Source organism: Paenibacillus sp. PastM-3 (assembly GCF_029893965.1).
GTDB lineage: Bacteria > Bacillota > Bacilli > Paenibacillales > Paenibacillaceae > Paenibacillus_AQ.
The window spans coordinates 57,672-115,342 of the sequence record NZ_JARXXP010000004.1 but is presented as its reverse complement, the minus strand read 5'-3'; the positions used below and the strand labels follow the sequence as shown (position 1 = coordinate 115,342).

The window sequence follows — 57,671 nt, the reverse complement described above, 5'->3', positions numbered from 1 at the left end:
GTGCTTGATTACAACCAGCTTCGCCTGCTGCGAGAACCAGCGGGCAGCCGTTGCCTCGTCATCGGCATCTGTCACATTGTACAGATTCTCCATCATGTTAAATTCCTCGCGGGTGCCGATGATGCAGTCGCATTTCTCTGCGGCCAGATTATAGTAGACAGCCGTTTCGGCGGCAGATTTCCAGGTATAAGGGCGATAATCGAGGTCGAAAAATACAGTCACATTATGTCTGCGGGCAAATTCGAGTGCCAGAAACACCGCTTCGCGGGAAGGGCTCTGTGCCAGTGCGGTGCCGGAGATCAGCAGCGCCTTGGCCTGGCTGATATATTCCTCTGAAATCTCATCTGTATTCAGCAGCAGGTCTGCCACGTTATCGCGGTACATCAGGATGCTGCATTCCTGGGGACTCTTGATTTCTGTAAAAGCAAGCCCAGTCACAGCACCGGTATGATCAACGCACACCTGGCTGTCGTCAATGCCGTCCTTTTGCAGATAGCTCCGGATAAACCGGCCCATCTGATCATCAGCCAGCTTACCGATGAAGCCGGTGCGCATGCCCAGCCGCGCCGTTCCGATTATGATATTGGCCGGAGAGCCGCCGACATATTTGGTGAACGTCATGGTCTCTTCCATAGGCCTTCCGGTTTCATTGGCATTAAGGTCAATACAGAGCCGGCCGACGGCGACTAAATCGAGCGGACGGGCGGAATCGAACTGCAGATCGTTCATAGTGACGCCTCCTTGAAAAAGCTTCAGAAGAAATGAATGATAATAGCCTGGATACAATGGGAGCAGGGTGAGCGGGTCAGTATCGTAAGGGTACATTTAAACCTTTGGTGTTCTTAAAATACCGGTCTGTCAGGGAGGGAAAGGGTAAGCGCTTAACCTAATTTTGTAAATAGTATAGGCCAGAATATCCGGTTTGGCAATCCTAAATTTGAAAGCGATCTCAATTTTTCCGTTAACTCACGCAATAACCATGGATCTACACCGTTCTCGCACAAAAAAGACCCGTCCGCCACCGTCTTGGGGGAACCGGGTCCTGGGGTATTTGCTCTTGGTGCAGTTACTCTTGGTGCAGTTGCTCTTAGTGCAGTTGCTCTTAGTGCAGTTGCTCTTGGTGCAGTTGGTCTTGGTGCAGTTGCTCTTGGTGCAGTTGGTCTTTAAAAACGGAGCTGGCTGCAGCAATCCGGTGCAGGTCTCCGGTGCAGGTCTCCGGAACAAGCCACTGGCACCGGGCTCCGGAAGAGCGATCCGGCAACCGAGCCCGGCAAACCAAGCTTATAAAAAGCCGGTCCTCTGGCCTTACCCGGGCGCCGGCCCGGTTGAATGGCGGATGACCAGCTCCGGCATCAGCATGATTTTGCGTCTGGGGCTGTCCGGATTGTCGATAGATTCATTCAGCAGAATCATTGCCTGCTCGGTCATCTCACGCAGCGGCTGGGCGATGCTGGTCAGTGTAGGGTGGCAGATTTCCGCCAGCACCGTATTATCGAAGCCCACAACAGACAAGTCGCGGGGAATGGACAGGCCTGCGCTGCGCGCTTCCTTCAGGACACCGATAGCCAGCAGGTCGTTGCAGGCGAATATAGCCGTCGGCCGCAACTCCTCTGGCTGGCTGAGCATTGCCGCCGCTGCCCGGCGGCCGTTGTCCAGGGTAGCTGACGTATGCGTAATGTTGGCCGGATTGTCGAATGGGACACCCGCATCCCTCAGCGCATCCAGAAAGCCTTCGGCCCGCAGCTTGCTCCCCGCCAGATTGTCGGAGATAATACCCAGCTTCCGGTGGCCCAGGGACAGCAGGTACTCCGTAGCCTGATACCCGCCTTTATAATCATCCACAGTAACGCTGCTGCTCTCCAGACTGCGGATTTCCGCCGAGAAAAGCACCAGCGGCACCCGGTCAGCCAGCAGGCGGCGGATCATATCCGTCTTTCCCGTGTGGGAAGCGATGATCAGGCCGTCCACTCTTTTACGCAGCAGCAGCGAGGTGTATCTGGCCGCTTTTTCATCATCACGGTCGGTACTGCAGACAATCAGGTCACTGCCCTGCTGCTGGGCATAATCCTCGATTCCCCGCGCCGTCTCTGCAAAAAAAGGATTGGCAATATCGGGAATCATCAGCCCGATTGTACCCGTCCGGCGGCTCGTCAGCGCAGAGGCCACCAGGCTCGGCTGATAATTAAGCTCCTCCATGACCCGGCCTACCTTTTCCCGCGTCTTGTCGCTGATCCTGCCGTTATTATTGAGCACCTTGGACACCGTAGCAATGGACACTCCGGCTTCCCGCGCCACATCATAAATTGTAGGTTTCATTGTTTTGAAAACCGCCTTTACGTTCTTGCCGTCTTATACCTCGATTATAGGGAACTCGTCCTAAAGTGTCTATTCGCTGGTATTGTCATTTCACCACTGCCGTTGCCGGACCGGCCCGTTGTCTGCTTCGATGCCGCGCAGCAATGCTGCGCACTGTACGCTGCGATTTGCCAGCATCATCAGATGCAAAAAGGGAGCCTCCGCCTTGCGGAAGCCCCTCGAAACTGACTCTATACTGTGTGCCTATTCCTCCTGGCCTCCGGGAGTATGCCCGGCCGGTCTGAACAGCCATTCGTGATCGGGATCGTTATGGAATACCCAGGTACGGACCGGGCCTGCCATCACATTGAGATAATAGGAATCATAGCCCGGCGGCGCCGATACCGGATGATAGCCCTCCGGAACAAGCACCACGCTGCGGTCGGGCACGGCCATCGTCTCATCGAGACTGCGGTCATCGTTGTACACCCGCTGCACCACGAAGCCGTGCGCCGGGTTTACCCGGTGGTAATACGTCTCCTCCAGGTAAGACTCTGCCGGAAGGTTATCCTGGTCATGCTTATGCGGCGGATAGCTGGACCAGTTGCCGCCGTCCGTGCGCACCTCCACCACCAGCAGGCTCTCAGCCTCACTACTCTCCGGCAGGATGTTGACTACGCGGCGCGACATGCTGCCGTAACCTCGGGCTTCGGCTGCCGTATCGGACGGCGCAATCAGCCGGGGCGGATATTTACCGGAACCCGGGGCAAGGCAGACTGCGAGCTCCAGCTCCGTCAAGGCTGTAATCTCATAGTGCCCGCCCGCCGGAACATAGACCGCATACGGGGGCAGATCTTCAAATACCGACATGCGTTCCCCGATTCCGGCGTATAGCTGGTCGTCTGCTTTGACATCTGCCTTGCCCGAGAGCAGTACCAGGCAGACCTCATTGTCTTCCGTACTGCGGCTCAGCGTATCACCGGCCTGCAGCTGATAGACTTCAAATCCGACGTATTTCCAGCCGGCACTCTCCTTACTGACTGCTGCCACAAGCCCGTCCTTGCCGGGCGCGCCGGCTCTGATCAAATAATCAGACATTCTTACAGCTCCCTCCGTGTTCAGGGTATGCCCCCACTTACAGGGCTTCTATCTCCGGGCATTCCTTCTCGGCAAAAGCAGACAGCTTGACCGGAAGCCCGGTCCGGTGCGATTCCAGGGCAGCCTCGGCAATAAGCTGCGCCTGCTGTCCGTCATAACCGCTGCAGACAGCCGGCTGCTGCAGAATAATGGATTGGGCGAATGCAGCAACCTCATCCGTGAACGCCTGGTTGTAGCGCTCCAGGAAAAAGTGCAGCGGCTGGTCACGGGTAACCGCCGTAGCTGTAGATACCTCAACTGTAGTCTGGCGGCAGTTGTCGGCTACTGCCGCTCCCTGTGAGCCGAATACCTCAACCCGCTGGTCATAGCCGTAGACGGCCTGCCGGCTGTTATCAATCACACAGATGGCGCCGCTGGTGAAGGTCAGCGTAATGACGGCTGTATCCACATCGCTGCAGCGTCCGAACATCGGGTCAATCAGATTGGCACCCCGGGTATAGACCTCCGCCACTTCCTCCCCCATCAGATAACGGGCCATATCAAAATCGTGAATGGTCATATCCATAAACATCCCGCCGGAGGAGAGAACATAGGCTTCGCCGGGCGGCTGCGGATCACGCGAGGTAATCTTCACAATATGCGGTCTGCCCAGCTCGCCCGCCTGTACCAGCTGCTTGAGCTTGCGGAAATTAGGGTCCATCCGGCGGTTGAAGCCAACCTGGAGCAGCACGCCGGCTTCTTTGGCAATCTGCAGGGCCCGGCTTGTTTCGGCCGAGGACATGCTGATCGGCTTCTCGCAGAAAATATGCTTTCCGGCCCGCGCCGCCCGCTCAATCCACGAGGCATGAGTGTCTGTCGGTGTGCAGATGAACACGGCGTCGATCTCCGGATCATTCAGAATGGCTTCCCCATCCGTAAAAACAGCTCCAAGCCCCCGGCTCTCCGCCCAACCAACCAGTTCCTCGGTCATATAAGCCTCTGAAATAGACTTCAATTTATAAGACGGCATCACACGCAGATTATCGGCATGCAGGCGTCCGATTCTGCCGGCGCCGATGATGCCTACTGTTACTTGATTTACCATGCTCGCTTATCCTCCCTCAAGGTAAGCGCTTAACCTTTCCGAGAACAGTATACTTCAAGCTGCAGCAAGCTACAAGTATTTTTTGACTTTGTTTTTTATCCGCCTTTTCATCTGTTCTAACGGATCATAGAGCCGATTTCGCCCAAGGAATACATTTCGCCCCGCTAAAGGAACACAGAGCAGATTTCACTCAAAAGATCCATCCCGCACGGCTGGCGCAAGGCCATTATTCAGCCAAATGAAGCGTCCTCGCCAGTTAACAGACCGTAGCACCGGTTTCACTCAAACGATCCATCCCGCATGGCTAACGTAGAGCCGTTATTCAATCAAAAGAAGCTCCTTCCCAGCTAACGGACCGTAGCGCCGATTTCACTCCAAAAGATCCATCCCGCACGGCTAACGTAGAGCCGTTATTCAATCAAAAGAAGCTCCTTCCCAGCTAACGGACCGTAGCGCCCTTATTCATCAAAAAAGGCACCCTAATCCTGGCTAACGGACCACAGCGCCCTTATTCCTTTGCCGACAGCCGCATACGGGAATAAAATCCGATAATAACGCCACTGGAGTCCGTTAGATTGTGGATAGGGTCCCTTTTGCCGAAATAAGGGCTCCTCGGTCCGTTACCAGCCGACGCATCTTATAACTCCAGCACGGCGAGCTGATACGACAGCAGAAAGATTGCTTGTCATTACTGGCCATACTTTCTTAAGACCGCACAGTAAACACCCGCAGCGCCGGGCTTCCCCGGCGGCTGACATCTGCTTTTAATCCTCTTGCATTACCGCCCGCCACCGCCACGCCAAATCCGTGGACGATAAGGGAAGCCTGTCTTGTCACGGCCCCGCACGTTAACAATAATGCAGCGCCTCGCCCAGCGCGACCAGCGTCATGGCCTGGCCGTAGGCCATCGGGGCGATAATAATGCCCTTATAATCGTCTCTGGTTTTGCCGATCGGCGTACCGCCGGAGACGCCAAGCACCGTACCCTCATCGTCAATTCGGTCCAGCACGGCCTGAATTGCCTTCAGCGCCGGCTGCGCATACTCCTCGGGCAGCAGCCCCCTGCGCACGCCGTGCAGAATACCGGCGGCAATGGCTGCCGAGCCGGAGGTCTCGGTGTAGCTGTCCGGGTCGTCCAGCAGCGTATGCCATAGCCCGTCTGCGCTCTGGCAATCCAGCAGTGCTTCCGCCTGCGCCTGCAGCACCTGCCGGAGATACGTGAACACGCCGTCCTCCAGATACGGGCGCATCAGCTCCAGGTATTCCGGCAGCCCCAGGCTGAACCAGCCGTTGCCGCGGCACCAGAAGGCTTCGCTGAAATTATGGCGGCCGGTGAAATGCCAGCCGTGATAGAACAGCCCGGTTTTTTTGTCATACAGATATTTGATATGCAGCAGCAGCTGATGCAGCGAAGTCTGCCGCCACTCAGGCTTATCGTACTTTACACCCATCTTGGCCGTGAACAGAATGGCCATGAACAGCGTATCAATCCAGATTTCGTTCTCATTGAGTGTAACCTCACTCTTGTCGGCTCCGGTTGTGACATGCTGGTAACCCTGCTCCACCGTACGGGGCAGCCCGTTCATCAGCCACTCCACCCACTCCAGGCTCAGCTCCTTCGCCACATCCAGCTCCATCAGCGACAGCAGCGGGGCGGTTGTATTGATGTTCCGGCTCGGCAGCCCTTTATCGATCTGACGAGTCATCCACGGCTTGGCATAGGCAGAATAACGCCCGTCGGCAAAATGCCGGTCCAGCTTCTGCAGGCCGTACAGCCCGACGCCCTGCGGCCAGTCCCACTCCTCCATCCCGAAATCACGGGCAAAATAGCCCCGCCGCCCGGCATCCTCACCTAAGGTTTGCAGCTCTGCTTCGTTGTCCGGCCGGTCCAGATTCAGCAGCTTATCGGATACTTTGTTCAGCTTGCTGATGATTTCCGCCTGATCCAGCTGCGCTCCTTTTGCATTCATCATTATTTCCCCTCTCCTGTCTGCTCCAGGCCCAGCCTGATTCTGAACGTTCTGATTTCATAGGGCCTGATCTGAAAATTCAGTTCTCCCGCCTGCCAGTCCCCTTCCGGCTCCTCCATCAGATTGCATTCCTGCCAGGCGGCGATGCAGTATCCGCTTTCAATAAGCACCTTACTTCGCGCACCGGCATACTCATGCAGACGCAGCACTACATCAGCGCCGTCCTCGGAACGTTTTACCGCATCAACCAGCACATAGCCCCCGTCAATGGAGAAAAGCGGATCCAGCTGCAGCAGGCCCTGCACAGTACGCAGAGGATTGTTCAACTCCCACGCTTCCCGGACCACTCCGCCCCCTACAAAATCACCCTCATGCGGATAAAGCGCATACGTAAAGGCATGATGTCCCTGATCCTGCTCGGGATTCGGATGAACAGCTGATTTCAGCAGCGTCAGCCGCAGCACGCTGTCCTTGATGTCATAGCCGTATTTGCAGTCGTTGAGCAGCGCCACGCCGTACCCCTGCTCGCTGACATCCGCCCACTGGTGGCCCACGGTTTCGAACCGGGCATAATCCCAGCTTGTATTCCAGTGGGTCGGCCGTCTGACATTGCCGAACTGGATGTCATAGGTTGCCTCAGTGGCATGAACATCAACGGGGAAGGCCACCTTAAGCAGCTGGTTATGCCCGTGCCAGTCCATTTCTGTGCGGAAATCAATTCGCGCTGTATCCCGGTAGAAGATAATGTCCTGGGTAATGGTTGTGCGGTTATACGTCCAGCCCATGCGCAGCACCGCCCGCAGCGGGCCGTTCTCGGTGAGCCTGCATTCTGTAAGCTGCGAGATTTCAGTCATTTTTTCCTGATAAAAAATATCAATATCCCAGGCCTCGAAATCCAGCGGCTTATCCTCAAACACCTGAAGCACATTGCCGCGCTGGCCCGGCGCCAGAATCTCCCGGCCGCTGCGGCGGTCGCGCAGCGAGGTGAAGTGTCCCTGCTTGTTCCAGACCGCTTCAATCAGCGGAGTGGTAAGCCGGCCTTCAGCAGCATCAGCAAGCAGCTGTTCTCCCTCCGGTGAGCTGTCAGCCTGTTGAGACACCGCTTTCAGAACCTCTGTACCCAGAGCCGGCATGGAAGGGATATGCACCAGCCAGCCGCCGTCTGCAGTACGCTGCTGTTCCGGCTGCCTGCCGTCAGAAAGCTGAATGACAGCGGCATCCGAAATATCGCCCGGCAGCTCCAGATAACGCCGGCCCTCCCAATTCGAGCTTCCAAGCACAGTAAGGAACCGTTGCCCGCCCGAGTCCTTTTCATCTCCGCCAGCGGGTTCCCCTGCACCGTTGATCAGAGCAAACGAACGGGCTTCCCCTTCGGCATATTCCAGGTCACTGTCCTGATAGACCTCCTTGATTGAGGAGCCCGGGATAATGTCATGGAACTGGTTGCGCAGCAGAATCTCCCAGATGGCGCGCAGCTCCTCAGCAGGATAAGACTCTGCCAGATCGCCGCGGCTCACGCCGGCCAGCGTATACAGCCATTCCGCATCGCGCAGCAGCAGCTCAAGGCGGCGGTTATATTTTTTATTGCTGGCCTGTGAAGTGTAGGTTCCCCGGTGGCACTCGAAGTACAGCTCGCCGTTCCAGGTGTGCACGAATCCGTCCGTTTTTTCAATCCGTTCATGCAGCCCTTTGAAGTAATCCCCCGCACTGCCTGGCTTAATCTTGGGTATACCCGGAAGCTTGTCGAACCGCCGCCGCAGCTCCAGCATGTCTCTTGTCGGCCCGCCGCCCCCGTCACCCCAGCCGTAGGCAAACATCAGGTGGTCGTTAATTTCCTTATCCTGATACGAATTCCAGATGCCGCGCAGCAGACCTGCTGTCATCCGGCCGTTGTAGGTGTAGGCATCGCCGTCTTTTTCCGAGGTGGTAATAAAATGAGTCAATATTTCAGAGCCGTCCATCCCGCGCCACCAGAACGTATCATGCGGCATCCGGTTGAACTGGTTCCAGCTGATCTTAGTCGTCATAAAAGTATCAATACCCGATTTGCGCAAAATCTGCGGCAGCGCCCAGCTGTAGCCGAACACATCAGGCAGCCACAGATACTTGCTCTCAATGCCGAACTGTTCGCGGAAATAACGCTTGCCCGTAAGGATCTGACGGACCAGCGACTCGCCGGATGGAATATTGCAGTCCGATTCCAGCCACATGGCCCCTTCCGGCTCCCAGCGCCCTTCCTTAATCCGCTCCTTGATCTGCCCGAACAGCTCGGGGTAATCCTGCTCCAGATAGGCATACAGCTGCGGCTGCGACTGCATGAACTGGTATTCCGGATATTCCTGCATCAGCCGCAGGACAGTCGAGAAGGAACGGGCCGCTTTTTCCCGGGTATGCTTCAGCTGCCAGAGCCAGGCGACATCAATATGGGTATGTCCCAGCGCCGTAAGCGTGACATCAAAGGTCTGCGGCATCGCCTCCACCGCCCCGTTCAGGCTGGCGCCTGCCCGGTACATGGAGCTGACGTGCTCTTCAGAGCCCGGCTCGGACCAGTCAATCTCGCGGAACGCGGCGTCCAGCGCCTGCTTCAGCCACTGCTTCTCCGGCTGGTCCCGGCCCAGATAGCGGAAGGTATCCAGCGCCGCCTGGGACATATAGAACAGATCATCAATCCGCTCATCCAGATATCCGATCATCGCCTCGCTGATCTTGTGCTCCTGCACCCTCGGCGCTCCCCCGCCCTCAAGGCCGGACCACAGCCGGAAAACAAGCTCGACCGCCCTGCCGCCAAGCTCATCGTCAAAATAAACCTCCCGGTGGTTGTTATCCACCCCCTGATAAGGCGAACCGTTCACAAACAGCAGCGATTCAAACCCCGAGTTATTGAAGCTCCCCGACTTGCCGAAATCAAACAGGCCTGCGATCTTGAAGCCTTCTTTCTTCTCAGGCAGCACTGCCACTGCACGCAGCCAGACATAGCGGTCCCGCCCGCTCCACTGCTCATTCAGCCGGATTGTCCCGTTAAAGGAGACCTCACCGGGATAAACACCATTTTTGCCGTCCTCATCCTCCGCGAACTCCAGCTCGGCAAGCTCACTCACTCTGACATATCTGTATTTGCCGACCTCGGCCTGCCGCCGGATCAGCTTTTCTTCCGTTAAAAACATTCTCTCACCCCTTGTATCCGTTTTCATACCGCCAATATAACAAATCCTCCAACTCAAAAACTATGCTTTATTTGCGGGAATGGGGAGTATTTATTGCATATTTTGCTTTTTCAAACCTATAATGGAGAAAATAACGGAGTGAGGCGGCGAGGGGATATGCTTGAAAACGGCTTATTGTATGAGCAGGGATATAGCGTTAACATTAACACGCCCGGCGATCCGCTTTTTTATTATTTTGACTATGACGAACGGTCGCACAATATCAATATGGAGTTCCAGCATGAGCATGATTTTTATGAGATTCATATTCTGATGGATTCCCGGGCCACTCACGTCATTGACGGCAAAATCCACGCCCTGCGCAAATACGACATCGTCCTCCTCCGTCCTTATCTGCTGCATATGACCCAGTATCCGGAAGGCCCTCCGCATAAGCGGCTGATCATCAACTTTGCCATACCTGCCGGCATACCCGGTTTAGAGAGCGCTTACAAAAACATGCTGCTTCCCTTCTCCGAAGAGGTGCCGATCTACCGGCTGACGGGTGAGCCGCGCAGTACCGTATTCGATCCGCTTAACGCCATTTTCACCCTGTCACACAGCGATTCTCTGCTGAACCCGGTACTGGTGCATACGCTGTTTCAGCAGTTTCTGTGCGCCTTATGCCAGCAGCAGGATAAGAACAGCTATGTGCTGGAGGAAGCCGGCAGTACTGCCGCGCAAAAAATATACTCCATCGCCGCCTACATTAACAGCAATTACAGCAGCGAGCTGTCTCTGGATTCTATTGCTGCGGAGTTCTACACCAGTCCTTATTATTTATCGCATCAGTTCAAAAGAGTTACCGGCTCCACTCTGACCGAGTACATCCAGAACACCCGGGTCCGCAAAGCCCAGCATCTGCTGGTTCACACCCGCCTTAAAATATCCGGCATTGCCGAGCAGTGCGGATTCACCAGCTTCTCGCAGTTCAACCGGATCTTCAACAAGCTGGCCGGCATGTCGCCGTCCGCCTTCCGCAAGCAGCAGCAGGCGGCGCCGGGAGCCGGCCCGGCCTTGTTGTCCTACTGATGGAGTGCATTATGTCTGCCGCTGGGCGGCGAGGGATGTTTTGGGGCTGGCACATGCGCCTGCTGGGCGGGGGCGGCACCGGGATGACGCATGCCGGTTAGACGGGAGGCAGCTCCGGGCCGACTTATGCTGGTTAGACGGGGGGTGGCTCCGGGCCGACTTATGCTGGTTAGACGGGGGGTGGCTCTGGGATGACGTATGCTGGTTAGACAGGGGGGCGGCTCCGGGATGACGCATGCCGGTTAGACGGGATGCAGCTCCGGGCTGACGTATGCTGGATAGACAGGGGGGGCGGTTCCGGGCCGATGTATGCTGGTTAGACGGGGGCGGCTCCGGGCCGATGTATGCTGGTTAGACGGGGGGCGGCTCCAGGCTGATGTATGCTGGTTAGACGGGGGGCGGCTCTGGGCTGATGTATGCTGGTTAGACGGGGGGCGGCTCCGGGCTGACTATGGACCAGCTGGATGGCAGAGACTAACTATTTCTGCGTTGCCTGATGCAGGGGCTGGAGAGTGCGGCTGTCCACCCCACCCACCCCACCCACCCCGCCCCACACGCCCCGCCCTTTCTGCGCTAACGGACTCAGATGACATTAATTTAGCCAAAGTCGCTTTTTGGACATGCTAACGGACTCCAGTAACCTTATCTGCCGATAGTAGCCTCGGATATTGCCGTTCGAGCCCCAATAAAGGCGCTACAGTCCGTTAGCCGGGCAAACTGTGCTTTTTCGGCAAAATAAGGGCTCTGGAGTCCGTTAACGGGTTAAAGACACCAAGTGACCTCCGGACCCGGTACCAAACACCTTGTGGACAGCCTTTCAGCATTTGGCGCCCGATAATTGACGCTTTGCATACTCCAAACCAGATAGCATGTAATCTGCGCTCTCCGCTACAGAACTGTACTCGACCACTCAACAGCGCCCTCCACCCCGCTAACCACGCATCCAACCCGATATAATGAAAGAAGCTTCCGGACTGCCCAAGGGCAATTCGGAAGCTTCTTTGCTGTTATGCGGTCGAGAGGACTCGAACCTCCACGGTATTGCTACCACACGGACCTGAACCGTGCGCGTCTGCCAATTCCGCCACGACCGCAAATCGTTTATCGCGGCACAAGAATGAATATACCATGGATTTCAGAATCGCGCAAGTTATTTTTTTGAATTTCATAAAAAAACTCCAATGCTTCTTTCTGTGGTCTGCTATATATTGGGATTGAGGTGATGAATATGAATAGACCGTATGTAACAGTAACCAGCCCAAATCTGCTTGCCGGCATGCTGAAGGAGCTGGATGAACGGCTGCCCTGTTTTGCTGCCCTGGAAGGAGTCTGCGGAATAACCCTGAACGGCGGATGCTCACGGGGATATGCCGATGAGTTATCGGAGATTGATCTGGTTTTTTATCTGGAGGCAAGGCAGTATGCACTGTGGACCGGCGGGTGTTCCCCGCTGCCGCTCGGCATAACCAGAATTGGCGGCTACCTCTATGATATCAAGGCTGTAAGCCTGGAAGAAGAGCTGGGGAAGACTTGGGACAGTACAGCCCTGTGGGATCTGTCCTATGCAGGGATACTGCATGATCCCGAGGGGCATATCGCTGGACTGATCCGCACGAAGCTGGCCGAACGTCCGGGGCGGCTGCAAGCTGAAGGCGTGTTGTTCAACTGCTGGTGGCATTACCGGCTGGCCGGCGATATCTGGCTGCACCGGGGGGACAGCGTGCAGGGGCATGCCATGCTGAATACAGCAGCCGCTCAGCTAATCGAAGCCTTATTCACCGCCAACGGTGAGTATGTGCCGCATCCGAAATGGCTGTTTCATCTGAGCCGTACACTTCCGTGGACACCGGCAGGCTGGGAAAGCGGCCTGATGCGGATTATGGATACCGGTGACTTTTCTCCGGAAAGCCTGAAGAACCGGCAGGCGGCCATGGACCATTACTGGCACGAAATCGATACTTATCTCATCAGTCTGGAATGTCCGGAGTACCCGCTTAATGTGATGCACAAAACCTTTTATGACCTGCTGAAGCTCCTCCTGTCACATGACACCCTCCCTGTAGAAGCTTGGACGGCCAGAGCGCGCCTGTCCCTGCTGTCGGCAGAGCCTTTTATCCGTTTTACCTCGGTTGACGGAGACCGGATCGCAGTGGATAAACACAAATTCTTCTCTATCTCCCCGGGCGAGCTGTACCCCTGGCATGCCTCTATCCTGAATCAGCTTCACGGCGAGCTGAAGCCCTCGTAGCGGTCAACCTGCAGTTGATTTTCTGCGGTGCTCCCCCTGCTCGAATCGCTGTTCATTACACCGGAGGGAATTATAATGGAATTACGACGTCGAATTTGAATCCGGGAGAAAAAATAATGATCAATAGTGAACAGGTAGGCAGACGGATCGCCATACTGCGGAGAGAAAAACAGCTATCCCAGGAGCAGCTGGCTGAACAGCTGCATGTCAGCGCCCAGGCCGTATCCAAATGGGAGACCGGCAGATCCCTGCCTGAAACCTCTACCCTTCCGCTCCTCTCCGCCGTTCTGGGGCATTCCATCGACAGCCTTCTGCTGCCGCAGGAGCTTGCGGTGCTCTCCGCCGTCTATACCGACGGTAATGAACAGCAGGACGTCACTCATTGGGTAAACCAGCTCATAACCGGAAATACGCTCACATTAAGTCTCGGTGACCAGTTTTTCCAGGGATTGCTGCAAAGCGACCGGGCTAAGCTGCTCCTTGTCAAATACGGGACCCCCTCCGGGATTTATTTAACGTTTGTGCTCAAGGGGCAGCTTTTGCAGATTGATGTGCATTCACAAGACTATCCTTTGGGCAAAAGCGGGCTTACTTTTGTTCATGCAGCATACGGCAATGAACGGGCCGGGCGGGATGTGCTACAAAAAATGAAGCACTATGCTTATTTTGAATGGACGCAATTTACGGTCGATCAAGAGCTTTTTCCAAGCACAATGGGGCATGAGGGCAGTGAATATCTGCTGCTCGTCTATCTGAATGCGGACGGGATTCATGCAGTAAGCTGCGCCGAGGGGGAACGGATTCATTACACCTCTGACCGGGCCCGGCTGTTTGCAGCGGAATCAGGCCGCCGGCATTGCATCATCGAAAAGGTAAACCGTCTCGGCTTCGGCAGAGGAATGGACTGCTCATGGGCGGGGGCGCTCTACACCTCCTTGTCTGTCATGGGGATCGAGACCAGCTATGAAGCAGTGATGGGCGTTTCCGGGGCTTGCTGGAGAGCCGCTTTTGCCCCGGTATGGGATTATAGCGCAGCTGACGCCCTCGCCGCCTATGACTTCACCCCGCCAGTCATCCAGGCTTACGGCCTCCTGGCAAGCTGGGCAAACCGGCTGACATCCGAAGAACGTAAACAGGAAAAGCTCACCATCATGGAGAGCCTCCATCATCAGCGCCTGCCGGTCGCCCTGAACCTGAGGGTAGCTCCTGAGTGGGGAGTCATAACAGGCTATCTCGATAACGGAAACACGCTGCTGTGCCGCAGCTATTTCGATGAGGAGACCTTTACGGAGCTGAAGGATGATCCCGAGTTTCAGGAGGCCATGAAGAGCAGCAAGGGTTATCTGTACGTAGACCACTGGCCGTATAAGCTGCTCTATCTGGAAAAGCACGATGATATTCCGCCGGCACTGGACAGCCTGTACGCTTCACTCCGGATCAAGCTGGAAGCTATGCAGGCAAACGGGCAGCCGGACTACCATGTGGGATATAAAGCGCTGGCTTCTTGGCAGGATGGTCTGCTGGATGAGGACTGGTATACAGCTGCGGATGCCGGGACATTCATACGCCGTTATAGCGTCAATCACTTCTGCATGATGGCGCTCACTGATGCCCGGAGAAGTGCAGCCGTCTATCTTAAGGCCTCTCTGGGTCTGGTGCACCATCCGTCAGCAGTTGCGCTTATGAGCGAGATGGCCGCTGACTATGAACAGATGGATACACTGCTCAGCTCCTTCTACAGCAGCATGCCTTTACCGGCCGCCCTTGAAGCGCATGCCTCCCCTAAGCAGCTCTGGAACCGGGAGAGCCGCAAGCGGCAGGCAGAGCTGCTGCATACCATCGCCGGACTCGACCGGCGCGGCGATGAGCTGGCAGCGGCGATACTGGAACAGGCTCAGTTACAGTAGGCTGCTGCTAATGGTTAAGGACTGGTATTAGGCCTAACGGTCTTGGTCCGTCCGCCCGCTTTCGGCGGATTCAAAGGCATTTTTGCCTCTGATTTCGTCCGTCTGCCCGCTTTCGGCGGATTCAAAGGCATTTTTGCCTCTGATTTCGTCCGTCCGCCTACTTTCGGCGGATTCAGAGGCATTTTTGCCTTTGATTTCGTCCGTCCGCCCACTTTCGGAGTCCGAACGCCAACAACAAAAAGCCGCCCAGACAGGCGGCTTCATTCTTCTTCATTCCGTATACCCCTACTTACTCCGAACCAGCCTTCTTCACCGGCCGCAACACGGCATAGCCATAGCCTTCCGGAAAATGGCGCTGATAATCCTGCTTCATTTCCTCGTCCCAGACATAGCCCATCTGTGCAGGATCGTAGCTCCAGGCTACTTCCTCGACTATGCGCATCACAGCCCCGTTATCCTGCAGGTAATCAAACGGCGGGTGGAAAAAGACCAGGTACTCCGAAGCCGGGATATCCCGGCACTCCATCCCCTCCGGAACCTCACCGGTATAATCAGCAGACACCGGGATTCCGTACAGATAGCCTTTGCGCCCGTTCACGTAGAACCAACCGGCTGTCTGGCCCAGCTGCCCCTCCAGCGTATGATGAGACATGCTCTCCAGTGTTCCAGACACCTCGTCACAGTTATGCCCGTTGTTCCAGAATCCGCCGTAATTGACCGAATCCGGGTCCCAGATACCGATAAATTTATGGTCCGGTATGAACTCCAGCTTAATCTCCGCTGCCTGCAGATGAACCTCCCGCATTTTTTCCCGCTCCTTCATCAAGTAGTGATAAGGGGAGAATACCTCGGCACGAATGGCCAGCGGAATGGGGCTGCGGGCTGCACGGTACGCTCCGGGCGTCAGCCTGAAGGCCTTCACAAACGCCCGCGAGAACGCCTCGTGCGATGAAAATCCGTACTTAACGGCTATATCCAGAATACGGTCATCCGTATCGCGGAGCTCCAGGGCGGCACGGCTGATCCGCCGCAGCCGGATATAGTCACGCACCGTCATTCCGGTCAGTGCATGAAACTGCCTGGTGCAGTAGTACGGCGAGTAGCCAAGCTGCTCTGACATCCGCAGCAGGGTTGGCGCGTCCGTAAGATCACTGTCAATCCAGTCAATCATCCGCTGGACCATCTCATTCCATTCGTACATTGAAGCCTCTCTCCTTTCACTATGGATCATAGCAAAAAAGGAAATTGCCGGTTTGATCTCATTTGCAGTGCCCTACCGTATGTTTACGGAGGACTCTCTTGTGGAGGCAGCAGTCTGCTGATGAAGTAACCCTGAAGCGGGTCGCTTCCAGGAACACACAGCAGGTCTAACTGCTCTCTCAGCTCCCCCCTTTGGAAACGAGCCGCAGGCCAAGGCTGTGGCTGAGTTCAATAATTGCGCGGACGAGTGTATCGTCGGAAGCCCCCGGCTGAATGCCGGAACAAAAGACCGGTCAATCTTGATAAGATCTACCGGGAAGGTCCGCAGATAGCTCAGCGACGAGAAGCCGGTGCCAAAGTCATCGAGCGAGATGCAAAGTCCCATGCTGCAAAGGTGTATGAGAGAGGAGATGATGTCCTCGTCCGACATCAGCACCGTCTCCGTGATTTCCAGCTCCAGACTATCTGCCGTAAGCCCGTTGTCTGCCAGTGCCTCCGTCAGCTGTTCCGGCAGACCGGGCTGCATGAGCTGTACCCCCGAGATATTGACAGCTCCCTTTAGCCGGATGCCTTCGTCCCGGAAGCTAGGGAGGTCCGCACCCAGTTACCGATACCGAGAATGGAGCCGTCGGCCGCCGCCTCACCATTGATATAGACCACCGGACCGGCGCTGCTCAGCGTCCCGCCCTGCGTCCCGGTGACAGACAGCGCAGAATGAATCCACCCCCCCATAGCATAACCACGTCCCGGATCAGACGACAGATCTCCTCCCGCCGTCAGAGTACCGCGCAGCCCGCGGGTCAGGAACAGATAGGGTCCGGCTTCGCTTTTGCGGTAATCAAAAATGCGCTCCCAGGCAGCTGAATATAGGAGGTGCCGCCGGGTCCCCCTGCGAACTTGGCAGCCGTTCTCCCGCCTACCTCACATACTGCCGGTACTATTTTGCCGGAAACTGTGCCGTCCTGTCCCTGGCCCTGTCCCGAGCTGACTTTGCCGGCATTTGCTGCATCATCGAACTTATAGCGGGCAATAAGCTGGTCACGAAAATTTGTCATTGTGGGCTCTCCCAACCTTTTTGACGCTGCTATACTACTCTATCCGGTGCCCATTTCTCAACTGTTATTTACCGCTTACGGTCATATGCCGCATTGCCATCTCCCTGTAAAAAAGCTTGCAGGCGCATACACATCAGCACAAGCCGTATCCGCATCCCTGTGTACTATAAAGTAAACAGGAAGCGAGGTGATCCTTGATGGGAAATTCAGCAAAAGTCCGCAGGCAGGCCAAACAGCTGAAGGGCCGCAAGGTCTGCGTTACGCTGCATGACGGACGGACGTATGTGGGATGGATAACCGGCTGTGAAAAAGAGGGGGTGGTCCTCTCCGTCCAACCGCGCGCCCGCAAAAAAGCGGGAAGTGCCTCTACTGCCCGCGCCAAGCAGGCTGAGGTGTCCGCTTTTATGCCGCTCCTGGGGCCGCTGCTTGGCAACCTGGGCGGAGCGGGCGGCGCCGGCGCCGGACTCGGCGGGCTGATGGGCGGCGGGCTGGGCGGGCTGATGGGCGGCGGGCTGCGCTTCTTCGGCCTAATCCGCCGGGCGATGCCGGTCGTGAAGATGGGCTATGGCATGATTAAGCAGATCCGGCCGTTTATGAACGGGCTGAAGGGACTTATGAATAATGAATAGCAGCCACGGCTTGTAAACCGGTAAAAAGGCCGGACAGCGGTCTCCTGGAATCAGGAAAACCACTGCCCGGCCTTATTGTATCCGGCAGGCTTACTTCATGTACATATTCACAAGCTCATAGCTTCTTTCTTTTGTAGTGCTTGCCAGCACAGCCACATATTCCAGCGGCTGCATCGTGCCGCCTTCATATTTAGCCGCCGCTTCCTCCGCTGTTTTATCCCGGTAGGTGATCCACTCCAGCTGCTTCTCCTTGAGCTCAGCCATTTCGCTCTCGGAGAGCAGGCTCTTGAGCGCAGTGTACACTTCGTTCAAAGCCTTATCCCAGCGCTCATATTCCTTGGTTGCAGCCTCGGTCATGGAGGCCGTTACCCCGGAATCATATTGCTCCTGCAGATCGCCAAGCCCGGCTTCCACAGCATCCAGCTTGTCCAGATACTTCTGCTTGACGGCGGAAGCCGCCGGTGTCTGCTCAGCAGCCGCTGTTGCCGCCGGAGCCGTTGTTGCCGTTGCCGCGGCTGCCGTTTCTTCCGGTGCAGCGGTGGCTGGAGCCGTTGCTGCCGGCGCAGCCGTCTCCTGTACGGCCGGGTCTGATCCGGCCGAATTGGTATTCTGCTGTGCGTTATTCCCGCAGCCGGCCAAGGCCAGGCTGCACATTATCGTTGTTAGCAGTATTGCTTTTTTCATGTCGCACTCATCTCCCATGAAGTAGTAGTAAGGTGTCAAATCCTAAGCGGCTGTATCTCTAAGACGGAACCGGGAGCCGGATAGTTGCTTACCTGTTATATAACCAAAAAAAAGCAAAAGACACTCGGCCGGGGCCGTAGTGCCTTTTGCTTCAGGGCTGGAATAGGCGCTTAGGCCTTATCCTACACCAGTTTAAATTCGATAGCTTCCACCTGCATCCCAGGTTTCACATGCTCCAGGGTCAGCTCATACAAACCGGCTTCCAGTTGCGCCTTAACCAGCTTCAGCTGAATCCAGCGGCCTTCAGTACCGTTCGTCTGAACGGTTGTCACCGTCCGGCCGTTCAGGTTCAGGTTGCATGCGCTCTGCGCCAGCTCGGTATCCGGGGACATGACACGGGCAAACAGCCGGTACACACCGGCCTGCTCCACATTCAAGACGGCGGTGCCTTCTGCAGTCAGTGTAACCTGTCCCTGGGCGGACAGCGTCTGCGCCTGTTCTGCCGCCAGGGCCGGCACAGCTGTAAAGGACTCAACCGTCTCTTCGATCACTTGCTCTCTGGAGGAGACCGGCGCCTGAAGGATGAATTCCAGAATGTTAACCGCGCTGCGCTGCAGCTCTCCGCGGGTCAGCGTACCGTTCGCCAGCGCCTCAATGGTGTTATCGCCGTAAGCGTTGGTTTCCGCACCATAGTTGCTGACAACCATATACAGGTCATTCTGGGCGCGGACCATCCAGTTTGTGTACTTCCGGTCAGCCGGGCCGCCTTCGGCACAGTCGTTCATTACTGCCCACCAGTCAGTCATCACGATACCCTTGAAGCCCCATTCGCCGCGGAGAATGGTTGTATTCAGGTCATAGTTGGATGCCGCCCAGTGTCCGTTAACCGGATTATAAGAGGTCATGATTGAATTCGCTCCGCCCTCTTTGACCGCAATCTCAAAGCCCTTCAGATAAATCTCGCGCAGAGCGCGTTCCGATACAACCGCATCCACCTTGCTGCGGTATTTCTCCTGATTGTTGCAGGCAAAATGTTTCAGCGTTGCACTTGATCCGCCTTTACGGATCCCGCGGGTGCAGGCTGCGGCGAATACGCCGGAGACCAGCGGATCCTCGGAGAAATATTCAAAGTTGCGCCCGTTCAACGGGCTGCGGCGGATGTTGAGTCCCGGTCCGAGCAGCGTATCAATGTTGTTGCGCAGCAGCTCCTGTCCCTCCAGCACATACAGCTCTTCAACCAGATCCGCGTTCCACGTTGCCGCCAGCAGCGTTCCGATCGAAACCTGGGTCGCCTTCTGCCCGCTGTCCATACGAATACCGGACGGGCCGTCAGATGTACAGGCCACCGGAATACCGTAGCTGTACAGCGAATCGGTTACGCCGCCGAAGGCTGAAGCCGTTCCCGGCGTAACCAGCGGGCTGCTCATCCCTTCGCCTCTGACCAGCGCGGCCAGGTCCTCATCACTCAGCTGGGCGATGAACGCAGTCAGGCTGATTTTACCCTCCTGCACATCGCGCAGCTTATAGCCCTGGTCACCGGTCTGCTCCAGACTCTGCGGCAGGTTTCGCTCAATGCGCTCGGCCAGCGAAATCTTCTGCTTGGGCGCTTCAACATAGACAAGCTCATAGGAGCCGTCCGCCCGGCGGGCGCCCGGCATCATTCTGGTGAAGCTCTCCGAAGGCGCCAGCGCCTCCTGCAGCTGCTCCACTACTTCGAGTTCTTCCAGCACATATCCCTCTTTGCCTTCAAGGCCGACAGGCACAGCCTGCTTTACACTTGTCCCTGCATACAGCCGGTAGGTTCCGGCTTCCAGCACATAGGCCGACGGATGTCCTGTTACTCCGGCATCATCATAGGAAGCCATAGTCCGCAGCTCGAAGCTAAGAGCAATCGTCTCGGATTCACCCGGATACAGCACCCCGGTCTTACCGAAGGCCGCCAGAACCTTTGCCGGTTTACCCAGCTTGCCCTGCGGGGCTTCGTAGTAGGCCTGTACGACTTCTTTTCCGGCATAAGTACTTCCAGTATTGGTTACGGTTACGTCGATCCATGCATAGGTTTTCTCGTCCTTGGTGAACAGCCTGGCTTCTTGCGGTTCTACGCTGAAAGTGGTATAAGAGAGCCCGTAGCCGAATTCAAACTGGACCTTTTCCGGACAAAACGTCTCAAAATACCGGTAGCCCACATAAATATCTTCCTGGTACAGGTTCTTGAATTCGTTGCCATAGTTAACCGTCGACGGATAATCATTGATTGAATACGCAATGGTATCGGTCAGCTTGCCGCTAGGCGTAACGTCTCCGGCCAGCACGTCGGCAATCGCATTGCCGCCTTCCATCCCGCCCTGCCAGGAGTAGATAACTGAAGAGATCGGATTGGTATAACTTTCATCATTCAGCCAGCTCATATCAATAATGTTCGATACGTTCAGCACGACAATGGTTTGCTCGAAATAGGCCGTCACCTGCTTCAGCATCGTCTTCTCATCCCCGGTCAGCTGGTAGCTTCCCGCCGCATCCGCATTATCCTGGTCTTCGCCGGCAGTGCGCCCGATAACGATGATTGCCTTATCGGACACGCTTCTGGCCTGCTTCACCAGTTCATCCGTCAGCGGCATTTCCTTCTGGTGCCACGGTTCAGCGGCCCATCCGCCCCCGCCGTTGTCGAACGGATGCTCCTGAATCCAATTCTCATAGACCGCGGCCAGCTCTTCATTGACCTTAATATTCTCCTTGCTGCGCAGCCCGTCCAGCAGATTCGTGGTATATGCCACATTCACGCTTCCGCCCGATCCAGTACCGCTGCGGTAGTAGTTCACTTGGATTCTGCCAAAAACTGAAGCGGTTTCGTTATCACGCAGCGGCAGCACATTTCCTTCATTACGCAGCAGGACAGCGCCCTCTGCAGCTACGATTCTGCTAAATTCAGCAAAGCCTTCCAACGGAATTCCGATTTTATCAGTGCTCAATTTGTTTCCTCCCGGTTGTAAGATTCCTATCCTTTGCAGGTTCTCCCCTTACTATAAAGAATACCCTTACAATTATCAAAGGTTTGATTGGATTTACAGCCATTTTTGTGCAAAAAGAGGGCAGCAGCCCTCTTGTTTCAAGTACGCCGGGACCAGCAGCCGCCGGGAGCTCGTCTGGCTGCTCTACTCCAGGCATCAGTAATCCGCATGATCCGCTGCACAGCAGAAAGGACGCCCTCAAGCCAGTCTTAAGACGGCTGCTTGGGGCGCCCTTTTTTTATACAAATGCAAAAAAAAGAAACCCCTCTTTGGCAATCCGGAAGCCGGCCAGTCTGCCGTCAGTCTTTTGTAAGGAGAGGTTTACTTGCCGATGATCCTTAATAAATTCATTCATTCGCCTTGCACAGGGTTTATTTTCGCCTGGTCGCTTTCATCATCCGGTTATACATAATCAGTGCAGCAATAACCATCCCGATCATAGCGATACTGCTGGCCGACTCCTCTGACATGCCAAACAGCAGACAGATTGTGGTTACCAGCGATCTCGTCACCAGGACAACCAGAATCAGCATGATCGGCCGCCAAATATTATATTTCCTCATTCCCGCAACACTCCCATTCTAATTTTGGCAAAGCTCTTTCTATCTCTGTTAGTTGCTATTATAGCATAAGCAGGAATGCGGTTACATTTCTTGGCGTCCCTCATCCAATAAAACTTCCATCTCCTCTCCGATCAGGAACAATAAGAATGCCCTGTTACGGTAAAAATAACCCCATAGAACTCCTTCAGCCACCCGGGTAACAGGTACTTGTTTGAATTTTGACAGGAACATTTGTTCGGTATATAATTTTGCTAATGAGGAGTGTGTAACGATGGATATGATGGAGAAGCTAGAAATTTTGACAGAATCGGCCAAGTATGATGTCGCCTGCACCTCAAGCGGTTCACAGCGCTCCGGCCAGGCCGGAAGCCTGGGCAACGCGGTCAGCTTTGGAATCTGCCACAGCTTTGCCGCAGACGGGCGCTGCATTTCGCTGCTCAAGGTGCTGATGACCAACGGCTGTATCTATGATTGTGCCTATTGCATCAACCGCAAGTCCAATCCGGTACGCCGGGCCGCTTTTACCCCGCAGGAGATTGCTGACATTACGATGCAGTTTTACCGCCGTAACTATATAGAGGGGCTGTTCCTCAGCTCCGGCATTATGCGCAGTCCCGATTATACAACCGAGCAGCTGATTGCCGCCCTTGAGCTGCTGCGCAATGAGTATCAGTTCCGCGGCTACATTCATGTAAAAGCCATCCCCGGCGCAGACGACGCCCTGCTGTCCCGGCTGGGTATGCTCGCTGACCGCATGAGCGTCAATATTGAGCTGCCCTCCCAGGAGAGCCTGCGCAAATTGGCTCCGGACAAGAGCAAGCAGTCCATTTTGCAGCCGATGGGCCTTATTACGAACAAGATTACCGAGAACAGCACGGAACTCGTTAAATACAAGCATGCGCCCCACTTCGCGCCCGCGGGCCAGAGCACCCAGATGATCATCGGCGCCACGCCGGATACCGACTATCAGATTCTCAATCTTACAGAGGGATTATATAAGAAATATAAGCTGAAACGGATTTTCTATTCCGCTTATACCCCGGTGGTCGAAGACTCCCTGCTGCCCTCTCTGGACACCAAGCCGCCGCTGCTGCGCGAGCACCGGCTGTATCAGGCCGACTGGCTGCTGCGTTTCTACGGCTTCGAGGCCAAAGAGCTGCTTGATGAGGCCGCACCCAATTTCAACCCGCTGCTTGATCCGAAATGCAGCTGGGCGATCAACCACCGTGAGCAGTTCCCGGTGGAGGTCAACCGCGCGCCGTATGAGATGCTGCTGCGTGTTCCCGGCATCGGAGTAAGAAGCGCCCAGCGGATTATCAAGGCCCGCCGGGCCGGAACGCTCGATTTCCATGCACTGAAGAAGCTTGGCGTTGTGCTCAAGCGCGCCCAGTTCTTCATCACCTGCAAGGGCCGGCCGCTGGAAGGGCTCAAGGTAGGCGAGCACACCCTGCTCCGCTCACTGATGTCCGGGCAGGAGCTGGCCAAGTTTCAGCAGCCGGAGATCGAGCAGCTCTCCTTCTTCGATGACAGCTATTTGGCTGCCCTGCCGGAAGCCGGGCGGGCTGCGTCCTTCAGCTACGGAGGTTAAATTCCATGTTTGCAACCATCTCTTTAGCCTATACCTATGACGGCAGCTTTGAGGGTCTGCTGTGCTGCGTGTTCGAGAGCTACCAGTGGAAGGAAACCCCGCTGGCCATCCACTCGGAGGGCAGCGGGCAAGGGCTGCTGCTGGAGGCGAAATGGATCGAGACTGACAAGATCAAGGCAGACCGCGTGCTGCGCTCCATCCCCCTGAAGATTTCCCGCGAAGCCGAAGAGCTTGTCCGGCTTGGCTTCTGGTCTGCCGTGCCGGACAGGGAAATGCTGCTGCTGAACTTTCTGTATCTGGGCTTTACCCACGGCGGTGCAGTCATGAACATGCTGGCTGACGATACGGTCTGCGCCCTGAATAAGGCCGTCCGTCTGCTTCGGCGGGAGGGCCATCACTATTTGGGCTTCGTCCGGTTCACCGTATACGGCCCTGTCATGGCAGCGGTTATTGAACCGCAGGGCTACGTTCTGCCTGTTATTGAGGACCATTTCTGCGACCGGTTCCAGAGTGAGAGCTTCATGATCTACGACCGCACCCACAAGGTGGCACTGATTCACCAGCCGGGCAAGCACGCCATTGTTCCACTCGATGAATGGATTCCGCCGCAGCCGGATGAGACGGAGGCTGCCTACCGCAGCCTGTGGCAGAGCTTCTATCATGCCATCGGTATCAAAGAGCGCAAGAACGACCGGCAGCGTGCCTCCATGATGCCAAAGCGCTACTGGAAGCATCTCCCGGAGATGACCGGAATTCCGGCAGCCCGCCCTGTGCGTCCCGCCAGGAAGCAGCATACTCCGCGGCAGCCGAGTGAGCTGCAATGAAAGATGCCTTCCCGTTAATCAGGGAAGGCACTCTTTTTAAACTAAAGCTACAATGCAGCATTTACATTTCTTCATACTCCGCCGGATTCTGCTCCCAGAGCCGTCCGTCCGGTTGGCTCATGCCTGAAATGACCTTCATCTCATCATCCGACAGCTCAAAATCAAAGATTTCAAGATTCTCCTTCTGATGCTCCGCCGAGCCGGTCCGCGGAATCGGAACCGCACCAAGCTGGATATGCCAGCGCAGAATCGCTTGGGTCGGCGTTTTGCCGTAGGCAGCAGCGATGGCTGCAATCTGCTCATTCTTCAGCATGCTGTGGCCGCGTCCGAGCGGGCTCCAGGACTCCGTTACGATGCCGTGCTCGGCATCTTTTGCACGCTGCTGCTCCTGATTGAATAGCGGATGCATCTCCACCTGATTGATGCTCGGAGCTACACCGGTCTCTTTAATAATACGTTCATTATGCTCCGGCAGGAAATTGCAGACCCCGATGGAACGGACATAGCCGCGCTTCTTCGCCTCAATCATCGCCTGCCAGGCTTCCACATATTTATCTGTCTTCGGATTAGGCCAGTGGATCAGATACAGATCGTAATAATCCAGGCCCGCTCTATATAAGGACTCCTCAATTGTCTCCAATGCCTCTTTATAGGCATGGTGACGCCCCGGAAGCTTCGAAGTAATCCGCAGCTCTTCTCTCGGCAATCCGCTCTTGCGGACAGCCTGTCCGACCGCCCCTTCATTCTCATAATTAAACGCCGAGTCAATCAGCCGATATCCGGCTTCAATAGCTCCCGTAATTGCTTTCGCTCCATCTGCGCCTTTCAGAAAGGCCGTACCAAAGCCTATAGCGGGTATTTTCAGACCGTCATTCAAAACCTTTTCCGAAATATGCTGGTTCACTTTGTATTACCTCCTTGGCTGGACTGGTTTAACTATACCACTCAACCTCTTCCTAAACCAAAATCCGGGAGGTGAAACCTGAGACAGTCTCGACCGGGCCGGAGAGGGTGACCATTTACAGTCAACTGGTCGTCCTAAGTTTTATAGATAATATCTACGCCCATAACCAGCGTCCTATACTTTTTGCATTCTGCCAAACAGTCGAGGCGGTGTTTCTGACATTACTCCATGACCGTTCAAACGTCTCAGCAGCCGTTGTTCTCAACTTCTGATGAGCCCTGGTCAGCTGTTCTGCTACCTTTGAGCCAGTTGCGTAACCAACAATACCACCTATAAAACCACCTACAAGGGTGCCTGGAGGACCAAAAACTGAGCCAATTGCTGCTCCGGTCACCATTCCTTCCGTAGATGCAAGAATTCCGGCTATCGTAGATACTGTTGTCACTTCCATCTCGTTCAAGCCTTCTAGTAATGTTAATTCACCATCTGATACTTTTTTTATAACCTTGATATTCTCCACGCCGACTGTAACTATACTCGTCAGTGTGCTCACCGGTGTACCTTTAGGTATCATCTTTACAGCACCTTTTTCAACTGCCACTTTAAGCGCACCTGCCAATGCCACCTTTACGCCGGTATCTGCCCCGGTTTTCAGTGCATTCTCTAATATCTCCTGATGTTTAATCTCCTCGCCCCGGTACAACTTAACTGCTAAATCAATTCCCGTCCCGATCGCAGCACTCTGCAGAGCAGCCACACCTGCTTCTTTTCCGATTCCTGCAGCCAATTGCTTAAGCTGAAATTCATTCCAGCTATGATTTATACTCTGACCACTTTGTGCATCCCGCTGGAGGGACTTGGCCTGCTGCTTAGACAGGGTATTACTTACAGTTCCATCCGGGGCTTCTAACTGCGCGCACGATTTTTTGACAGCCTCTGATTGTCCTTCCGGAGCCAGCCTTCGTTGACCCCGGTAATTCCCGTTCTCAAATGAAGAACTCGTAGATTTAGCATCTGAGCAGTATTTTGATTGATATCTTCTTACAGTTTTACCCTGACCGTCTTTAATTACAATATCCACCGAGTTTTTCTTATAAGTCTGTCCAGGCTTTGGCTGCAGGACTTCTGCCCGATAAGGGCTTCCTGAACTAGCCGCATTCATGTTAAACGTATTAGCATGATACTGTTCAGCAATAAATCCGTCCAGATTGGGATTTAAATTAACTTTTCCGCTTTGGGTGAATATTGTTCGTGCCATTTCATCGTTTGCACCTTTTATTACCTGATCAAGATTTACCAAATATTCTGCAGCTTGTTTATCTGATAAGTGTGCAACCGCCTTTTTAGCCTCTCCGGCCAGCCAGCCTTCTTTACTTCTTCCTTGATTAATCACTGATTTTAAGTGTTTTTGCTTTTCATCATTTGTTTGCACCGTTTGAGTTATTTCAAGGCAGATCTCATCGATTTCATGTTTTTCCATTTCAGGAAGAACATCATTGAGCTCTTGAGCCAGCCAAGTTTCTGCACTCATTCTATCTTTATTTTCCAGATAGCTTTTTAAAAATCTTAATTCCAGCTCCTTAAGAGCTTCAAAATCATTGTCATATCCATAATACGGGTGTAGCTCATCATCAATTAATAAAATATCTACTTCATTATCCATTACCGGATCTCCGATCTGCTCGCCAGTTTAATATCCATATCAACGACTGTTTTTCTGATTTGGGCAATTTTTTCTTTAAGCGTTACGGAAATGCTCTTAGTGTCCTTTATCGTCGTTATGAGATGATCCGTTGTGATCTGGCTATAGCCATTTATAAAGGCCTGTTCTATCGTCTCTTTAATAATAGATTCAATGTCTGCTCCGTTATAGCCCTCAGTCTCCTTGATAAGGAGGATAGAATCTATTGACTTATTCCACTTTTTCCTCCGTTTTAGATGAATCTCAATAATATTTCTCCGTTCTTCCTCCTTAGGAAGGTCCACAAAAAACAGCTCATCAAACCGCCCTTTGCGGAGGAATTCTGCTGGCAAATTAGATATATCGTTCGCCGTAGCTACGATAAAAACTGTATTTTCTTTTTCTTGCATCCAGGTTAAGAATTGGCCAAATAATCTCGTGGTCACTTCATTTCCGGAATTACTGCCAACTCCAGCAAAGGCTTTCTCAATCTCATCCACCCATAACACACACGGGCTTATCGCCTCTGCCAGCTTCATCGCCCTACGCATATTCTCCTCGGATTCTCCTACATATTTGCCGAGTAACCGTCCGACATCCAGTCTGACTAATGGAATCTCGAACAACTGAGCTGTCGCTTTGGCTGTCAGACTTTTGCCGCAGCCAGGCATCCCTACAATCATTATTCCTTTTGGGATATCGACGCCGAATTTGATGGCTTTATCCAAATTTTTAAACACCTTGGATTTTTTAAGCAGCCATTCCTTTAAAATTTCCAGACCACCAATATCGTCTATGGATTCTTTTAGGGGCACCATCTCCAGCATGCCTGTCTTTTTGATGAACTGCTCCTTTTCCATTAATATTAGTTCCTTGTCTCCCTTATCAATTATACCGCCGTCCTGATAGGCCAGATTTAAAATCTGGGTGATTTGAAATTCGTTCAGTCCTTTAAATGATATTGAGATTTCACCCAACGTATCCGGATCTACTTCTATCTGATATCCTTCGGCAAAGTTACAAATGATATGTGCTACTTCCGTTTCATCAGGGAGCGGAACCTCAAAGATAGTTATGTAATCCCCGATCTCACCCGGAATAACCAGTTTAGACGCCACAATAAAGACCGTCGCGTAAAAATCCTCCTGGTACATATTTCTTTCCGCTATCATTTTTAATAAGGAAATAATTGCGGGATCCTCCAGGAACGGATGGACATCTTTCAGTACAACAAAAAGCGGATAATCGTATCCTTCATCCAATACGCTTTCTAAAAACCCCTTGAGATCCCACTGTTCTGCAGATGAAACTAAACGGGTTTTATTGTGAAAATCAACTGCCCCCAGGGCAGGATTAAATTCCAATATTTTTGCACTATAAGATATTTTTTTCAACATTAAATCAATTGTCTTGAAGTCAAAATGATGAATGTAAATTATAGGTCTCAGCGCTTCAACATAAGAGATTAGCAGTGATTCAGCATTCTTTAGCACCCTTTTAAACCTCCATATAGAGCAGTTCATTATTACTATAGTTGCTCTTATAATCAATTCCATCCAGCAGCAGGAATTGTTCATTTACTTCTTTATTAGACAGCTCTTCGCCAACAACTGCAGCATTTCGGATAAAACTCTTGTTTACATTGGTTGCCTCTAAATGAATGATCAAATATCTTTTTTCCTTACTCTCGATATCTTTCCAATAACCGTCCGTCACACCTTTAAAGCTCTTTAACTCTTCCCCCAGGGTCTGTTTTAAAGTATCTTTATTAAAGACAAGAGCAGTTATGCGGTTATAAATACTTTTAGTATAGAGAAATTCAGGTGTATTACCGATATCAATTTTGTGTATCAAATAGGGTCTTAATTCCTCGCGCATTAGCATTGCAAAGATTGCCAGCGGCGCTTCATAGACAGTTGTGAAAAAAATAGGGAAGTTAAGCTTAAACAGTTCCATATAATTCGTGCAAAGTTCATTTATATGAGCTTTTAACCGTGGCATATGCTCCTTGTCGTTAAGAATGCTTTGAATCAAATTCTGATAACCATTATGATAATCGTCAATAACCGAGTCAGCAGTGAATTGCAGCTTATCCAGCTCCTCGAGTTGGATCAACCGTTCTTTTTTGTACTTTAAAATATATATTTCTTCCTCTATCTCCTGCTCGTTTAGCCCCATATCAAAAATCCTAATTAATTGGTTGATAAGATCCTCATCTCTATCTCCCGAGACCAGTGCCAATTCATCATGTTCTTTTTTGTAGCCCCTTACGGACAACCACTTATGTAACAATCCGTTCCGGTACAGGTTTAATACTTCCTCAAAGAAAAAATGCTGCCGCAGCTCCTCAATTGTCCGAACCGGCATGTTATTGATAATCAAATTAAACTTTATCATCTTAGTCACCCTTATTTCCTCCTATGTAAGTTTCTTTAATTATAGACATTAAAAATTTTCCATTCTACTTTTTCTATATCGATGAAGGATACTCTTGCTGTCAGCGTAAATCCCGGCTTAAACAATTCTAGCATCCTAGATTGACAAGGATCCGTCACCGAACATATATTCTTATAAAAAAACCAGGATCCCTATAGGATTCCGGCTTTTAAATTAGGTGCTCCTCTTTTCTTTGTTCTCTTTTTTGTGCAAACGTTCTGTATACCGGTTAATCCTGATATCAATGCCCCTGAGCGCATTAAGAGTTACTCTCCGTCTTTATCTTTGAAGATCATATCCAGAATGTCCTCTGCCTTGGATTTCTCATATTTCAGCTTGTTCTCTTCAATAAACTGAAACCCGTATTCACCTTTAATGGCCTGAGTTTTATCATGGCCTAAAGAATCTGCCCAGTTTAAATGTTCCTCCAGCTTTCTTTGTTCCGTTAAGGTGGCAGAATGAATTTTTATGCTCTTATCATGCACTTTAATGGAAATATCCTGATGCCCCTTGTCATTACAGGTTTCCAGGGATAGCGGTTTGTCTTCCTTAAACAGGGTAACAACGAAAATAATCTCATTCCGGTTAAAAATGCTTTGTGAGATTCGTTCATATAAACAAGCAGCCTTCTCAGTGTTCGTCCAATCCGGTTCCAGAAAACCTCTCATACGTCTATAATCAATGCCATAACGCGGGGTGGTTTGTAATAGGATCTGAAACGCCCCGACGATGCTGGTTGAATATTTTTTTTCAATACAATCCAGCATAATCCGTAAGATTTGTGGTGAGCATTTGTCCGTTGATAACTGAATGAAGCATTTGAATTTTTCATTGTATTCATATAATAATTTATGATGCGCCAACTTCAGGCAGCTGTCCCTCTTTTCAAATTGTTCCGCTCTTTCATAGGCATCTGCCGCCTTCTCATATTTGCGGAGTTTAAATAAGCGGTTAGCTTCATCCAGCCATCTTTTTTGATCATTTTCCTGCATGCCTGATTGGATGGCCGGCGCGATTGTTTCACAAGGCGCAAAGAAGGCCTCCAGCTTGTCCTCTATTATCGTTCTCTCTGATTCGATGAAATATAGTGTTTCTTTGCTGCGGGTGACCGCCAAATAGATGAGATTAAAATAGGTGCTATATACATAGTGCGCTCTCTGCCCCGATTGAAACAATTGCCGCCATAAGACATTGAAGTTTGACAACAGGTTGAAGCCATATACGGTTTTGTATTCCAGTCCGCGCGTTTCTTCAATCGTAAAAATCCGTTTGAGCCCGTTATCCTCAAGCTTCTGCTTCTGCACACTGTCCCCGACCACCACAATAGAATCAGCATCTTGTTCGATCTGCGAGAATAGTGCTAACGAATCAATTTCCCCATGATACACATTAGGCTTGCTTCCCTTTCTTACGGATTCATCGGGTATGCGAAATTCCTCTTTTTCATGCGATAAGAGATTGAATTTGATGTTCTTAAGTTCGTTAGTCCAATGAACGGTTTGGTCCCCTGAACGGTAATTTTTATAAATGTAATTTTCTTTAAGTATATAATTTTCAGCGTATAATTTATTTTTTAGAAACGGCAAGTTAAACATATACTGGTCTGTAACCTGATGAATATCGCCCAGCATAAGTAAATTTTGCTTGTTGCTCGTTATTCTCATTAAATACTCCAACTGTCTTGCTGTCAGCTCCTGTATCTCGTCAAAAACAATATTTGAATAGACATGAACGCTTTCCTTTTGCAACGCCAAATATACCAGATCATTATAATCATAATATTCATGGAGCTTCAGCCATATTTCATAACGGGACGCAATATGGTAAATCTCTTTTTTGCTGGCTTCATTAAAATAGCTTTCCTTCGCTGTCAGATATGATGCTTTGGATAATATGCGGCCGTCTTGTGTAATGGTACCTTTGAGTATGGAGTTGATCTCCAGCCAGACATCCCGGATTGTAAACTCTGCCTGATCAGGGATAAACTGCTCATGGTACATCCATCTTTCAAAATCCTCAAATTCAATAATTATCGCTTCTTTTATCCCGACCTCACTCAACAATAAATCCTTAAATGTACGAAACACGATATCGGGAGTGTGCTGTTGAGTAAATAATGCCTTTGTCTTTTCAGTGATCATAGAAGATTTAGTGAGATAAATGGTATTGTTGTACAAGGCACTGTTCAAGCAATTTGCGAAGGGCAATATTGGTTTTCCCGCTTCCTGCACAACCAAAAATGATCACAGGCTGCGATACTTCTGTTAAGCATTCAAACTGCTGTAGGCTTAAAATATTGGTCTGCTGCTCATCATATTCGACGGCAAGATTGATATACTCATCTTCAAATATAATTTCCTGTCTGATCGACTCCAAGTGACTATAAACTTCTGCTACTACATAATCATCGATTTCCTTATCCACAGGTTCATTTTCATAAGCGTCCTCGTTAATCGTATAATCGAGCACTTCTGAATACGCAGTTATGGATTTAGCGGCACGAATTTGCCGGTCATGGGTCTGGAAACTAAGGAGGACCAAAGTCTCTTCTCCATTCATTTGTTCGTATTTGAACAGTATCCGGTCACCACTGTTCACGCGGAATTTATAAATGTCAGTGCCCCGCACATTCCGCACCCAAAACCCTTTTGGAATCTCCGAAAGGGTCTTCTTGTCCGGCAGCATTTTGGAAAAATAATCGATTTTACTTTTTACGATTTCCTGCTTTTCCATAGGCACATCTTTCATAAAATTTTTCCTGATTTTTACCGGTATCATTGGGCTTTATCCTCTAAATAATCTTCCGCAGCCTGTATACACAGGAGATTGTATTCTTTCTCTAGCGACAGGGCGACGCTGAACGTTTCCTTTCTGTCCAGAATCTTCTGCTTCAGCAGATGCGGAGAAATACCTTCCATATAAGACTGAATAACTTCTGCATACCCGTTTTCTTTATTTTTTTTATCAAGCAGGGAGTGGCCGAGGTGGCGAAGGGTTTCAGCGTAATTGTAACCCAGCTCCAACGCAGTTTTATAAGAGCGAACACTCGCTTCGTACTCTTCATTAAGATATAAAATTTTGCCCAGATTATAATACGCTGTTGATTCGCCTGGCTTCAATTGGATGGCCTCAATATATTTCTCCTTCGCCTCTTTGTAATTTCCGGCTCTTTTACTTTCCACACCTGCTGAGAGCAATCCGACATAGCGGTCCGTAAGTGCCGAAATTTCTTTATCTTCCTCCAGTGCTTCCTCTATTTCGAACTCTTCCAGATCTGACAATTCATTGTTTGTTTTAGAGAGAGGATTGATTTCCAGCATGAACAGGTTATTAATCTCTGCCAGTAATTGATCTGTAAAGCTTTGCGTATCAAGCATGTGTGTCAGATCAATCCTTCTTTGCCCGGATAGCTGTTCAATCAAGATAATCGAAGCCAGAAAGCCGAACCGCGGTTTGGGATTTTGCTCCGTAATTTTAAATGAGGCTAACATTTCGCTTTCCAGGTCATATAATTCAACCCTTACATCCTGCTTAAAAGGGCTGATGTATTTGTTTATATTGGTACAGCCGATGAACGCTCCATCATGTACTTTTTTGATGTTATGCTGAACCAGTACTTCCCGCAGCCGGATACAATCCTGAAAAGCTCCCATAGCGATGACCTGCAGACTATTCGGGAAATACACAGCTTCCAAGTTTCTGCAATTGGCAAATGACATATTTCCGATCACTTCCAAGCCCTCTTGAAAGTATACCCTCTCCAATTCCGTACAATTGTAGAACAGACTATTCCCCAGAAACTGCATTCCAGCCGGCAGCACAATTTGTTTTAGTCCGGTTTCAGAAAAGGCATACGCTCCAATGTAATCTATCCGGCTTGGTAAACGTGCAGCTTTCAGGCCGGTACACCCATCAAATGCGTAACCATCCAGTATCTCTAGTTCATCATAAAGATAAATGGCACTCAGGTTTTTACAATCCTGAAAGGCAAAACGTCCAATCTTTTTCAGGCCGGGTGGAAAGGCTATGGTTCTCAAATGAAGGCAGCTTTCAAACGCCTCATTCCCGATTCCTTCTAGGGCCGGCGGCAAATAAACCTCCCGAACCGGCAGTCCGGCAAAACCCCTTTCTGCAATTGCGGTTACGGCCTGACCGTCCAGCACCTCTGGAACATATACAACTTCCCTTTTGCCTATATAGCTGAGGCCCTCAACCGTCATTTGGAATTCATCCTGCGGCGTTTGATTCTGCGGGTCATATGTATATTTAGGCCAATTCATCTTTACTTTGATTGGATTATTATTCCCGTTTTGCCCGCAGCACTTTTTGTACTTCTTCCCGGATTGGCAGAGGCATGGCTCATTCCGGCCGATTGACATGATTATTCACTCCTTCTAAGCTGTCCGCAACGATTGAACAAGGCACATATGAATATATTGGGCTACCTGCTCATGTTTCGTGCCTTGTATCTCACTGTTTGCGTTCCCGGTAAAGCCTTCCCTGTGGTCAAGCACTCCCACGTACAGGGGATTCATCGGCAGCTCAACAGGAGTGCCCAGCTGCATCACACATTCAGAGAGTTCAAAAAGCGCCAGACTCATTCCATTGTCCATCGGGGTGGTCATGATTAGAGTATCAAACTCTTCGAGCGTGCCGTAACCAGGCTCCCGGTCCACATAAGTTTGTTGCAGGCATGTCTTCAGAACCGGTAAAATACGCTGCTGTTCATCCTCACTCAGCTCTCCCGGCTGAGCGGCAGCTTCCGTCTTAAAGGCCAGGAATAAACCAGAGACGAGAATCAGCGCCTCACGGGATTGCCCATCCATCCGGTCCAGCGACTGCTGGTCCAGTTCATATTCATGATCCTGAACATTATAGTAGTCACGTGTCCCGACGAATAACGGCTTCTCCGGAAAATCAACCAGGCCGCTTGCATCGATCCTGCAGTCAGATAAAGCATAAATAGCACCGACGAAGGATTCTTCTTGCAGTACTACCCGAATGAGCAGGTCATACTCTTCAATCAATTGAATTGTCTGCCCGGCTTCCAGCACATGATTCATCGTCCCTGTTACAAAATCAATAAGCTCATTCTTCTGATATTCGGTTAACGGGCGATCTCGGTTAGTACGAAACATATGGTTCCTCCCATAATAGAAGTTGGCCTACCAGTGATTCCAAATTAAGTATACTATATTAAATAGCAGTTTTTATAGTGGAGGTGAGGACAGTGGACTCTTTGATACGCTTAACGGGAGTTACTTTCGGAGACAGACAACGTACGATCGCAGGCTTGTCAGCCCAAGACAATATTTATCTAAAAAGAGAGCAGTCCAATCTGCATGACCGGAACGCAATCGATGTAGTAAACCTCACTGGTGCGAGCATCGGATGGATCCCGCGGGAGATTGCAGCACAGTTGGCCCCGCAGCTGGACAGGGGAGATTCGTACGAAGTGCACATTCACCGGATTATCGGCGGTTATAACGGACTTGCTTACGGCGTAGAGGTTCTCCTGAAGAAGTCCACGCTTAGCGGGCAGCAGTTATATCCGCTCATGAATCAGTCGGAAGAAGAACAGGAAGCAGCACTTGTGCGCTTTAATCAGTCGATGACTGACTCCCTGGAAAAAGCAATTCTTGCCGGGAACCCCGATGAGCTCAGCATCCTGATGCAAAACCATTGGCTATCACTGGAGTCAATTAAATCCTTCACAGAATTTTGTTTCCGCACCGGGAGGTTCGAGGACTGTTACCAGGCTTTGCTCACACTCGAGCAGTTGTCAGCGCTGCAAAGGAACCACAAGCTGGTGAGATTCTGCCAGGAGCAGCAGCGTGTCTTTCACTCCTTTGGCTATAGCGAACCGCTGCCAGTGCATTCTGACGGTTTCGTTCCACAGAGTATCGAACGTGATGACGAGACATACCCTGAGCTCGACCGGGTGAATGCCATGATTGCGGGCGGGCGGGCAGTAGATCTATTAGCTGAGCTTGAGCGGCAGGCAGGTGATCCCGGCTGTGAAGGGCGTGCAGCGGCTTTCTTCGCTGTGGGAGAATTATATTTTCAGCAAAATAATCTCATGGACGCTTACTCCTACTATATGCAGGCCGTTCATGAGAATCCGGACAAAGCATTGTACTGGGGCTTCGCGGCGCAATCGCTGCACAGAATGGAAGCACCCCCGCTCATGTCAAGCCGGCTTATTATGAACGCGATACAACTTGATCCCCGGAACGCGCGCTGGCATTTTCTGCAATCGTTATTTCTCCTGAATATAAGCAGTACTGAGGACATAGAGGAGCTGATGGAGCAGGCTTATTATGAAGCAGAACTGGCGCTGTCACTCTGCAGGCAGGATCAACTCAATTTGAAGACAGCCATCTTAAAATTATTGGGCATGGAGCCACCGGAAGCGGAAAGCGGGATGGCAGCAGATAACGGAGAGGACGAAGCATTGATGACTACAGATGATGGCCGAAGAGTGCTGTAGGAACAGGTACTCACCGCAATAGCAAGCGCACAGAAGGCCGTGTTACAGAAGAAGGACCTTACCTTTAGTGAAAGGGTCAATCTGGCACTTGAAGTATCATACGCCCACCGATCCAGCCCAAGGAGCTGATGTTGTCTACCGCGTGGTTACGGAGTTTTTTGGCCAGCGCAGGAAATATGGCGATTACGTCTCACACCATCAGCCTGATTCTTATTTTGTTGTCCATGAAGAGGTAAAGGGGTCCAATTACAGGCAAGCATGTAAAAAAGAAACCCAGATTCGTGGAAATGAACTGGGTTTCCGGTCAAGCTGGCGGCCTATTAACCGCTCATCTAACACTCTGGGCAATAACTAAGTACACTGCTCTATTCCAGCTTCATATAATACAAATTCGCCGTACTATCCTTCGTAATCGTATGTGACCCCGCTGCAAGCGGAATTGTTGCAATCCGGTTCGTGATCGGATAGCTTGTTCCGTCCACCTTAATCTGCGTTCCTTCGGCGTTGAAGACCAGGGTTAACGTCGAGGCTTTGGCCGCTGTGAACTGGATGCTGGTCGAGCTCTCGATTTTCAGGCATTGGGTCAGGGTCAGGCCGTTGTAAACAACCGTCCCTTTGCTGGTAGAGAGATTGCCCTGGATGTTAAAGAAGCTGCTCGTTTTGCCCGATGCCGTAAAGTCGTGGACATACGCCCCCGCAGCCGGGGTGGCTGTCGGTACCGGTGTCGCTGTTGGCACAGGCGTTGCGCTTGGTACAGGCGTTGCCGTTGGTGCCGGTGTAGCTGTTGGCACAGGAGTCGCTGTTGGTGCCGGTGTAGCCGGTGCTGTCGGCGTCGGTGTTGGAGTGGCACCGGAATTGCCACCTACAGAGACAAGCTGGGTAGTATAACCCCGGATAGCCGACATCAGCGCGGTATTGAGCGCATATGACGCGTCATCCACGTCATTGTTAAAGGTCCAGCTAAAGTCGCCGCCGCCCAGGCGCCCGGCTTTTGCTTTTACATTCTGCTCAACCGAGCTGACGGCATCAACCGCAGAGACGCTTACTCCCGTGTTCACAGTCGTATCAAAGTTATTGTAGACCGTTCCGCCTGTTAAGGCCTTAAAAGTGCCCGGTACCGTCTCACTTCTTGAAGATGCCAGGTAGGCGTCAAAAGAGGTCGCATTAGCCGCAGCTGTCCCCGTACCGGAGTTGGCATAGATCAGGCTGGCTGCACCCGTCACCTGATTGTTGTACGCCTTGATCATCCCGCCGTTTTCGCCGGAGAAGGTGCCTTCCCCGAGTGCATCTGTGCCCTGCAGAGAGATCATCATCGGATACTTAGCATTGCGGAAGACATTGGATTCTACGAAAGCGGAGCCTCCGCTCGTCATACCCACACCGTATTTGGAGATTCCGTCAAAATAGTTGTTATAAATATGAACCGACGCTACGCGGATCCGCGGATGGCGGGAATCCGAGTGGTCGAACCAGTTATGATGAAAGGTAGCATAGAATTCCGACGGTTCGGTCAGGCCGACCAGTGAGGATTTTCCCGAATCCCAGTAATGATTGTAGGAAATGGTGATATAGGATGAACCGTTCTTGAGGTCCGTGGAGCCGTCACCCTTGGCCTGATCCGCATCTCCGCCTGCCGCGCCGTAGAAAAGATCATTATTGTGCACCCACACATTCGCATTGCCGCTATCCATGGAGACGCCATCGTCAGGGAACAGCATCAGCCCCAGGTTTCTGACTTCCACGTTGCCCACATACCGGAGCAGCAGTCCCCAGCCGTACGCATAAGCATCCTGGCCGATCCCTTCAATCGTGATATTCATTTCCGAGTAATTGTTTTTGCCTTTGACCTGCAAATAGCCGCTGCTGTTCAGCTGCCCGCTCAGGTCAGCTGCTGTAACCTTTCCGATAATCCGGATGGCCAGTGGAGTCGTATCATAACCCTTTTGCCTCAGATTCAAAATCTCACCGAGCCCAACGCCGGTCAGTACTGTACCTGAGCTGCTGGTTTTGACAGGCAGGGTTACCGTTTGAGCCGTTTGTGAGGTAACATAAAGGACCTCTGCGCCAGTTCTCAGCGTCCCGTTCGCGTTATAAGCGCCGGAACCTGTACCAAAGGGAGAGCTTGGTGAAAAAGCAAATCCCGCCCGGTCATGCGCCGCCACATTCAGCGTACCTGTTACACTGCTGGCGGTTCCTCCTCCTGACAGAACAGCCTCTACCTTCATTACATAGCTCCCGGCGGCCAGCCCGACTGCATCCGCTCTCCAGTAAGAGGCGTATTTGCGGATTAACTGATTATCCAGCTGCTGATACTGCGAGTCCGCTGCACTTGCCTGCTTCACATATACGTTATAACCCGTTGCACTGCTTACCGGCGACCACTCCGCATAAGCCGTTTCATTCCAGCCCCCGCTTACCGTAATGGACACACCTGCTGCATGTGCCGTAGGGTTTGCCCAGTTGCCCGCTACCAAAGATAATGCCATTGTAAATAAAAGCAAAACCCCCGTTACCCTTGCCGTTCTCTTCTTCACTTCATTCCCTCCCATAAATTAGGTCCTGAAACAACCTCAGCATATCCCTGTGTAAGCGGTTGCGAAACAATCATTTACTCATATCGCAATCTGCGATGCGGAATCCTGGCTTAATGATTATTTGACAGGGGGATGATCGTTTGAACCTCCCATTCCAGACTATGGGCGGGCGGGACCACAGCAAAATAACCCCGAAAACTTATCCATCCTTTACTACAAAAAAAGCAGCCGGTTAGGGCTGCTTCTGACTCTTTTCTCAATAGCTCCGCGAGTACTCGGCTTTCTCTTTTAAATGAACAATATCATGGCCCGTAGGATTCTGGAACACCCGCAGCCCGAAGGTAGGGATAACTGCAAAAATATGATCAAAAATATCCGCCTGCACCGACTCATACACTCCCCAGGTGGTATCATTGCTGAATGCGTAGATCTCCAGTGGCAGCCCGTTATCACCCGGCGCCAACTGGCGGACGAGCAGGGTCATATCCTTATGAATTTTTGGATGATTCCGCAGGTATTCCTGAATGTAAGCTCTGAATACGCCGATGTTCGTAAGCTGCCTTCCATTCACATTGCTCTCTATATTGACCTGATGCTCAATATTATAGGCCTTGATCTCGCTTAACTTCGCTGTTACATAGTCACTGAGATAATGGATTTTCTGAAACTCCTCAATCATTTCCCGGGTGCAAAAGCACACGCTGCTCGTATCAATATACACGCTCCGTTTGATACGTCTCCCGCCGGACACCTGCATGCCTCTCCAGTTCCTGAAGGAGTCCGAAATGAGGGCGTAGCTGGGGATCATCGTAATTGTTTTATCAAAATTCATGACCTTTACGGTGTTCAGGGTAATGTCGATGACCTCACCATCCGCATTATATTTGGGCATTTCAATCCAGTCGCCCACCCGCACCATATCATTGGAGGACAGCTGGACACCCGCCACCAGGCCCAGTATGGAATCTTTGAAGATCAGCATCAGAACCGCTGACAACGCGCCCAGCCCGCTGAGAATAATCAACGGATTCTGCCCGATCAGATTTGCGATGACCACAATGGCGCCAATGATGAACAGAATGATTTTGGCAACCTGAATGTAGCCCCTGATCGGTCTGATCTTGGAGACATCAAAGGTACGGTAAATCGCATCAACCGCATCAAGCAGCGCATTCAGCACTGTGATCGTAACGATAATCATATAGGTCATTGCCGCTTTTTCAATCAAAGACTGATATAACGGAAAAATAGAAGCCGAGTAGTAAATAATGAAGGCCGGCGCCAGATGAGACAGCTTGTGGAACACCTTTTTCTCGAGAATAATGTTATCCCACGTATACCGGTTGTTATTGACGATATGGATAATGACGCGCAGCACAAGCTTTTTGACTGCAAAATTAGCCAGTATAGAGAGCAGCGCTATAAAAAGAACCATGATTATATTCGAGAGATAATCTACCATTACCCCGCCGGCACCAAACGCCTCCAGCTGATTTTTAATAAAATTCATAGCTTCCTCCTGACTTCGTGCACTGGCCTATCATTATAAAGGAGAATTTGAGGTTACGCAAAAGTCGGGGATTTAACTTTCAGATTTGTATAATGTAAAAGCTTTGATGTCCCGCCAGCTGACCGGCCCGGGATAAGCACAAAGAGGAAGCATCCGCAAAGCGGTGCTCCCTCTTGTATGTTCAGGCTGATGAATTGGTGAAAATTGCGTAAAAATTTAATTGATATAACGCGGGATTGACCCGATGTTGCTCATATTCTACTCTTCTGACGAGCACTTCGGCACTTTCCTGAGCTTTAACTAAAGCTCTTTAGATGTAAAGAGCCCCGCGGCATTCTCCGCGAGGCTACGTGTAACAGTTATAGCTGTCCTACAGCTCCAGACTCAAATCAAGCACAATATTCAGCATCCGCATAATAATCGTTACCGATTGATCACGGGTAGCAGTGTCGTTCGGTGCGAACTTACCGTTGCCCATACCGGATACGATACCTGCCCTGCTGAGCTGCTCAATGCTGTCTGCAGCCCAATGATTGCTAAGATCAGAGAATTGCGCTGCGCTGGCAGGTGCACTCATATCCAGCACACGGGCCAGAATTGCAGCCATCTCGGCACGGGTAATCTCCTGATTAGGATTGAACTTGCCGTTGCCCGAACCGTTCACGATACCTGCACGTTGTAATGCCGTGATATAGGCATCTGCCCAATGACCCTTAGTGTCAGAGAAGGAGCCTGATCCTCCTGTCGTATCAATGCCCAACGTACGGACGATCATCGCAGTGAATTCAGCCCGGGTTACATGATTTGAACCCTTGAACTCGCCGTTAAGCGTACCTTCGACGATGCCAAGCTGTGAAGCTAACCGGATTGCTTTTGCTGCCCAATGCGTTTGTGGTACGTCAGAGAAGCTGACCGGCTGATTTGCTTGCAGTGCCTGCTGCAGCTTAGCCTTAGTCTGCTCTGCGTTCACAAGAGTGCTCTTTAAAACAGGCTTTTCCGGAGTAGGTGTCTGCACTGCAGAACCGGTACCTGTTCCGGAGCCCGCTGTAGGGCCCGGGGTTGGCGTCGGAGTAACCGGGTTTGATCCCGGATTTGATCCCGGAATAGAGACCTCTTGTGTCGTCACCGTAATCTTCAGCTTCGCAGACTTCCCTGAACTGAACACGAAGGTCAGGATATCACCATTAGACAGTGTTGCCAAATAGCTTCTCTTGATTGTAACCGTCTGTTTGCCATCCGGCGTTACAGCACCCAGGCTGTAGTCGGTCTCAGCAAGGGCAATATCACCCTTTTTAATCCCGGCAAGCGTGTTTCCGTTTAATGTCACCGTTACCGTGAGGTCAGCTCCCGCGTTCGTATAGTACGTTGCCTCTGTTACAGAGAGAACAGAATTCTCAGCCGGGGTAACGTCAACTTCTGCAGTGTAGTAGATCTTAGACACCGGAAGCTCCATGTTCTGAACTTCATCACGGATGTCTTCACCCAGGTAAAAGCTCAAATGCGCCGGCTGGTTGTACATGGCATTCTGCGAGTTAGCAGCCAGGCGATACTGCGGATCATGCATCAGCGTGTAAATTACATTGTCGGTTGGAATATCCGTCGTGTAGATTCTCAGCGCGTTATTGTCATTGGTGCGGACAAGAACCTCATCACGCCAGTCTCCGAAAATATCAGCGATAAGGCTCGGGTTCGCCTTGGTTCCGTTATTGGAATAGGTTCCGGTCAGAGTCTGGAGCGTTGTAAGCTCGCTCTGCCCAGTTGTCACATCATAATTAAATTTCGTGATCGCTGGAGCGGCTGTTGAGTTATAGTTATCAGGCCCGTCAAAGAATTCACTCAGCAGGTCTCCGTCCCAATACAGGATGAAGTTAACCGGCGCCTTATTAGCAACGCCGATACCGCCAACATCAGATGTAATAACCTCACCACTTAGAATATTGTACATAGGTGTCCCTATCGCCCACACCTCAAAGCCCGGTAAAGGAGTTACATTAGCTGCAACGCCGCGTCCAACATCGCCTAAGTTCGCTGAATAGGTCCACACTGCTTCCCCTGTGGAACCGCGAACCAGCGTTACATTGTTTGGCGGACTGGCTTCATGCGGCTGGAAAACATAAATTTCGTTGCTGTCCGGTACCATCGCGGCTACATGCAGCGCGTCACCGTGACCTCCGGCTACTGTACCTCTCGTTCCGTTGGTGCTCCACACAATCGTTCCATCCTGATCGATCGTGATGCCGCCAAGCACAACCTCGTTATAGCCGTCAAAATCCACATCGGCCACCTTAACATTGTGATTGCCCTGATTGTTGCCTGCATTCCAGTCAGCCAGCGTGAACGTCCAGATCTCCACTATTTTACCGTCAATAAACTGGTATGCCGCTACATACTGCGGGCCGTAGTGAGCGCGCACCTCAATAACGGTAGGATAAGGCTCAGCGCCATATTCGCCATTCTTCGGCATATAGGCAACGGCTCCGTTGAAGCGGTCGCTGCGGTTATTGTTGTTATCGCCCCAGTTTGAGCTAATGCTGTACGGTGCAAAATAATCAACGGTATCAACCGGTTTGCCGGTTTCCCCGTTAAACACCGTAAAGGTTTCCGGACCGGACGCAACTCTGCCCAGCGCCGTATTGTTGACCTGATTATCTTTTGCCGGATTCTGAAGGCCGCCTACCCATACGGCTTCCGGGTCACCCAGTACCCAGGCAGGAGTGTCAGTCAGATCATCAATGGTACCGTCCGCTTTAGGAAGATAACCCCTTGTTCCGTCTGCTGTCTTAACTGAAAATTCCGCTTTTCCGTCCTGATCCAGATCATAGAAGTTAAATGCGCTGTGATGGGCGCTGGACACGATGTTGATACCCAGGTTGATTCTCCACAGCAATTTTCCTTCAAGCGTATAGGCATCAAAAATGGTTTCGCCGGTATGCCGGTTTGCAAGACCCGGATCCTGGGCCTGGGACGGATACCATTTTACAAGAATCTCATACTGGCCATCACCGTTAATATCCGCTACAGAGGTGTCATTGGCTGTGTAGGTAATCGGGTCGGCACTAGATGCCGCACCGTAAGCCAGAGCCGGGTTAGGACGATCAGCCGGTCTCTGAAGCGGAATATCAACATAATTGTTAGCCCACGCTGTTGCAGGCTTGCTCATCGCGCCAGTGTTTATAGTCTCTACTTCGTATCTGTCTCCGGTTTTACCGCCTGCATCCACATAATCCAGCACAGTAACTGGTGACGTGTTAATCTTGTCGCCGTTTCTGTAGACATTAAAGGTTAAGCTTTTGTTGTATTCAGAGGACAGCAGACGCCATGTTACAAGCACACCTTTGCCGCTGTTCACCGGAACGGCTACCACGCCTCTGTCCAGCCACTCCATTGAGATCGGCTCCGCAGTAACCTTGTCTTTATGCCGGTTCTCGATGTACAGCTTCGCCTTTAATCCCATTCTGTTAACTGCTACGTCAGGAACACTGGTAAGCGTCCCGGCATAGGAAAATATGCCCTGTTTATCTGCCTTATAAACCAGATCTGCAGCCGCTGTAGACCATGGGGCTTCTGTTAAAGCCCAGGTTACGCCTACCTCGGCAGTAGTGCCGTCCGCAAGCTTAACCTTAACCGTTGCCGGCAGATCAAGCCCTGCCTCGTCAGTCACATCCCCGATGTATACAGTCTTGAACCAGCTCTGCAAGGTATTGCTGTCCGCTGTTGCCGGAAGTTCCGGCAAGAACTCATACGGCAGCACTTCTACTATGGTGTCTGCTGAAAGCTGCTTCGTAAAGAAATACAAATTATCTACGCCATTATCAACTACACCTACGTTATTCCCGCCGGCGCGCTCACCTGTAAGAACGAACGAGCTGATCTGGCTGCCCTCAAAAGGAATCGTAAGTACAGACGGCACAGCGCCGGCAGTATCTCTTGGAACAAGGGACACCGTAGCGAGCATCGTATCAAAATCAAACTCTACGCCTACCTTATACCATACATTCACATCGTTATAAGTAAAAGCGTGGTAACGGTCACTGCTCCAGAAGTTGGCCGGATTGGGTCCGGTCGGCCCTGGCAGGCTCCCTGCAAACGCACCTATTGTTCTTGCCCCGTTATACGTACCTGTTCTTAAGCTAAGCAGAACGTTAGAACCGTCCTGGAAGCTCAGGTTAAACGTATTCTGCAAGGTGGTAACCGCCGGAACCTTCCAGTCCAGATTAACATATACCTTACTTCCGGAAACGGCGTGAGGTAAGTCTCCCTTACCGCCGCGGTTTCCGGAACCGGAGGCGTCAAACCGGAAATAATTATTAACCTGAGGAGCTTCTTCTCTGGCAAGCGTGTGGTAGGTACCACCTGCAAATATCCATAGCGGAGCTGCCCCGCCAGCGGCAAAGTTACTCCCGAATTCCTGTGTGTACCCCTCCGCTAACAGTACAGAAAAGTCAGGAGCCGGCTCAGTAACGGAAGGAACATGCTTTACATTAATCTGCACGCTGTCCTTAATAGACCCGTCCATAGTGGACACAGCCGTAAGAGTGGCCTCGCCGGCACTAACTGCGGTAACTGTTACACTTTTGTCCGGATTTACTGCTATCGCAGCAATCTTCTCGTCACTGATTGACCATGTAAACGTCCGGTCCGTTGCATTAATAGGCATTACAACCGCGCTGAATGTGGCCGAATGCTTATCGGCAAGAGAACCTTCCCCATATTCCAGACTGGCAACGGAAGCCGGAGATATTGTTAACTCGCCCGGGTTAATAACCGGTTTAACGCCTCCGGTCGAAGCTGCCTTGAACAGGATATTGTCAACGCGCATACCATAGGTATCTTCATTCCAGTCCACACCTGTAACCGCGTTAAATCTTGCCCAGTTCTGTCCGCTTGCCCGGCTTGCACCGATGCTCAGGCTGGTCAGTTTATCGGAGCCTATGGCTAGCGGCTGCGGCGTAGTGTATACCCTTGATCCTCCGTCAGTAACGCTGATTGATGCCACTTGAGCCAGGAGATCAAGGCTCAGGGTCGCTGAAAGTTTGGTCAGTCGCGGCACGCCTGTTAGCGCAGTAACAGACGCTCCTGTTGCCGGAGCATTAGCCGCATTCATATTGCCGGCATAATAGGATATGGTCGCCGGTGAGTCCGCATTTGTCCCGCCTCCGGCAGTCCGCAGCGTTACCACTTGATCCGTACCGTCATTAAGACGGACATCAAGCGAGTTGGCACTTGGACGGGTAATATCAGCCCACCAGTCAAAGGATACTTCAACCTGATCTTTGCCGGTAAGGTCATACTCACCGCTGTTTAAGGGAAGAGTCCACCAGTAGCTGGCTTGTTTGGCCTCATTTGAATCTGTATCAGATGGAGGCTGAACGCGGAGTGCCTTGTTAGATTCATAAACTGCTACCGTTACAGAACCGGAGCCGGTAGCTGCCGGAGCGCCGGTTACAGTGCCTGTTAACTCGCCATCTTCAAAATCGAGTACATCGCCCACTTGTGTCAAAGCGGCAGCTGCAGTTGCGTTACCGCCGCCTTCCGGCGCACCCGAAACCGCAGAGGGCATCAGCATAAATGCCATAGAAACAGTGAGAACTACAGACACGTACTTTTTGAGCTTGCTCTTCAATACCTTCACTCCTCGTCGTAAAATCATGAAGCTGCCAAGTCCTGCTGAAAAAGCTTGCTCTCCGGTCCTTCATAATTAAGCGCTTTCAATGTGAAATAGTAAAATGAAGCGCTCTCTTTATTCCGTTCACCTCGCTTCTCTTAGCATCTAATAGACCGAATCCAGATCTTCTTGCATCAGCAAAGATATGTCAGATTGTAAGCCTTTACAGATTCCCTTGTAAATCATGGCTACTGATTTCTATAGTCATTTTTGATTTTGTGTCAAAAGTGAATGATAAAAGCATAATACAATCAATTTTAACGAATATTTAGGATGTTTTCTGAAGTGAACCGTGACTAGTCTCCCCCTTAACCACTTCCACTGATGCTTATTATCTTAAATTGGACTTTTTAGATCGTTTGCTACTATTTTGAATTTCCGTTAAAACTGTTCCGGCACACCAAAAAAGCGGTAAGAGTTCTACCTCCCGCCGCTTTTCTAGCACTACTATAATCATATTCCCTCCGGCAAAGGAAGGGAACTATGCTCTCACCCGCCCTTATAAGCCTCTTGCAATGCTGCAATATCGAACTTCTTCATCTGCAAAAAAGCCTTCGTAACCCGCTCCATTTGCTCAGGTGTTCCTTTTGCTAGCAGCTCATCCAGCGCAGAAGGTACAATCTGCCACGACACGCCAAACTTATCTTTCAGCCAGCCGCACTGTTCAGCCTCCGGAACGGCAGACAGCTTCTCCCAGTAGTGATCAATCTCCTCTTGCGAATCGCATGTCACCATAAAGGAGATCGCCTCGTTGAAGCTGAATTTATGCTCATGCGCACTGTCCATTGCGGTGAACCACTGATTCTCCAGCATGAAGTCAGCGAACATAATGGTTCCTTCCTGGTCAGGCTCCAAGCCTTTGGGATAGCGGGCAATCGTTCCCTGCCGCGAGTTACCAAATACGGATAAATAGAGAGACATCGCCTCCTCCGCCTTACCGCACTGATCACCCACAAACAAAAACGACGGAATGATAGCCGGCCGCTCCTCGCCCTCCGGATTCGTAAGCATCAGCTGCCAGGACACGCCAAACTTATCCTGAATCCAGCCGTACCGCTCACTGAACGGATATTTATCAAGCGGCATTAATGCTTGTCCGCCTTCAGATAATTTGTTCCAGACCTCATCTATTCTCTCAGCTGCATCCTTATCGCGTGACGGATCAAAATTAACGAAGAAAGACACGGACGGATTTAACTTAAAATGCGGCCCTGCACTGATCGCCATAAACTTCTGTCCCCATATTTCAAAAGAAACCTGATCACAGTCACCAGACGGTGTATCACGAATTGTCGTAACACTTGTCACTTTAGATTTGGGGAAAACAGAGGCGTAAAAATTAGCGGCTTCTACCGCTTCTTTGTCATACCATATGTGAGGCACAATTGTTTGTTTTGCGTTGGTCACAGGTCATTCCTCCTCAGTCAGCTTTATTATACACAAAATTTTAGGAAAATAAACGATTTTACGAACATATGCACGTATATTTGAGGAGTTTCTGATATGATCAATGAAAAACACCCTCGCAATTTAGCGTGAGTGCTTAGAGTTAAACCGTTGGTTTCAAACCAATCCTATATATTATTGCTCTTCCGAGTATTCTTTCAAAATATGAGCCGTCATTTCTAAGGGATGCAACCCCTTTGCTATATTTACCACAAACTCCACTGCAAGCTTTCGCTCCATCCTAAAATGGTATCCATTAAGGAGTAAGAATGACTTAGTAACGAGATAAGCCGTACGCTTATTACCATTGTGAAAACAGTGATTTTTAACCAGAGAATCCAATAAAGCTGCAGCTTTATTGAATAAAGTTGGGTAAGCATCCTCTCCAAAAATACTTTGCTGTGGCCTATGTACTGCAGATTCAAGCAAGCCATGATCTTTCACTCCTGCTTGATCTGCATCATTCATTCTTTTCATTATAAAATAGTGTGCTGAAATGACCTCTTCTTTGGTAAGGAAGGTAACCATATCAGCGATCCCTCAGGTCTTCCAGAATTCCCGAATCTTCCTCATACACATCGTAAAATGCCTCCAGCACCTCAGGCCGAACCTGGGCAGGCAGATGACCGATTCGTACTTTTTTTAATACCACTTCGCCATGGGCATTTTCAATAAACTCGATTTCATCGCCTTGCGAAACATCCAACTTTTCCGCCAAGGCTTTTGGCAAGCTTACTCCCAAGCTATTCCCCATTCGCCCTATTTTACGGGAATAACGGGTCACCTTCGGTTTCTCCTTCGTCACTTTGACCACACCATTCATTTTGTCTTTTCCTCCTATAGTATGATCCCAATACCTTGAATTATAACTTGTAACTTATAACTTATAACAGTATTAATAGTTATAACGTATATATATTTTATCAGAATCGTATAAAAAAAACCACCTTCTCAGGTGGTCTTTCTTTTTAGTTCGTATGGAGCCGAGGGGAGGCGGTCCCTTATCCGAAGATAACGGCACATAAGTTTCTACGAGTGTAGTCACGGATTTGATGTCACCCGAGTATCGGCACCCACTTGTAAGAAATTCCTTACCTCTTCACATTGTACCGGCTTGCTTATTAAATATCCCTGGACATCATCACACTCCAATTCACGCAGCAAGTTCAATTGTTCCTCCGTTTCGACGCCTTCCGCGACAACTTTTAAACCGATGCTATGTGCGATGAAAATGATAGCTTTCACAATGGACACATCATTCGATTGGCTCTGAATGTTACGAACGAAGGACTGATCAATTTTAAGGAAATCGATTGGGTAGTTCACAAGATAGTTCAATGAAGAATACCCAGTGCCAAAATCATCAATGGAGATCTTAACACCTAACTTTCTTATCTCCTGTAAAGTGGAGAGTACCTGTTCTTCATTGTTCATACTTATATTTTCAGTAATCTCCAGCTCCAAGTATCTTGGATCAAGCTGGGTCTCGTTCAAGATGCCAGCGATGGTCCGAACCAGATCCTTATCCTTGAATTGCCTTACGGATAGATTAACGGAGACACAGACTGGCTTGTAGCCCTCATTCTGCCAAGCTTTATTTTGCGAACAAGCTGTCCGTAGCACCCATTCTCCAATGGGGCTAATCAGTCCGCTTTCTTCGGCAATCGGTATAAATTCCGCGGGGCCAATCATGCCCTGAACTGGATGGCGCCATCGAATCAGAGCCTCTATTCCGATAATTTGGCCTGTCTTCAATTCCATCCGGGGCTGATAGAATAGTTCAAACTCATGATTATCTAAAGCTTTATGAAGCATAGTCTCCAAGCTCATCTGGTTTGACAATGATGTATTAAGCTTCCCCTCATAGAAACTGTAACCATTACGCCCTGCCTTTTTAACCATGTACATCGCTTGATCAGCGTTCTTAATAAGTTCCATCTCACTGTCTCCATCCCTTGGAAAGAGGCTGATACCGATACTTGGTGTGGTATACACCTCGTGATCACTTATCGAAATGGGCATCTTAAATGCCGCAAGAACAGCTTGGGCAATTTGTTCCGATTGTTCACGGGTCACATTGGGAAGTAAGGCGATGAATTCATCTCCACCCATTCTTGAGAGGATCGCATCCTGACCAAGACATTCTTGAACCCTCACAACAACCAGCTTTAAAAACTGATCGCCATTTGTATGACCGAACGTATCATTTACCATCTTAAATCGATCGAGATCGATGAACAGGACTGCGGCTGTGTGACCATGGCCACCGGCTTCCTCCAAGTAAGCCTGTAATCGTTGTTTAAAGTAGACTCTATTGGGTAAGCCGGTCAAGCTGTCGTAATAGGCGAGGAGTTGAATCTCAGCAAACATGCTTTGAAGTCTGATGGCCGTATCCTTGCTGTTAGATATAAGCGTATTAATTTCTTGTATAAAGCTGCCTTTCCAGTTCACGATCTGGTTCTGGGCTATTTTCTCAGGTAAATTGGTGGTCGTGTAGGTTAAAAGCTTAATCGGTCGAACAATGATTCCACTGATTACATTAGAAATGAAAATAAATATCAACCCACAGGCCAATAAAATACTGAATATTTTTATGTAGTAGCTATACAAGCGGTCACGATAGGGGGCAATCGGTGTCTCGACAATAACACTCCAATCACCCATTTGCGGAATTGTCATGATCTTGAAATAGGAGGATTCTCCCCATCTGTTCATTGGATTTCTGATAGCATCCGGGAACCAGTGATACAAACCGCCAATTATTTCACTTACTTCGCCCCTTTCTGCCCAGTTATACGGGTTCATAACGGCTAGATCATCACGAGTACTCGCAATAACCTTGTTATTCCGATCGACGATTGTGACATTCATTAGTCTGTTATTCGCCAGCTTTTTTAACTCCGTTGTAACATAGTTAAGATTTAGAGCACCTACGGCCGCCCCTGTAAATTCGCCGCTAATCATAATAGGGTAGCCCACAACCACAATGGGTTCGTTAACGCCACCTCTTCCAAGAAACACATCGGAAACAACGAATTGGTGTTTTTCTCTCATATATTCAAAATAAGGCCGATCCGAGAAGCTTAAGCCAATCATTGACTTTCCTTTGTCATTCAGTAACGGAGAGAACAGCTTTGTAACCCCGTTGCGATCAGCAATGTATGAAGTAATAAAATCCGGATATAACGCCAGTAGATAGGTCATTTGGCGCTGCAACGAATCCATCTCTTCCATCCTATTCTCAGCCGCGGCCATCGATAAAGTATTCATTGCGGCAACATGAACTTTTCCCCACTCTGTGAGATCATCGCGGATGATAGCGGAATCTCGTTCAGTCTCTGACTTTATTTTTTCATTCATGTTGCGATACTGTTCATGGCCGATCATCACCGTCACTAGAAGTAAAGTTATAAAGGTAAGTGTGACAAATATGTTGAAAAGCACATCATGAAGAGAGCTCGACATTTTGCGTTTTTGGAATGATGGCCATTTAATAAGAGGCAGATAAGTAAAAATCAAACTGGAAATTAATACATTTAAAATACCATTTACGGCATCCTTAAGCACAATTAGCAGGGAAGCGGTAAAATTCATATCAAGGGCATAACGATAGAATACCCATATGAGAGGCATCCCTAAAATCATCCAATATAGGCTATCAATAAGAACAATCCTTTTCCCTCTATAGAAGACGCCGACAAATAAAGTTTCCAGCACAAAAACAAGCATAGCGTAAGGATGATTCCAGAGATACAACGTGTAACCATTTACAATAGCCGATGCTACTAAAGCCCATTTAAGACCATATATCCGCAATATCAAAAAGGTGAATATACTACCGAAGATAAAATTGACACCCAGCAATAGGGATAGGCTGAGCATATTACCTAGTAGTCCAAAAACAATCAGAGCTATAATAAATACAATCGACTTATTAAACATACTCACTGTTCCCCCACCTTATGAATCAGGCCCATTGCAACAAAAAACCTCTCCCGAAAAGGAGAGGTTTTCCTTGCCTTCGGTAACTGGCTGGCATAACATATCCAAATTGGAAATGTGATAGCCCCTGTAGTTTTGCGACCCCGTTTTTCAACGAGTGTGCCCTATTATTATTGAATTATCTGAAAGACAATACATTATTCGACATTAATCTACAAGCTGACACTAATTATAGTTTATACTGCTGGGTGTTACAACCAATTTCTACATTTCTGTATGGCATCGTTCATATCAACTTATAACAAGTAGGAGCAAAACGAAAAAGACACCTGTACAGGTGTCTTTATTGATACTCCTTATGGAGCCGAGGCGTGGACATGCAGAGCAACAATTCGGCGGGGGTTACTGCTGGAACTGTACGAAATAGCCGTTTAGCAAACGTTAGTTTTCAATTGCATTTCTCTAGTATCAATCACAGCCCCTGCTTGTTTCAAGAAGTTAAAACCAAGAACCCCCCCCTTATAATATCAACGACATCATTTCCTTCAGGAACCATACCAATCTCCTGCACGATGTCCGCGTTCAAAATTGTACTGGCAGAGCCTGTGTCAAGCAATACCTTCTCCAGCTTTAACTCTCTCCCCTAAACACAACTGTCATGCTTACGAAGGGAAGTCCATAGATTTCCGTTATGTTCATCTTGGCCCTCTGATCCCCACATATCGTTCTCGCGCTACAACCTCAGGACGGGAGGTGTGAAAGAAACAATACTCTCTGTGAGGGTCTTCCTGGTGCAGTTCACTATACCGCTTCAATGCTTTGGTAGAGTCCTCATAGGAGTCGATCGCAGACATCTCTTCAATAAAACGCTGGCCTTCCTTAGAATAGGCCTTAGTCGCCTCTAGAACGACCCATTCATTAGGGAAACGCTCCTGAACTTCATCCCATCGCATCTTGGACACACCTCCGGTTAAATAATTACTATTATTCTAGCATATCGGGTGTTTTCTTCTAAACCAGAGTCAGACCTCCGCCTGACCTCTGAAGCTCTTTTATAAAGCGGTATCCCTCCAGAAATCCGATCACAAAAGCTTCCTCTTCTTCCAGACCCTGTTCAGTGCTCATAGCCTCCTCCATGAATCCGTACAATTCACGTTGAGTCCTTATATGCTTTGCAGCCTCTCGTCCTGCAGACAGGTCTTAAACAATTCCATCGCATACGCTACTCAAGGTCTTCCTCATCCAGGTGTCCTAAATAATCGCTATACAACTCCATCATCCCATCTCCAGAACCCCAGCCAATATCCTGACTGCTCGTCGTCAGTTCGTTGCTCAGCAGCGCTTTAAACCTATCTTCAACAAAGAAAAAGAGGCCCCCCTAAGGTCAATCAAGACCTTTCGGGAACCCCCTTTTCAAGATCGCCCTGCCGGGCCGCTGTTTACTAGCTTTTTTCCCCATCCATAATGGAGTAAGCTTCGAGAAACTTCGTATTAAAATCGCCGCTGACGAACCGCTCATGCTCCAGCAATCGCTGGTGAAACGGAATGGTGGTCTCTATGCCCTTAATCGTAAATTCATTTAAGGCCCGCTTCATTCGCTGTATGGCTTCCTGACGATCCTTTCCCCATACAATCAATTTGGCTACCATTGAGTCATAGAAAGGGGATATTTCATAACCGGCAAAAACAGCGCTGTCGATTCGGACGCCGAAGCCGCCCGGAGGACGGTACTGCTCGACCTTCCCCGGCGACGGCATGAAATTAAGAGTGGGATTCTCCGCATTAACCCGGCACTCGATCGCCCATCCGTTAATGCGAACTTCGGCTTGCTCAAAAGAAAGCGGAATGCCTGCAGCCACGGCGATCTGCTCTTTAATGAGATCCACGCCGGTCACAAGCTCGGTGACCGGATGCTCCACTTGAATCCGGGTATTCATTTCCATAAAATAAAATCGCCCGTGCTTATCCAAAAGAAACTCTACGGTGCCTGCCCCGTGATAATTCACGGCTTCAGCAGCTAATACAGCCACGCGGCCCATTTGCTCCCTCAAGTCCTGATCGAGCGCAGGCGATGGGGCCTCCTCGACCAGCTTCTGATGACGGCGCTGAATGGAGCAGTCCCGCTCTCCAAGATAGACGACATGGCCGTGCTTATCGGCCATAATCTGAATCTCGATATGTCTAGGCTCTTCCAGATACTTTTCCAAATAGACACCGGCATCGCCGAAAGCCGTTTCCGCTTCCTGCTGCGCCTGACGGATACATTTGCCGAGCTCTTCCTCATCCCGGGCGACACGCATGCCTTTGCCGCCGCCGCCTGCGGTTGCCTTTACAATGACGGGATATCCGATTTCTCTTGCCACACGGGCCGCTGTCTCCACATCTTCAATAAGGCCTTCTGTGCCCGGGACTGTAGGAACGCCTGCTTGCTTCATCGTTTCCCTGGCTATCGCTTTATCTCCCATACTTCGGATCGCTTCCGCTTCCGGACCGATAAACACAATGTCGTTCGCTGCGCATAGCTCTGCGAAATCAGCATTTTCAGCCAGAAAACCATAGCCCGGATGGATGGCGTCAGCTTGGGTGAACTTGGCTAGCGTGAGGATATGCGCGATATTCAAATAACTGTGCTTCGATGCCGTCGGCCCGATGCAATAAGCTTCATCCGCAAGCTGCACGTGCAGCGCATGCCGGTCCGCTTCCGAATATACGGCAACCGTAGCGATGCCCATCTCGCGGCAAGCTCTTATAATCCGAACGGCAATTTCCCCCCGATTGGCGATTAATACTTTGTTGAACATGATCATTCCCCTTTGCTAACGATGAACAGAGGTTGTCCATACTCAATAAAATCCCCGTCCTTAACCAGCACCTCTTCAATCCGTCCATCGACTCCCGCAACAATTTCGGTAAACAGCTTCATCGCTTCCAATACGCATACGACCGTGGCTGAATCCACGGTTTGACCGATTTTGACGAATGGCTCTTCGCCAGGCTGCGAGGCGGAATAATACGTCCCCATTGTAGGCGAGGTAATCTTGTGCAGACTTGCATCCGGTTGAAGCTGATTGTGTTCGGCTACGCTATCATCCACGGTATCCACACCTGAAAGCTCCTCCTGCGGAACACCGATGTTCACCTTGATCGATTTGTCCGCAGACCCGTCGCCTTTTACAATAACGATTCGTGTTGTCTCATGCTCAAAACGTTGGATAGAAGACTGCTCCACCATCTTAATCATTTCTCTTAGCTCGTTAATAGTAGACATTACATAACTCCCTCAAGCTTATTTGTACGGTGATATAGACTGGGCTGATTACAATGCGATTCCCTGAGCCAACTTCAGGCTGATGGCGGACCTCATCTCCTCCATGTCCCGTTCTCTATCAAGATACAGCTTCTCCGCTTCCCTCGCCGTAATCTCTTGAAATGCCAGCTTTTGACCCGGCTTCATCTGGGCAATGAGCGCAATATCGACAACGGCCACCTGGGCTATGCTCGGATAACCCCCCACGGTCTGTCTGTCAGCCAGCAAAATAATCGGATTGCCGTCGGGAGGCACCTGAACCGTTCCAAGGCAGACTCCCTCCGAAATCATCTCAAACGGCTCCTCCAGCTGCAGCGCCGGTCCTGACAGACGATAGCCCATACGATCCGACTGGGGGGTAATCTGAAACGGCTCACTATAGAGACGATTCCGGCTAACATCGTCAAAACGCTCAAATTGACTACCCCTCGTGACACGCACCAAGATATCCCCTGCATGCTTTAGAATCGAGCCGCCTGCATACCAAGGAGTCGAAGCAAGCGTATCCTCTCCCGCGCTCTTCTGCAGGCTCCTCATCAAACGCTTGGACTTCTCCCCCATAGTCTCCAGGGCAAGCTCGTCCCCTTCTTTTAATGCCCGACCTTCATAACCGCCTATGCCGGCGCGCAGGTACGTGCTTTTGCTGCCCATGACCGCCGGAATATGGTATCCTCCTGCAACGGCGAGATATGCCCGGCATCCCGATTTGCAAGCGCCAAACTCAAGCACGCTGCCTCCCTTGACATAGAGCGGTCTCCACATCGGAACCGGCTGTTTATCGATGACAGGCGATAAATCTCCGCCTGTTATAGCCAGCAGGGTGTCGTTTTTGATAAGCAGCGAGGGCCCCATTAACGTCATTTCGAGCGCTGCTTCAGCTTCATCGTTTCCAACAAGCAGGTTAGCCGTACGAAGGGAATAGGTATCCATCGCACCGCTAACGATCACGCCATACTTCTGATAGCCGTACCTGCCCAAATCCTGTATGCTGGTTAGCATTCCCGGCTGCAGCACGCTAATACTCATGGATTCGCACCCCCGTAACTCTCAAACTCTTCCAAGGAGATGGAACGAAAAATGATAGTATCTCCCGATCGCAGAAGACTTGGCGGCTGTTCGTCCGGACGGAACAACTGCAGGGGCGTTCGTCCGATTAACTGCCAGCCCCCCGGTGTCGAGATCGGGTAAATACCCGTTTGCATGCCGGCAATTCCTACCGTTCCTGCCGGAATAGCCGTTCTTGGCGACGACCTTCTAGGCGTCGCAATCCGATCGGGCATTTCCCCCAAATAAGGAAAACCGGGAGCGAATCCGATCATATAAACAAGGTATTCCCCGCTGGAATGAATGTCGATGACTTCGTTGGGCGTTAACCCATTATGAGCTGCCACAACCTCTAAGTCCGGTCCGAATTGCCCCCCGTAGCAGACGGGAATTTCCACTATCCTGTGCTGATCGCCTGCATGCTCGTCAAGCTTCGATGCCAGCTGCTGCAGCATAGCCGAAACAATCTCATAACAAGATTGATCCGCAAACTCCTGACTGTCGATATGTAATTTTCTTATTTTCAAAGGATCGTAGAGCACCGTAACGCTTGTAAACGCCGGTACGCACTCCACCATTCCTGGAAAAGGATGCTTATCCAGACAGTCTACGATTCTCTTTACCCTACGATGTATATCAGGATGAATGCTGTTTCCCAATTCCATTCGAATCGCCGATTCCCCAAGCGGGAATATCTGCATCGGAAATTCATCTATATTCATAACCTGGTTCACTTCATCCCTTCTATTCCGAATATCGGAATCGTAATTCCGAATTATGAACTTCAATCTCTATTATAATGCGATTCCATCAGACTGCACAAGACATTGTCTTATACTTCTATCGCCCCTTCAAAAAAATGACAATCCGATTTAAAAAAATATAGCTGACCACAAGCAGATCAAGCGGGCGAACCCGGACAGCCCCTTCTTCGAATGGACTAATCTTCAGGTAACACCGCTCTCAGCTTGCCGTCAGCTATCGTTGCTTGAGGTATTATATAACGCCGAACTGCTCGTCGCGCAGGTCCGAAATAAACATATGCCCCGGAGCGTGGGTAATCATAAGCTCCGGCTTCACATGCATCGCAACCGCTTGCGGCGTCACACCGCATGCCCAGAACACAGGAACCTCGCCTTCCTTGATCGTGACGCTATCCCCAAAGTCAGGCTTGTGAATATCTTCAATGCCAATGCTCGCCGGATTGCCGATATGGAGCGGAGCGCCATGGACCGCCGGAAAACGGGAAGTAACCTGAACCGCCCGAACGACGTCCTTCTCGGGAATCGGGCGCATACTGACGACAGTAGGCCCTTCGAATCTGCCTGCTTTTATACACGGAATGTTCGTCTTATACATCGGTACATTGCAGTTTTCCGTAATGTGCCGGACCTCAATGCCGTTATTCATTAACGGATGCTCAAACGTAAAGCTGCAGCCGATAAGGAAAGCGACCATATCGTCTTCCCAATAGTTCACGATATCCGTTACCTCTTCCACTAATACACCGTGCTTATAAATTCTATATTTCGGGATATCCGTTCTCAGATCCGCTCCCGGAGCGGAAAGCAGCGGGAACGGGGATCCCGGTTCTGTGACGTCGATAATGGGACATGACTTCGGATTCCGCTGACAGAACAGCAGAAATTCAAAGGCAAGCTCTTTCTTCAAAATAGCCAGGTTCGCTTGTGTAAACCCGGATGCCATGCCTGAAGTCGGCTTTATTAACTCATTGTTCCGAATCAAGGAACGAATCTCAGATGCACTCATACCAGCCAAATTACTCATTAAAGCTCATCCTTTCTTTATCGTCGTCCTGCCGCGCGGACCGTAATGCCCGACGCTTCGCAGCTTTCCCGAATTTGACGGGCAAGCGTTAAAGCCTGCGCATTATCGCCATGAATGCAGACAGTATCTGCCTTGATCTTGATATCCGCTCCTTCCTGCGACGTCACAACAGCTTCTTTAACCATGCGCAGAACATTGGAAACGGCTTGATTGTGGTCGGTAATGACAGCATTCGGAACATTTCTCGGCGTTAAAGAGCCATCCCGCTGATACATGCGATCCGCGAATACTTCCTCAGCCGTTTGAAGACCGAGTTCCAAGCCTGCCCGCACCAGCTCGCTGCCGGAGAGACCGAATAAAATAAGCTCCGGATTATAACGATACACGGCTTCAGCAATCGCTTGGGCCAGATCCCTCTTCCCCGCTGCCATATTATAAAGCGCACCATGAGGCTTTACATGCTGCATGACGCCTCCCTCGGATTTCACGAATCCATCCAGCGCGCCAATTTGATACAGGACCATATCGTAAGCTTC

Annotated in this window: 43 protein-coding genes, 1 tRNA gene and 1 riboswitch (2 of these 45 cut by a window edge); of the genes, 7 read left to right on the top strand and 37 right to left on the bottom strand. The window is 50.6% G+C overall.

The annotated features are described in order from the left end of the window. The 6 genes from iolC to M2108_RS09380 all read right to left on the bottom strand — a co-directional run. A protein-coding gene (gene iolC / locus M2108_RS09405; protein WP_277468842.1) for a 5-dehydro-2-deoxygluconokinase crosses the window boundary here: on the bottom strand, positions 1-729 show its 5' portion. It extends 279 nt beyond the left edge of the window; the window shows 729 of its 1,008 coding nt (coding positions 1-729); its start codon is at positions 727-729; its stop codon lies off the left edge, out of view. Positions 730-1,305: 576 nt separating this feature from the next. Further along, entirely contained in the window at positions 1,306-2,316 is a 1,011-nt protein-coding gene (locus M2108_RS09400; protein ID WP_277468841.1) for a LacI family DNA-binding transcriptional regulator, read from the bottom strand. A 243-nt stretch (positions 2,317-2,559) separates the two neighbouring features. Further along, complete coding sequence (iolB, locus tag M2108_RS09395; RefSeq protein ID WP_277468840.1) at positions 2,560-3,393, bottom strand: 5-deoxy-glucuronate isomerase; 834 nt, start codon at positions 3,391-3,393, stop codon at positions 2,560-2,562. 37 nt (positions 3,394-3,430) lie between these two features. Next, a complete protein-coding gene (gene iolG, locus M2108_RS09390; RefSeq protein ID WP_277468839.1) occupies positions 3,431-4,477 on the bottom strand; it encodes an inositol 2-dehydrogenase in 1,047 nt (348 codons plus the stop codon). Positions 4,478-5,325: 848 nt separating this feature from the next. After that, positions 5,326-6,450, bottom strand: a complete 1,125-nt coding sequence (locus M2108_RS09385) for a glycoside hydrolase family 88/105 protein (RefSeq protein WP_277468837.1) — start codon at positions 6,448-6,450, stop codon at positions 5,326-5,328. Beyond that, positions 6,450-9,611 carry an alpha-mannosidase gene (locus tag M2108_RS09380; protein WP_277468836.1) on the bottom strand — a complete coding sequence of 1,054 codons (3,162 nt, stop codon included), beginning with the start codon at positions 9,609-9,611 and terminating at the stop codon, positions 6,450-6,452. Before M2108_RS09380 ends, M2108_RS09385 begins: the two co-directional genes overlap by 1 nt. 156 nt (positions 9,612-9,767) lie before the next feature. On the opposite strand from M2108_RS09380, the gene M2108_RS09375 reads away from it, so the two are divergent. Then, positions 9,768-10,682, top strand: a complete 915-nt coding sequence (locus tag M2108_RS09375) for a helix-turn-helix domain-containing protein (protein ID WP_277468835.1) — start codon at positions 9,768-9,770, stop codon at positions 10,680-10,682. A gap of 1,010 nt (positions 10,683-11,692) precedes the next feature. Here M2108_RS09375 and M2108_RS09370 read toward each other — a convergent pair. Beyond that, positions 11,693-11,776: transfer RNA gene (locus M2108_RS09370), tRNA-Leu, on the bottom strand. A 134-nt stretch (positions 11,777-11,910) separates the two neighbouring features. Between M2108_RS09370 and M2108_RS09365 the strand changes: the two genes are divergently transcribed. Together M2108_RS09365 and M2108_RS09360 are read left to right on the top strand one after the other, a co-directional pair. After that, positions 11,911-12,930 carry a hypothetical protein gene (locus M2108_RS09365; RefSeq protein ID WP_277468834.1) on the top strand — a complete coding sequence of 340 codons (1,020 nt, stop codon included), beginning with the start codon at positions 11,911-11,913 and terminating at the stop codon, positions 12,928-12,930. Positions 12,931-13,046: 116 nt separating this feature from the next. Then, complete coding sequence (locus M2108_RS09360; RefSeq protein ID WP_277468833.1) at positions 13,047-14,837, top strand: helix-turn-helix domain-containing protein; 1,791 nt, start codon at positions 13,047-13,049, stop codon at positions 14,835-14,837. 33 nt (positions 14,838-14,870) lie between these two features. Here the strand turns inward: M2108_RS09360 and M2108_RS09355 are convergent, their stop codons facing one another. From M2108_RS09355 to M2108_RS09335, 5 genes are all read right to left on the bottom strand, one after another. Continuing rightward, positions 14,871-15,101 (bottom strand): hypothetical protein, encoded by a 231-nt coding sequence (locus M2108_RS09355; RefSeq protein ID WP_277468832.1) that lies wholly within the window; start codon positions 15,099-15,101, stop codon positions 14,871-14,873. 25 nt (positions 15,102-15,126) lie between these two features. After that, positions 15,127-16,038, bottom strand: coding sequence for an AraC family transcriptional regulator (locus M2108_RS09350; RefSeq protein WP_277468831.1), 912 nt, complete (start codon positions 16,036-16,038; stop codon positions 15,127-15,129). 72 nt (positions 16,039-16,110) lie between these two features. Further along, the gene (locus tag M2108_RS09345) at positions 16,111-16,563 is read right to left on the bottom strand and encodes an EAL domain-containing protein (protein WP_346780551.1); all 453 of its coding nucleotides are present in this window, start codon (positions 16,561-16,563) and stop codon (positions 16,111-16,113) included. A 32-nt stretch (positions 16,564-16,595) separates the two neighbouring features. Beyond that, on the bottom strand, positions 16,596-16,769 hold the full coding sequence (locus tag M2108_RS09340; protein WP_277468830.1) for a hypothetical protein: 174 nt from the start codon (positions 16,767-16,769) through the stop codon (positions 16,596-16,598). A gap of 68 nt (positions 16,770-16,837) precedes the next feature. After that, entirely contained in the window at positions 16,838-17,092 is a 255-nt protein-coding gene (locus M2108_RS09335) for a hypothetical protein (RefSeq protein ID WP_277468829.1), read from the bottom strand. 197 nt (positions 17,093-17,289) lie between these two features. Here M2108_RS09335 and M2108_RS09330 point away from each other — a divergent pair, with 197 nt between their 5' ends. Further along, entirely contained in the window at positions 17,290-17,721 is a 432-nt protein-coding gene (locus tag M2108_RS09330; RefSeq protein ID WP_277468828.1) for a hypothetical protein, read from the top strand. Positions 17,722-17,811: 90 nt separating this feature from the next. On the opposite strand, the gene M2108_RS09325 is transcribed toward M2108_RS09330, so the two are convergent. From M2108_RS09325 to M2108_RS09315, 3 genes are all read right to left on the bottom strand, one after another. After that, the gene (locus M2108_RS09325; RefSeq protein ID WP_277468827.1) at positions 17,812-18,405 is read right to left on the bottom strand and encodes a lysozyme inhibitor LprI family protein; all 594 of its coding nucleotides are present in this window, start codon (positions 18,403-18,405) and stop codon (positions 17,812-17,814) included. A gap of 182 nt (positions 18,406-18,587) precedes the next feature. After that, positions 18,588-21,374 carry a glycoside hydrolase family 3 C-terminal domain-containing protein gene (locus M2108_RS09320; protein ID WP_277468826.1) on the bottom strand — a complete coding sequence of 929 codons (2,787 nt, stop codon included), beginning with the start codon at positions 21,372-21,374 and terminating at the stop codon, positions 18,588-18,590. A gap of 410 nt (positions 21,375-21,784) precedes the next feature. Beyond that, on the bottom strand, positions 21,785-21,976 hold the full coding sequence (locus tag M2108_RS09315) for a hypothetical protein (protein ID WP_277468825.1): 192 nt from the start codon (positions 21,974-21,976) through the stop codon (positions 21,785-21,787). A 271-nt stretch (positions 21,977-22,247) separates the two neighbouring features. On the opposite strand from M2108_RS09315, the gene M2108_RS09310 reads away from it, so the two are divergent. Continuing rightward, positions 22,248-23,564: a putative DNA modification/repair radical SAM protein gene (locus tag M2108_RS09310; protein ID WP_277468824.1), complete on the top strand. Its 1,317-nt coding sequence runs from the start codon at positions 22,248-22,250 to the stop codon at positions 23,562-23,564. A 5-nt stretch (positions 23,565-23,569) separates the two neighbouring features. Continuing rightward, on the top strand, positions 23,570-24,388 hold the full coding sequence (locus tag M2108_RS09305; RefSeq protein WP_277468823.1) for a TIGR03915 family putative DNA repair protein: 819 nt from the start codon (positions 23,570-23,572) through the stop codon (positions 24,386-24,388). A gap of 61 nt (positions 24,389-24,449) precedes the next feature. Here the strand turns inward: M2108_RS09305 and M2108_RS09300 are convergent, their stop codons facing one another. The 8 genes from M2108_RS09300 to M2108_RS09265 all read right to left on the bottom strand — a co-directional run bounded on the left by M2108_RS09300 (position 24,450) and on the right by M2108_RS09265 (position 34,547). Next, positions 24,450-25,292 carry an aldo/keto reductase gene (locus M2108_RS09300; RefSeq protein WP_277468822.1) on the bottom strand — a complete coding sequence of 281 codons (843 nt, stop codon included), beginning with the start codon at positions 25,290-25,292 and terminating at the stop codon, positions 24,450-24,452. Positions 25,293-25,446: 154 nt separating this feature from the next. Continuing rightward, the gene (locus M2108_RS09295) at positions 25,447-26,955 is read right to left on the bottom strand and encodes a hypothetical protein (RefSeq protein ID WP_277468821.1); all 1,509 of its coding nucleotides are present in this window, start codon (positions 26,953-26,955) and stop codon (positions 25,447-25,449) included. Continuing rightward, complete coding sequence (locus M2108_RS09290) at positions 26,955-28,466, bottom strand: AAA family ATPase (RefSeq protein WP_277468820.1); 1,512 nt, start codon at positions 28,464-28,466, stop codon at positions 26,955-26,957. Before M2108_RS09290 ends, M2108_RS09295 begins: the two co-directional genes overlap by 1 nt. 4 nt (positions 28,467-28,470) lie before the next feature. Continuing rightward, a complete protein-coding gene (locus M2108_RS09285) occupies positions 28,471-29,379 on the bottom strand; it encodes a hypothetical protein (RefSeq protein WP_277468819.1) in 909 nt (302 codons plus the stop codon). Positions 29,380-29,675: 296 nt separating this feature from the next. Beyond that, a complete protein-coding gene (locus M2108_RS09280; RefSeq protein ID WP_280776984.1) occupies positions 29,676-31,469 on the bottom strand; it encodes a UvrD-helicase domain-containing protein in 1,794 nt (597 codons plus the stop codon). Between the two features lie 88 nt (positions 31,470-31,557). Continuing rightward, on the bottom strand, positions 31,558-32,187 hold the full coding sequence (locus tag M2108_RS09275) for a hypothetical protein (protein ID WP_277468817.1): 630 nt from the start codon (positions 32,185-32,187) through the stop codon (positions 31,558-31,560). Continuing rightward, complete coding sequence (locus M2108_RS09270) at positions 32,184-33,788, bottom strand: leucine-rich repeat protein (protein WP_277468816.1); 1,605 nt, start codon at positions 33,786-33,788, stop codon at positions 32,184-32,186. Before M2108_RS09270 ends, M2108_RS09275 begins: the two co-directional genes overlap by 4 nt. 15 nt (positions 33,789-33,803) lie before the next feature. Continuing rightward, positions 33,804-34,547: a hypothetical protein gene (locus tag M2108_RS09265; RefSeq protein WP_277468815.1), complete on the bottom strand. Its 744-nt coding sequence runs from the start codon at positions 34,545-34,547 to the stop codon at positions 33,804-33,806. 92 nt (positions 34,548-34,639) lie between these two features. Here M2108_RS09265 and M2108_RS09260 point away from each other — a divergent pair, with 92 nt between their 5' ends. Beyond that, on the top strand, positions 34,640-35,899 hold the full coding sequence (locus M2108_RS09260) for an HIRAN domain-containing protein (RefSeq protein ID WP_277468814.1): 1,260 nt from the start codon (positions 34,640-34,642) through the stop codon (positions 35,897-35,899). Between the two features lie 365 nt (positions 35,900-36,264). Here the strand turns inward: M2108_RS09260 and M2108_RS09255 are convergent, their stop codons facing one another. The 14 genes from M2108_RS09255 to M2108_RS09190 all read right to left on the bottom strand — a co-directional run. Beyond that, entirely contained in the window at positions 36,265-38,433 is a 2,169-nt protein-coding gene (locus tag M2108_RS09255; protein ID WP_277468813.1) for a pectate lyase family protein, read from the bottom strand. Between the two features lie 256 nt (positions 38,434-38,689). Continuing rightward, on the bottom strand, positions 38,690-39,943 hold the full coding sequence (locus M2108_RS09250) for a mechanosensitive ion channel family protein (RefSeq protein ID WP_277468812.1): 1,254 nt from the start codon (positions 39,941-39,943) through the stop codon (positions 38,690-38,692). 370 nt (positions 39,944-40,313) lie between these two features. After that, a complete protein-coding gene (locus M2108_RS09245) occupies positions 40,314-45,566 on the bottom strand; it encodes a rhamnogalacturonan lyase family protein (protein ID WP_280776982.1) in 5,253 nt (1,750 codons plus the stop codon). Positions 45,567-46,097: 531 nt separating this feature from the next. Next, positions 46,098-47,015: a VOC family protein gene (locus M2108_RS09240; protein ID WP_277468810.1), complete on the bottom strand. Its 918-nt coding sequence runs from the start codon at positions 47,013-47,015 to the stop codon at positions 46,098-46,100. A gap of 174 nt (positions 47,016-47,189) precedes the next feature. After that, the gene (locus tag M2108_RS09235) at positions 47,190-47,582 is read right to left on the bottom strand and encodes a type II toxin-antitoxin system death-on-curing family toxin (protein ID WP_277468809.1); all 393 of its coding nucleotides are present in this window, start codon (positions 47,580-47,582) and stop codon (positions 47,190-47,192) included. 1 nt (position 47,583) lies between these two features. Then, entirely contained in the window at positions 47,584-47,877 is a 294-nt protein-coding gene (locus M2108_RS09230) for an AbrB/MazE/SpoVT family DNA-binding domain-containing protein (protein WP_277468808.1), read from the bottom strand. Between the two features lie 218 nt (positions 47,878-48,095). Further along, positions 48,096-50,996: an EAL domain-containing protein gene (locus M2108_RS09225; RefSeq protein ID WP_277468999.1), complete on the bottom strand. Its 2,901-nt coding sequence runs from the start codon at positions 50,994-50,996 to the stop codon at positions 48,096-48,098. A 78-nt stretch (positions 50,997-51,074) separates the two neighbouring features. Continuing rightward, positions 51,075-51,170: riboswitch (cyclic di-GMP riboswitch) on the bottom strand. 521 nt (positions 51,171-51,691) lie between these two features. Further along, positions 51,692-51,949 carry a hypothetical protein gene (locus tag M2108_RS09220; protein ID WP_277468998.1) on the bottom strand — a complete coding sequence of 86 codons (258 nt, stop codon included), beginning with the start codon at positions 51,947-51,949 and terminating at the stop codon, positions 51,692-51,694. A gap of 489 nt (positions 51,950-52,438) precedes the next feature. Then, positions 52,439-53,797: an acetyl-CoA carboxylase biotin carboxylase subunit gene (gene accC / locus M2108_RS09215; RefSeq protein ID WP_277468807.1), complete on the bottom strand. Its 1,359-nt coding sequence runs from the start codon at positions 53,795-53,797 to the stop codon at positions 52,439-52,441. A 2-nt stretch (positions 53,798-53,799) separates the two neighbouring features. After that, positions 53,800-54,264, bottom strand: coding sequence for an acetyl-CoA carboxylase biotin carboxyl carrier protein (accB, locus tag M2108_RS09210; protein WP_277468806.1), 465 nt, complete (start codon positions 54,262-54,264; stop codon positions 53,800-53,802). A 48-nt stretch (positions 54,265-54,312) separates the two neighbouring features. Next, entirely contained in the window at positions 54,313-55,329 is a 1,017-nt protein-coding gene (locus M2108_RS09205) for a 5-oxoprolinase subunit C family protein (protein ID WP_277468805.1), read from the bottom strand. Next, complete coding sequence (gene pxpB, locus M2108_RS09200; RefSeq protein ID WP_277468804.1) at positions 55,326-56,069, bottom strand: 5-oxoprolinase subunit PxpB; 744 nt, start codon at positions 56,067-56,069, stop codon at positions 55,326-55,328. The genes M2108_RS09205 and pxpB overlap by 4 nt, the downstream gene beginning before the upstream one ends. 274 nt (positions 56,070-56,343) lie before the next feature. Further along, entirely contained in the window at positions 56,344-57,135 is a 792-nt protein-coding gene (locus tag M2108_RS09195) for a putative hydro-lyase (RefSeq protein WP_277468803.1), read from the bottom strand. Positions 57,136-57,152: 17 nt separating this feature from the next. Then, positions 57,153-57,671, bottom strand: the 3' portion of a protein-coding gene (locus tag M2108_RS09190) for a LamB/YcsF family protein (protein WP_277468802.1). It continues 246 nt past the right edge of the window; 519 of the gene's 765 nt are visible here — the last part of the coding sequence; the start codon falls outside the window, past its right edge; its stop codon occupies positions 57,153-57,155.

Excerpts from the sequence above, each read along its gene's own strand:
- M2108_RS09400 (WP_277468841.1), bottom strand. The coding sequence starts at position 2,316 with ATGAAACCTACAATTTATGATGTGGCGCGGGAAGCCGGAGTGTCCATT.
- iolB (WP_277468840.1), bottom strand. The coding sequence starts at position 3,393 with ATGTCTGATTATTTGATCAGAGCCGGCGCGCCCGGCAAGGACGGGCTT.
- iolG (WP_277468839.1), bottom strand. The coding sequence starts at position 4,477 with ATGGTAAATCAAGTAACAGTAGGCATCATCGGCGCCGGCAGAATCGGA.
- M2108_RS09385 (WP_277468837.1), bottom strand. The coding sequence starts at position 6,450 with ATGATGAATGCAAAAGGAGCGCAGCTGGATCAGGCGGAAATCATCAGC.
- M2108_RS09380 (WP_277468836.1), bottom strand. The coding sequence starts at position 9,611 with ATGTTTTTAACGGAAGAAAAGCTGATCCGGCGGCAGGCCGAGGTCGGC.
- M2108_RS09375 (WP_277468835.1), top strand. The coding sequence starts at position 9,768 with ATGCTTGAAAACGGCTTATTGTATGAGCAGGGATATAGCGTTAACATT.
- M2108_RS09365 (WP_277468834.1), top strand. The coding sequence starts at position 11,911 with ATGAATAGACCGTATGTAACAGTAACCAGCCCAAATCTGCTTGCCGGC.
- M2108_RS09360 (WP_277468833.1), top strand. The coding sequence starts at position 13,047 with ATGATCAATAGTGAACAGGTAGGCAGACGGATCGCCATACTGCGGAGA.
- M2108_RS09355 (WP_277468832.1), bottom strand. The coding sequence starts at position 15,101 with ATGAAGCCGCCTGTCTGGGCGGCTTTTTGTTGTTGGCGTTCGGACTCC.
- M2108_RS09350 (WP_277468831.1), bottom strand. The coding sequence starts at position 16,038 with ATGTACGAATGGAATGAGATGGTCCAGCGGATGATTGACTGGATTGAC.
- M2108_RS09345 (WP_346780551.1), bottom strand. The coding sequence starts at position 16,563 with ATGCAGCCCGGTCTGCCGGAACAGCTGACGGAGGCACTGGCAGACAAC.
- M2108_RS09340 (WP_277468830.1), bottom strand. The coding sequence starts at position 16,769 with ATGGGGGGGTGGATTCATTCTGCGCTGTCTGTCACCGGGACGCAGGGC.
- M2108_RS09335 (WP_277468829.1), bottom strand. The coding sequence starts at position 17,092 with ATGACAAATTTTCGTGACCAGCTTATTGCCCGCTATAAGTTCGATGAT.
- M2108_RS09330 (WP_277468828.1), top strand. The coding sequence starts at position 17,290 with ATGGGAAATTCAGCAAAAGTCCGCAGGCAGGCCAAACAGCTGAAGGGC.
- M2108_RS09325 (WP_277468827.1), bottom strand. The coding sequence starts at position 18,405 with ATGAAAAAAGCAATACTGCTAACAACGATAATGTGCAGCCTGGCCTTG.
- M2108_RS09315 (WP_277468825.1), bottom strand. The coding sequence starts at position 21,976 with ATGAGGAAATATAATATTTGGCGGCCGATCATGCTGATTCTGGTTGTC.
- M2108_RS09310 (WP_277468824.1), top strand. The coding sequence starts at position 22,248 with ATGGATATGATGGAGAAGCTAGAAATTTTGACAGAATCGGCCAAGTAT.
- M2108_RS09305 (WP_277468823.1), top strand. The coding sequence starts at position 23,570 with ATGTTTGCAACCATCTCTTTAGCCTATACCTATGACGGCAGCTTTGAG.
- M2108_RS09295 (WP_277468821.1), bottom strand. The coding sequence starts at position 26,955 with ATGGATAATGAAGTAGATATTTTATTAATTGATGATGAGCTACACCCG.
- M2108_RS09275 (WP_277468817.1), bottom strand. The coding sequence starts at position 32,187 with ATGATACCGGTAAAAATCAGGAAAAATTTTATGAAAGATGTGCCTATG.
- M2108_RS09270 (WP_277468816.1), bottom strand. The coding sequence starts at position 33,788 with ATGTCAATCGGCCGGAATGAGCCATGCCTCTGCCAATCCGGGAAGAAG.
- M2108_RS09265 (WP_277468815.1), bottom strand. The coding sequence starts at position 34,547 with ATGTTTCGTACTAACCGAGATCGCCCGTTAACCGAATATCAGAAGAAT.
- M2108_RS09250 (WP_277468812.1), bottom strand. The coding sequence starts at position 39,943 with ATGAATTTTATTAAAAATCAGCTGGAGGCGTTTGGTGCCGGCGGGGTA.
- M2108_RS09235 (WP_277468809.1), bottom strand. The coding sequence starts at position 47,582 with ATGGTTACCTTCCTTACCAAAGAAGAGGTCATTTCAGCACACTATTTT.
- M2108_RS09230 (WP_277468808.1), bottom strand. The coding sequence starts at position 47,877 with ATGAATGGTGTGGTCAAAGTGACGAAGGAGAAACCGAAGGTGACCCGT.
- M2108_RS09225 (WP_277468999.1), bottom strand. The coding sequence starts at position 50,996 with ATGTTTAATAAGTCGATTGTATTTATTATAGCTCTGATTGTTTTTGGA.
- M2108_RS09220 (WP_277468998.1), bottom strand. The coding sequence starts at position 51,949 with ATGCGATGGGATGAAGTTCAGGAGCGTTTCCCTAATGAATGGGTCGTT.
- accC (WP_277468807.1), bottom strand. The coding sequence starts at position 53,797 with ATGTTCAACAAAGTATTAATCGCCAATCGGGGGGAAATTGCCGTTCGG.
- accB (WP_277468806.1), bottom strand. The coding sequence starts at position 54,264 with ATGTCTACTATTAACGAGCTAAGAGAAATGATTAAGATGGTGGAGCAG.
- M2108_RS09205 (WP_277468805.1), bottom strand. The coding sequence starts at position 55,329 with ATGAGTATTAGCGTGCTGCAGCCGGGAATGCTAACCAGCATACAGGAT.
- pxpB (WP_277468804.1), bottom strand. The coding sequence starts at position 56,069 with ATGAATATAGATGAATTTCCGATGCAGATATTCCCGCTTGGGGAATCG.
- M2108_RS09195 (WP_277468803.1), bottom strand. The coding sequence starts at position 57,135 with ATGAGTAATTTGGCTGGTATGAGTGCATCTGAGATTCGTTCCTTGATT.